This window comes from Roseateles sp. P5_D6, from assembly GCF_054049415.1.
The window spans coordinates 1-55,052 of sequence record NZ_JBFUMK010000028.1 but is presented as its reverse complement, the minus strand read 5'-3'; the positions used below and the strand labels follow the sequence as shown (position 1 = coordinate 55,052).

At 64.2% G+C, this 55,052-nt stretch carries 56 protein-coding genes and 1 tRNA gene (1 of these 57 running past the window's edge); 33 read left to right on the top strand and 24 right to left on the bottom strand.

Annotated elements, in window-relative coordinates; translation table 11 throughout:
- Together ACXJKM_RS27165 and ACXJKM_RS27160 are read left to right on the top strand one after the other, a co-directional pair.
- Positions 1 to 297, top strand: partial view of a hypothetical protein gene (locus ACXJKM_RS27165; protein WP_457356250.1) — the 3' portion only. It extends 3 nt beyond the left edge of the window; only the last 297 of its 300 coding nucleotides appear in the window; its start codon lies beyond the left edge, outside the window; the stop codon is at positions 295 to 297.
- 406 nt (positions 298 to 703) lie between these two features.
- The gene (locus ACXJKM_RS27160) at positions 704 to 850 is read left to right on the top strand and encodes a hypothetical protein (protein ID WP_457356249.1); all 147 of its coding nucleotides are present in this window, start codon (positions 704 to 706) and stop codon (positions 848 to 850) included.
- Between the two features lie 29 nt (positions 851 to 879).
- On the opposite strand, the gene ACXJKM_RS27155 is transcribed toward ACXJKM_RS27160, so the two are convergent.
- The 6 genes from ACXJKM_RS27155 to ACXJKM_RS27130 form a co-directional block, all read right to left on the bottom strand.
- A complete protein-coding gene (locus tag ACXJKM_RS27155; protein ID WP_457356248.1) occupies positions 880 to 1,737 on the bottom strand; it encodes a S1/P1 nuclease in 858 nt (285 codons plus the stop codon).
- 305 nt (positions 1,738 to 2,042) lie between these two features.
- On the bottom strand, positions 2,043 to 2,567 hold the full coding sequence (locus ACXJKM_RS27150) for a hypothetical protein (RefSeq protein ID WP_457356247.1): 525 nt from the start codon (positions 2,565 to 2,567) through the stop codon (positions 2,043 to 2,045).
- 239 nt (positions 2,568 to 2,806) lie between these two features.
- Positions 2,807 to 3,115 carry a hypothetical protein gene (locus ACXJKM_RS27145; RefSeq protein ID WP_457356246.1) on the bottom strand — a complete coding sequence of 103 codons (309 nt, stop codon included), beginning with the start codon at positions 3,113 to 3,115 and terminating at the stop codon, positions 2,807 to 2,809.
- Between the two features lie 13 nt (positions 3,116 to 3,128).
- On the bottom strand, positions 3,129 to 3,953 hold the full coding sequence (locus tag ACXJKM_RS27140; RefSeq protein WP_457356268.1) for an SOS response-associated peptidase family protein: 825 nt from the start codon (positions 3,951 to 3,953) through the stop codon (positions 3,129 to 3,131).
- A gap of 58 nt (positions 3,954 to 4,011) precedes the next feature.
- Entirely contained in the window at positions 4,012 to 4,311 is a 300-nt protein-coding gene (locus tag ACXJKM_RS27135) for a hypothetical protein (RefSeq protein ID WP_457356245.1), read from the bottom strand.
- Between the two features lie 45 nt (positions 4,312 to 4,356).
- Positions 4,357 to 5,250 (bottom strand): hypothetical protein, encoded by an 894-nt coding sequence (locus ACXJKM_RS27130; RefSeq protein WP_457356244.1) that lies wholly within the window; start codon positions 5,248 to 5,250, stop codon positions 4,357 to 4,359.
- Between the two features lie 229 nt (positions 5,251 to 5,479).
- Between ACXJKM_RS27130 and ACXJKM_RS27125 the strand changes: the two genes are divergently transcribed.
- Together ACXJKM_RS27125 and ACXJKM_RS27120 are read left to right on the top strand one after the other, a co-directional pair.
- Positions 5,480 to 5,794, top strand: coding sequence for a hypothetical protein (locus tag ACXJKM_RS27125; RefSeq protein WP_457356243.1), 315 nt, complete (start codon positions 5,480 to 5,482; stop codon positions 5,792 to 5,794).
- The gene (locus ACXJKM_RS27120; protein WP_457356242.1) at positions 5,791 to 6,048 is read left to right on the top strand and encodes a hypothetical protein; all 258 of its coding nucleotides are present in this window, start codon (positions 5,791 to 5,793) and stop codon (positions 6,046 to 6,048) included. The genes ACXJKM_RS27125 and ACXJKM_RS27120 overlap by 4 nt, the downstream gene beginning before the upstream one ends.
- A gap of 327 nt (positions 6,049 to 6,375) precedes the next feature.
- Here ACXJKM_RS27120 and ACXJKM_RS27115 read toward each other — a convergent pair whose 3' ends face one another.
- A complete protein-coding gene (locus ACXJKM_RS27115) occupies positions 6,376 to 6,651 on the bottom strand; it encodes a hypothetical protein (protein WP_457356241.1) in 276 nt (91 codons plus the stop codon).
- 222 nt (positions 6,652 to 6,873) lie between these two features.
- On the opposite strand from ACXJKM_RS27115, the gene ACXJKM_RS27110 reads away from it, so the two are divergent.
- Positions 6,874 to 7,053: a hypothetical protein gene (locus ACXJKM_RS27110; protein ID WP_457356240.1), complete on the top strand. Its 180-nt coding sequence runs from the start codon at positions 6,874 to 6,876 to the stop codon at positions 7,051 to 7,053.
- Positions 7,054 to 7,223: 170 nt separating this feature from the next.
- Here ACXJKM_RS27110 and ACXJKM_RS27105 read toward each other — a convergent pair whose 3' ends face one another.
- Positions 7,224 to 8,972: a hypothetical protein gene (locus tag ACXJKM_RS27105; protein ID WP_457356239.1), complete on the bottom strand. Its 1,749-nt coding sequence runs from the start codon at positions 8,970 to 8,972 to the stop codon at positions 7,224 to 7,226.
- A 113-nt stretch (positions 8,973 to 9,085) separates the two neighbouring features.
- Here ACXJKM_RS27105 and ACXJKM_RS27100 point away from each other — a divergent pair, with 113 nt between their 5' ends.
- Both ACXJKM_RS27100 and ACXJKM_RS27095 read left to right on the top strand, forming a co-directional pair.
- Positions 9,086 to 9,307 carry a hypothetical protein gene (locus tag ACXJKM_RS27100; protein ID WP_457356238.1) on the top strand — a complete coding sequence of 74 codons (222 nt, stop codon included), beginning with the start codon at positions 9,086 to 9,088 and terminating at the stop codon, positions 9,305 to 9,307.
- 52 nt (positions 9,308 to 9,359) lie between these two features.
- Positions 9,360 to 11,780, top strand: coding sequence for an NACHT domain-containing protein (locus ACXJKM_RS27095; protein WP_457356237.1), 2,421 nt, complete (start codon positions 9,360 to 9,362; stop codon positions 11,778 to 11,780).
- An 8-nt stretch (positions 11,781 to 11,788) separates the two neighbouring features.
- Here the strand turns inward: ACXJKM_RS27095 and ACXJKM_RS27090 are convergent, their stop codons facing one another.
- The 3 genes from ACXJKM_RS27090 to ACXJKM_RS27080 form a co-directional block, all read right to left on the bottom strand.
- Positions 11,789 to 12,583 carry a hypothetical protein gene (locus ACXJKM_RS27090; protein ID WP_457356236.1) on the bottom strand — a complete coding sequence of 265 codons (795 nt, stop codon included), beginning with the start codon at positions 12,581 to 12,583 and terminating at the stop codon, positions 11,789 to 11,791.
- Positions 12,584 to 12,833: 250 nt separating this feature from the next.
- On the bottom strand, positions 12,834 to 15,956 hold the full coding sequence (locus ACXJKM_RS27085) for a hypothetical protein (RefSeq protein WP_457356235.1): 3,123 nt from the start codon (positions 15,954 to 15,956) through the stop codon (positions 12,834 to 12,836).
- Positions 15,957 to 15,958: 2 nt separating this feature from the next.
- A complete protein-coding gene (locus ACXJKM_RS27080; RefSeq protein WP_457356234.1) occupies positions 15,959 to 17,821 on the bottom strand; it encodes a hypothetical protein in 1,863 nt (620 codons plus the stop codon).
- A 463-nt stretch (positions 17,822 to 18,284) separates the two neighbouring features.
- Here ACXJKM_RS27080 and ACXJKM_RS27075 point away from each other — a divergent pair, with 463 nt between their 5' ends.
- Entirely contained in the window at positions 18,285 to 18,539 is a 255-nt protein-coding gene (locus ACXJKM_RS27075) for a helix-turn-helix domain-containing protein (protein WP_457356233.1), read from the top strand.
- 11 nt (positions 18,540 to 18,550) lie between these two features.
- Here ACXJKM_RS27075 and ACXJKM_RS27070 read toward each other — a convergent pair whose 3' ends face one another.
- Complete coding sequence (locus ACXJKM_RS27070) at positions 18,551 to 18,949, bottom strand: helix-turn-helix domain-containing protein (RefSeq protein ID WP_457356232.1); 399 nt, start codon at positions 18,947 to 18,949, stop codon at positions 18,551 to 18,553.
- A gap of 159 nt (positions 18,950 to 19,108) precedes the next feature.
- Between ACXJKM_RS27070 and ACXJKM_RS27065 the strand changes: the two genes are divergently transcribed.
- The gene (locus ACXJKM_RS27065) at positions 19,109 to 19,381 is read left to right on the top strand and encodes a hypothetical protein (RefSeq protein ID WP_457356231.1); all 273 of its coding nucleotides are present in this window, start codon (positions 19,109 to 19,111) and stop codon (positions 19,379 to 19,381) included.
- 274 nt (positions 19,382 to 19,655) lie between these two features.
- Here the strand turns inward: ACXJKM_RS27065 and radC are convergent, their stop codons facing one another.
- Complete coding sequence (gene radC, locus ACXJKM_RS27060; RefSeq protein WP_457356230.1) at positions 19,656 to 20,276, bottom strand: RadC family protein; 621 nt, start codon at positions 20,274 to 20,276, stop codon at positions 19,656 to 19,658.
- Between the two features lie 50 nt (positions 20,277 to 20,326).
- On the opposite strand from radC, the gene ACXJKM_RS27055 reads away from it, so the two are divergent.
- The 4 genes from ACXJKM_RS27055 to ACXJKM_RS27040 all read left to right on the top strand — a co-directional run bounded on the left by ACXJKM_RS27055 (position 20,327) and on the right by ACXJKM_RS27040 (position 23,251).
- A complete protein-coding gene (locus ACXJKM_RS27055; protein ID WP_056195383.1) occupies positions 20,327 to 20,770 on the top strand; it encodes an FKBP-type peptidyl-prolyl cis-trans isomerase in 444 nt (147 codons plus the stop codon).
- Positions 20,770 to 21,747: a 4-hydroxy-3-methylbut-2-enyl diphosphate reductase gene (gene ispH, locus ACXJKM_RS27050; protein ID WP_056195385.1), complete on the top strand. Its 978-nt coding sequence runs from the start codon at positions 20,770 to 20,772 to the stop codon at positions 21,745 to 21,747. The genes ACXJKM_RS27055 and ispH overlap by 1 nt, the downstream gene beginning before the upstream one ends.
- A 73-nt stretch (positions 21,748 to 21,820) precedes the next feature.
- On the top strand, positions 21,821 to 23,116 hold the full coding sequence (gene serS / locus ACXJKM_RS27045) for a serine--tRNA ligase (RefSeq protein ID WP_457356229.1): 1,296 nt from the start codon (positions 21,821 to 21,823) through the stop codon (positions 23,114 to 23,116).
- Between the two features lie 47 nt (positions 23,117 to 23,163).
- Positions 23,164 to 23,251, top strand: a tRNA-Ser gene (locus tag ACXJKM_RS27040).
- A gap of 52 nt (positions 23,252 to 23,303) precedes the next feature.
- Here the strand turns inward: ACXJKM_RS27040 and ACXJKM_RS27035 are convergent.
- The 6 genes from ACXJKM_RS27035 to ACXJKM_RS27010 all read right to left on the bottom strand — a co-directional run bounded on the left by ACXJKM_RS27035 (position 23,304) and on the right by ACXJKM_RS27010 (position 29,319).
- The gene (locus ACXJKM_RS27035) at positions 23,304 to 24,041 is read right to left on the bottom strand and encodes a helix-turn-helix domain-containing protein (RefSeq protein ID WP_457356228.1); all 738 of its coding nucleotides are present in this window, start codon (positions 24,039 to 24,041) and stop codon (positions 23,304 to 23,306) included.
- Positions 24,042 to 24,057: 16 nt separating this feature from the next.
- The gene (locus ACXJKM_RS27030) at positions 24,058 to 25,194 is read right to left on the bottom strand and encodes an epoxide hydrolase family protein (protein ID WP_457356227.1); all 1,137 of its coding nucleotides are present in this window, start codon (positions 25,192 to 25,194) and stop codon (positions 24,058 to 24,060) included.
- Positions 25,195 to 25,284: 90 nt separating this feature from the next.
- The gene (locus ACXJKM_RS27025) at positions 25,285 to 26,643 is read right to left on the bottom strand and encodes a multicopper oxidase family protein (protein ID WP_457356226.1); all 1,359 of its coding nucleotides are present in this window, start codon (positions 26,641 to 26,643) and stop codon (positions 25,285 to 25,287) included.
- A gap of 14 nt (positions 26,644 to 26,657) precedes the next feature.
- Positions 26,658 to 28,028 carry a TolC family protein gene (locus ACXJKM_RS27020; RefSeq protein WP_457356225.1) on the bottom strand — a complete coding sequence of 457 codons (1,371 nt, stop codon included), beginning with the start codon at positions 28,026 to 28,028 and terminating at the stop codon, positions 26,658 to 26,660.
- Between the two features lie 84 nt (positions 28,029 to 28,112).
- Positions 28,113 to 28,451, bottom strand: coding sequence for a hypothetical protein (locus tag ACXJKM_RS27015; protein ID WP_457323274.1), 339 nt, complete (start codon positions 28,449 to 28,451; stop codon positions 28,113 to 28,115).
- Between the two features lie 13 nt (positions 28,452 to 28,464).
- On the bottom strand, positions 28,465 to 29,319 hold the full coding sequence (locus ACXJKM_RS27010) for an AraC family transcriptional regulator (protein WP_457356224.1): 855 nt from the start codon (positions 29,317 to 29,319) through the stop codon (positions 28,465 to 28,467).
- A 99-nt stretch (positions 29,320 to 29,418) separates the two neighbouring features.
- Here ACXJKM_RS27010 and ACXJKM_RS27005 point away from each other — a divergent pair, with 99 nt between their 5' ends.
- Both ACXJKM_RS27005 and ACXJKM_RS27000 read left to right on the top strand, forming a co-directional pair.
- Positions 29,419 to 29,967 (top strand): carboxymuconolactone decarboxylase family protein, encoded by a 549-nt coding sequence (locus ACXJKM_RS27005; RefSeq protein WP_056195406.1) that lies wholly within the window; start codon positions 29,419 to 29,421, stop codon positions 29,965 to 29,967.
- 22 nt (positions 29,968 to 29,989) lie between these two features.
- Positions 29,990 to 30,688, top strand: a complete 699-nt coding sequence (locus tag ACXJKM_RS27000) for a glutamine amidotransferase (RefSeq protein WP_056197162.1) — start codon at positions 29,990 to 29,992, stop codon at positions 30,686 to 30,688.
- Here ACXJKM_RS27000 and ACXJKM_RS26995 read toward each other — a convergent pair.
- Both ACXJKM_RS26995 and ACXJKM_RS26990 read right to left on the bottom strand, forming a co-directional pair.
- Positions 30,668 to 31,411, bottom strand: coding sequence for a LuxR C-terminal-related transcriptional regulator (locus ACXJKM_RS26995; RefSeq protein ID WP_056195409.1), 744 nt, complete (start codon positions 31,409 to 31,411; stop codon positions 30,668 to 30,670). The genes ACXJKM_RS27000 and ACXJKM_RS26995 overlap by 21 nt on opposite strands.
- Before the next feature lie 104 nt (positions 31,412 to 31,515).
- Positions 31,516 to 32,493 (bottom strand): NADPH:quinone oxidoreductase family protein, encoded by a 978-nt coding sequence (locus ACXJKM_RS26990; RefSeq protein WP_457356223.1) that lies wholly within the window; start codon positions 32,491 to 32,493, stop codon positions 31,516 to 31,518.
- A gap of 91 nt (positions 32,494 to 32,584) precedes the next feature.
- Between ACXJKM_RS26990 and surE the strand changes: the two genes are divergently transcribed.
- The 6 genes from surE (at position 32,585) to ACXJKM_RS26960 (ending at position 39,354) form a co-directional block, all read left to right on the top strand.
- Positions 32,585 to 33,328, top strand: a complete 744-nt coding sequence (gene surE / locus ACXJKM_RS26985) for a 5'/3'-nucleotidase SurE (RefSeq protein ID WP_056195417.1) — start codon at positions 32,585 to 32,587, stop codon at positions 33,326 to 33,328.
- Positions 33,329 to 34,132: a protein-L-isoaspartate(D-aspartate) O-methyltransferase gene (locus tag ACXJKM_RS26980; RefSeq protein ID WP_056195420.1), complete on the top strand. Its 804-nt coding sequence runs from the start codon at positions 33,329 to 33,331 to the stop codon at positions 34,130 to 34,132.
- Positions 34,133 to 34,195: 63 nt separating this feature from the next.
- Entirely contained in the window at positions 34,196 to 35,068 is an 873-nt protein-coding gene (locus ACXJKM_RS26975) for a peptidoglycan DD-metalloendopeptidase family protein (RefSeq protein WP_457356222.1), read from the top strand.
- A gap of 45 nt (positions 35,069 to 35,113) precedes the next feature.
- Positions 35,114 to 36,124, top strand: coding sequence for an RNA polymerase sigma factor RpoS (gene rpoS, locus ACXJKM_RS26970; RefSeq protein WP_082532550.1), 1,011 nt, complete (start codon positions 35,114 to 35,116; stop codon positions 36,122 to 36,124).
- A 30-nt stretch (positions 36,125 to 36,154) separates the two neighbouring features.
- Entirely contained in the window at positions 36,155 to 37,519 is a 1,365-nt protein-coding gene (gene rlmD / locus ACXJKM_RS26965; protein ID WP_457356221.1) for a 23S rRNA (uracil(1939)-C(5))-methyltransferase RlmD, read from the top strand.
- Between the two features lie 317 nt (positions 37,520 to 37,836).
- Positions 37,837 to 39,354: a glycoside hydrolase family 5 protein gene (locus tag ACXJKM_RS26960; protein WP_457356220.1), complete on the top strand. Its 1,518-nt coding sequence runs from the start codon at positions 37,837 to 37,839 to the stop codon at positions 39,352 to 39,354.
- Positions 39,355 to 39,541: 187 nt separating this feature from the next.
- Here ACXJKM_RS26960 and ACXJKM_RS26955 read toward each other — a convergent pair whose 3' ends face one another.
- Positions 39,542 to 40,234: a Bax inhibitor-1/YccA family protein gene (locus ACXJKM_RS26955; protein WP_457356219.1), complete on the bottom strand. Its 693-nt coding sequence runs from the start codon at positions 40,232 to 40,234 to the stop codon at positions 39,542 to 39,544.
- Between the two features lie 88 nt (positions 40,235 to 40,322).
- Here ACXJKM_RS26955 and ACXJKM_RS26950 point away from each other — a divergent pair, with 88 nt between their 5' ends.
- The 6 genes from ACXJKM_RS26950 to ACXJKM_RS26925 all read left to right on the top strand — a co-directional run bounded on the left by ACXJKM_RS26950 (position 40,323) and on the right by ACXJKM_RS26925 (position 47,020).
- Positions 40,323 to 40,724 (top strand): GlcG/HbpS family heme-binding protein, encoded by a 402-nt coding sequence (locus ACXJKM_RS26950; protein WP_056195433.1) that lies wholly within the window; start codon positions 40,323 to 40,325, stop codon positions 40,722 to 40,724.
- A gap of 191 nt (positions 40,725 to 40,915) precedes the next feature.
- Positions 40,916 to 42,076, top strand: a complete 1,161-nt coding sequence (gene carA / locus ACXJKM_RS26945; RefSeq protein WP_457356218.1) for a glutamine-hydrolyzing carbamoyl-phosphate synthase small subunit — start codon at positions 40,916 to 40,918, stop codon at positions 42,074 to 42,076.
- Between the two features lie 14 nt (positions 42,077 to 42,090).
- Complete coding sequence (leuE, locus tag ACXJKM_RS26940) at positions 42,091 to 42,732, top strand: leucine efflux protein LeuE (RefSeq protein ID WP_457356217.1); 642 nt, start codon at positions 42,091 to 42,093, stop codon at positions 42,730 to 42,732.
- 10 nt (positions 42,733 to 42,742) lie between these two features.
- Complete coding sequence (gene carB / locus ACXJKM_RS26935) at positions 42,743 to 46,021, top strand: carbamoyl-phosphate synthase large subunit (protein WP_457356216.1); 3,279 nt, start codon at positions 42,743 to 42,745, stop codon at positions 46,019 to 46,021.
- A 79-nt stretch (positions 46,022 to 46,100) separates the two neighbouring features.
- Entirely contained in the window at positions 46,101 to 46,577 is a 477-nt protein-coding gene (gene greA / locus ACXJKM_RS26930; RefSeq protein WP_056195443.1) for a transcription elongation factor GreA, read from the top strand.
- Positions 46,577 to 47,020 (top strand): DUF4149 domain-containing protein, encoded by a 444-nt coding sequence (locus ACXJKM_RS26925; protein WP_457356215.1) that lies wholly within the window; start codon positions 46,577 to 46,579, stop codon positions 47,018 to 47,020. Before greA ends, ACXJKM_RS26925 begins: the two co-directional genes overlap by 1 nt.
- On the opposite strand, the gene ACXJKM_RS26920 is transcribed toward ACXJKM_RS26925, so the two are convergent.
- Positions 46,998 to 47,471 (bottom strand): YhbY family RNA-binding protein, encoded by a 474-nt coding sequence (locus ACXJKM_RS26920; protein ID WP_056195448.1) that lies wholly within the window; start codon positions 47,469 to 47,471, stop codon positions 46,998 to 47,000. The genes ACXJKM_RS26925 and ACXJKM_RS26920 overlap by 23 nt on opposite strands.
- Before the next feature lie 20 nt (positions 47,472 to 47,491).
- Here ACXJKM_RS26920 and ACXJKM_RS26915 point away from each other — a divergent pair, with 20 nt between their 5' ends.
- From ACXJKM_RS26915 to glmM, 4 genes are all read left to right on the top strand, one after another.
- Complete coding sequence (locus ACXJKM_RS26915; protein ID WP_056195451.1) at positions 47,492 to 48,166, top strand: RlmE family RNA methyltransferase; 675 nt, start codon at positions 47,492 to 47,494, stop codon at positions 48,164 to 48,166.
- An 85-nt stretch (positions 48,167 to 48,251) separates the two neighbouring features.
- Entirely contained in the window at positions 48,252 to 50,150 is a 1,899-nt protein-coding gene (gene ftsH / locus ACXJKM_RS26910) for an ATP-dependent zinc metalloprotease FtsH (RefSeq protein WP_457356214.1), read from the top strand.
- A gap of 59 nt (positions 50,151 to 50,209) precedes the next feature.
- Positions 50,210 to 51,052 carry a dihydropteroate synthase gene (gene folP, locus ACXJKM_RS26905; protein ID WP_457356213.1) on the top strand — a complete coding sequence of 281 codons (843 nt, stop codon included), beginning with the start codon at positions 50,210 to 50,212 and terminating at the stop codon, positions 51,050 to 51,052.
- A 14-nt stretch (positions 51,053 to 51,066) separates the two neighbouring features.
- Positions 51,067 to 52,398 carry a phosphoglucosamine mutase gene (gene glmM / locus ACXJKM_RS26900; RefSeq protein ID WP_457356212.1) on the top strand — a complete coding sequence of 444 codons (1,332 nt, stop codon included), beginning with the start codon at positions 51,067 to 51,069 and terminating at the stop codon, positions 52,396 to 52,398.
- A gap of 55 nt (positions 52,399 to 52,453) precedes the next feature.
- On the opposite strand, the gene ACXJKM_RS26895 is transcribed toward glmM, so the two are convergent.
- Positions 52,454 to 52,933 (bottom strand): fasciclin domain-containing protein, encoded by a 480-nt coding sequence (locus ACXJKM_RS26895; RefSeq protein WP_457356211.1) that lies wholly within the window; start codon positions 52,931 to 52,933, stop codon positions 52,454 to 52,456.
- Between the two features lie 229 nt (positions 52,934 to 53,162).
- Between ACXJKM_RS26895 and pstS the strand changes: the two genes are divergently transcribed.
- Positions 53,163 to 54,200: a phosphate ABC transporter substrate-binding protein PstS gene (pstS, locus tag ACXJKM_RS26890; protein WP_056197163.1), complete on the top strand. Its 1,038-nt coding sequence runs from the start codon at positions 53,163 to 53,165 to the stop codon at positions 54,198 to 54,200.
- A 151-nt stretch (positions 54,201 to 54,351) separates the two neighbouring features.
- Positions 54,352 to 55,052: phosphate ABC transporter permease subunit PstC (gene pstC, locus ACXJKM_RS26885; protein ID WP_457356210.1), on the top strand; the 701-nt coding region annotated here is incomplete at its 3' end.

Here is a 55,052-nt window from a genome sequence, read left to right as displayed (position 1 = left end):
CAGCGCTTCAACACCAAACGCGTTCTGGAAGCAGACCTCGCAAGCGTGGACTACACGGCGTTTCATGAGATCGTTCTGGTTCGCCCAAACGAAGATAGCGGCCCCGCTATTTTTTCGAGCTTGCTGGTGCAAGACACGCCGCGAGGCGAGGCGCCGCGAGGTTTGCACCCCAACCCTCATGAGCAGTTGGCCATAGAGGTCAGCGGAGACCCGGATTCCCGGGATGTCGCCGTTGCCGTGAAGAAGGCACTCGGCCTTGATGGCCCGGTAGGCGTCCCGTTCGGCTGGCACGTCTGAGCAGCTGGCCTCCATCCGGCACCGCCTTCCTTAATGTTGTCGGCGAGCAGCTCCCACCACCGGCGCAAAATAAGTTGCCGCAAAACAGGGAGCCGAAAAATGACCGACTCGCTGCACAGGGCACTCGACGCTTGGGCCTCTGGAAGCTTCAGCAGCGGGTTCTCATAGCCCATCAGCGCGCCTCCCGGCTAGAGAAGAGAATGGGGCGCTCTTTCAACGGAGTCTCCTGATGGGCAGACTGGGTCATGCGGTTTGGGCAGCGTCGCGACACTTGTGGCCGGACGGTGCCGAGGTTGAGCAGCAGGTCGAGCCGGACGTGACGCGTCTGGTTGTCAGGCCGTCGCGGCCGGGGGCGGGGTACACGCGCCCCATCGCCGTGTGTTTCTGAAAGCGCACTGTGGCTGCCATGCGTGAGGCCGACGACGGAGCCCTGGCCAGGATGGCGGAGAGCGTGGCGGCGTCGATGCAAGGACGTCTCGCGGCGTATGACCCAGACGGCAAGCAGGGGGCGGCCTTCATCGTCGACATCGACGAGGCCGAAATCGGCCTGTGAGCCTTCACAGGTGACCTGGCACTTTGCCGTCAGCGCGTTTGGATCATCGCTTCGTTTAGCGTCCCAGCGAGGCGGCGGCCGGCCAGCGCGAATTGCACGACCAGAGAGTCGTCCCAGCGCACCTGGTAGGCCATGCCGATCGAGCGGTCCTCCGGGTAGAAGCTCGCAGTGCGGCTGAGCCGGCATGATTCGGCGGCCCAGCGCGCGGGTTCCGCTGGGCTCGATGCTGTGCGCTGCTCAAGGGCGTTGACGTCTCTCAGCAGCTGACTCAGTCCGCCGGCGCGGTGCCTGATGAGATCGCCGTCCCAGACAGCGTGGAGGTTGGTGCCGCGGCCGAAGGCGCGGACCTGGAACAGGTTGCCGCCCTTGTCACGGGGCAGCCCGACATGCAGTGGCTGGTGGATGTCGCCGACTAGGTGGACGACGTACTTCAGTGCCACCAGGCGCTCCGCGTCCGGAGCGTTTGACTTCAGGATGGCTACCTTCGCCGTGATTGCCTCGACGACGCATCGGCCGTCTGGGCAGTCGCGCTGCCTGCTGTAGTTGCAATCGCCCTCAGGCGGGTTGACGTAGTGCAGCGGAGCAGTTGCGCCCGAGCGCGTCTCGTCGGCCCAGGTGGATACGGACACGAGCGTGGCGCCTGGCTCCAGGCTCAGCAGGCGGTCGATCTCAGCCCTGGCTACCGGCGTCAGCTGTGCCGCGGCCAGCTCGGCGATGAGGCGATGGCCGTCAGCGCCCCAGGCGTGTGCGTTGGTAGGGCCGAGGGCGCACAGGGTGGACAGGATCGTCCCAGCGATGCGCAACAACGTGGCGACCGTCTCTTGACCTGCCTCGATTGTTTGGCTGCAGAGCGGACACCTTGTCTTGCCGAGAATCAGGAGGGCCATCGGTCGGGGAGCAATGTGGCGGTGGCGCATTGTCGCCAGCCAGTGCCGGTCAAACCCGATACGGCAGGTCCCGAGACATGAGCGATGGCTGCATTGCTGGCTTCCGTTGCAACCAATGAAACAAACGCTCTTCGCCTTTTCGCGTTGGTGGACCATACATTGGCAACCCCTGCTTTTCCTCCCTAAGCAGGCGCTTGGCGCGAAAGCGAAGGCGTTCAGCCCCGGTCTAGTGCCGGGGCATCTTTTTGCCGAAGCTTGTGGTCATTGCCAGAGGGACCGCAAAAGGCTGCAAGCCGACGTTGACGTCATTTGCCAGGCCGAGAGATATTGGGGCAAAGGCCTTCTCGACCGCAATTGCGGAAGCTCTCCAGCTGGGTCATGAGGAGCGCTTCAAGGTAGATCTTGGTGCTTCGCAGCGTCGCGCTAGCGTAGTCCTTGCAGAACTGCTGAGCAGGAATGCTGTCCTCGCCACCCAGCGTGGTGAAGGCATTGGCCACCTGCTCTGAAATAACTTTGGCCGTTTGCTGGTCGTAGAGCCTCGCTGGTAGCTGCGCTGCCTTGTGATCTCGATCGACATATGCCCGCCATTGAGCCTCAACCTCGGCAAGAGCTTCCGAATTTCGCTCTCTCCATCGCTGCAGGCCATGGCTGATCGTGTCTGCATATTCCGGGAACAACTCCATGCAGCGTCTACCCGTCGCTACTGGAATCAGCGTTCGGCCGTACGCGTAGCCCACCGATTCGTCGTACTGATCTTGACGCGTCAGCTCTCCAGCCACCAAAGGGCTCGCCGCGAACATGAGAAGAAGGGTTAGAAGGGCGTGGCGCATGCCGCCAGTCTCCCATGGCAACTAAGGGGCCGCTTCCGCTGCAGAGCCGACGTACCGCTCCGTTGCTGATCGCGGCTGCGCGACTCGATCGGGTGGCCTGGCTATGCAGCGTGTCGCTGCACCGCTGCCGCAGCCGAGGGAACTGGACGACAGTGGCAGACATGGCGAGCAAGGAGATTGCCTTCAACATCTCGGGGTCGCCGGGCGCATCTTCCGGAACGGTTCCCTATTCTGTTCCCCTAACCCGTCGTCCCCGTTGTGTTCATCACGCCGATGTTCTCGCCGACCGACTGCAACGTGGTCCCCGGTGTCCAGCGCTTGGCCGACTCGGACAGTGCGGCCAACTGGGCGGAGAAGCGGTCCAGGTCGGCGACCGGAATGAAGACCCACTGCGTGTGACTCGGCGTGCGGCCGGGCTCAGCAATGATCGTGGTGTTGATTCGGAACTTGAGATACCGGACCGGCGTGAAGCCCATCTCGAGGTCTCCGATGAAGGCCTCGGCGCCGCCGAAGTGGTGGAACTCTTCATCCGGGTTGATGAAGTCCATAGCGTCCCCTGGGTCAGTCAAAAAGGTTACCCGTCGTGGGCGGCGTTGGGCCCGGGTCAGCGGCGGGCTTGGCTTTAGGGCGTGACTTGCGAGCCTTCAGCTGGCGCGCCATGGGATCGGCTGCAGCCTCGCGCCACTCGTCGGCGAACATGTCGGGCTCCGACTCCCAATCGGCCGGCTCAGGCAGCGGCTTCCACGGCGCTGGCGCCGGCTCGGCCTGAAGCAGCTCTGCGGGGAATTGCCTGATGAAGTCGCCTGCCTTGTCGATGGAGCAATTGAGCCAAGCGTCCTGATCCTCCAGGCGTAGAAACACCGGCATCCGCTTTTCATCGCCGGACGGGTTGAAGCGGCTGAAGATCGGATGGCCGTCTGCGTTGACGGTCAGCATGGTGAAGGAGAGGATCTCTTCACCATGCGGGCCAATCCAGACGCCCCACAGGCCGGCCGCGCACAGCGGATCACCGTTGTTGCGCTTGACGGCCCATCGCACGGGATCGCCGGTCTCGTAGCACCATTCGAAGCCCCTTTCGATCGGGATCAAGCAGCGGTTGCCAGCAAACCAAGCGGCCTTGAAGGCGCGCTTCTCGCGCATCGTCTCGGACTTGCAGTTGTACGTTTTGCGGCCGAAGGCCAGGTCCGGCGCGAACTCAGGCAGGTAGCCGAAGAAACCCAGTTGGGCTTGGGCGACGACAAGCTCCGCTTTGTCCTCGGCGCGGATGAAGAAGGCCTTCAGCCCAGGGAACGCTGACTCGGGCGGCTCAACGTCTGACGGCCTGGACACACCGAAGTGCGCCATCAGGCGGTCGTCCATGGTGACGGGCTCGTAGTTGGAGCACATGGTTGTCCGGATGGGCTGGGTCAACGCGGCCGAGCCTACATCCAAGTACGGGGAACCCTCAGTTTTCCTCGGCCGCGCCATTGGCGTCGGGTTCGACCGGCTCCGCATGGCGGCAACTCCAGGCCACAGCCGAAAACTTGCCCTTGGGGCGGGTGTACCGGTACTTCCTGAAGGTCAGCCGCACTCGGCCGAGCCAGCCGGCGTCCACCTCAACGCGAATCTCATTCTCAGGAACCAAGGCCGCATCGGGCAGCGAACATTGAGCCTTTCCGACGTGCTCACTAGGCACGCGGCCTAGGATGCCGTTATCGACGTGAGTGGACGGGAGCGGGGTGATGTGTTCAGAGGCTTCAGTCATGGCGCAATGTTGGCCAGACGGCAGCTCACAGGATGAGCCTGTGACCTAGAGCTTGACCGGTGAGTTATCGCGGTAGCCCAGCTCAGCCCAGAGCTGGCGAGCTTCCTTGTAGAGCCGGTTTACTCCACTGTCACCGAGCACCGCGCGCAGCTCTGCTTCACTAGCCGCGAACGGCTTGGGCGTCGTGGCGACCCAGCCCATTTGATCCTCATCGACATCGGTGTAGACGTAGCTGATTGCGAGCCCGCTGGCGTGCAACGCATCCGGGAGCCCGAGGCCTTCGTCCTCACCCACCTTCCACTGCGAGCGCCAAGACACGACCTTGCACGGCAGCGGGCCATACAGCTGCCCTTCTTGAAAGGGGCCATCATCCTCGTGGCCACACTCGCGCCAAAGCAGCAAGGCCTCCTTGCAGAGCCGAGCTTCCAGCACAGCCATGGCTTCGGGGCCAAGCTCAAACATTAGCCGTTGACGCTCGTCTTCATAGTCACCCGAAACCGTCGAACGCCAGATATGTCGATCCTCTGCTTCCTTCGCCGGAAAGATCGTGATGCCTAGGCCGGAGGAGTGCACCGCCTGAGCTAGCGCACCTTCTTCAACATCGAGAACCCACAGCCGTCGCCAGTCGTCGGCGCTCAGGGTGGGGCTACGCCGCGAGGATTCATTGGTGTAGCCGAGTTCGGCCCAAAGTACCTTGGCCTGCCGATGCAGTTCGCCCCCAAACGCGCGGAATGCCTCCTCGCCCATCTCCTCGGACAACTCAAGGACGCGGCTCTCTGAGATCTCCGCGTCGCCGAGCACCCATCCCGGCGTGCCTTCGTTATCGATGGCGTCGTACTCGAACTGAATGCACCAGCCGCAACGGTGCCACGCCGTCGGAAGCGGTTTGCTGTGCTCCATGATTTCCCACAGCGTGCGCCAGGATGTATCGGTTGCCATGAGCGGCTCCAAGAGCGGTTGCGAGGCGTCAGAATACTGTACATGTATACAGTCTTCAACCGCCACGAACCGAAGGAGGGCAACAAGCATCATGTGGGTGGACGCAATTCAGACGAGGCAGCACGGGCGCAAGCTGCCACAGCAACACCTTGAATCACTCGAACCTGTGCGCGGACGCCTGTGGGTGACGGTGATGCGCGGGTGGGCGGAGGACGGCGAGCGCCGACCCATGACAGCCTCCCTGCTCGGCATCCGCGGCGGCCCTGAGCTGCGTTGGCGCCAGCTCGACCGGGCGCGGGTCAAGATCCGTGACGGCCAAATCATGGTGTTGGGCTACGAGGACCACGGCTTCTGCGCTAAGAGTCCCAAGCCTGTTCCTCAGGTGTGGTGGTGCGACCCCGTTCGGGATCCTGTCGATGAACAGGAGGCCCGAGCCAAGGCCCGGTTTCCACCGTCGATAGACAAGATCAGGCGGGCATCGCAGCAGCAATCAAACGTCGAGCCTGCTTGGGTCAGCCAGGGCGCACCAGAGGAGTTCAGATGAAGTACGACGACACGCACGTTAACGAAGCCGCGCTCAGCGTGGTCCGTGGGACCGACTTCGACATGGCGGTGATGGTCGATGAGTCGGGCAAGCCGATGCGCTACCTGTACAGCAGTCCACCATTGGGCGTGCCCTACAGGCCTCGCGAGGTGTGGCGTCGGCTTGTCGTGCACGTCTGCGACTGCGACGCGCCAGGCCTTTCACAGCGGATGCTTGACGCCTTGGGTGTGGATCTGATGGACGTGCCCTTCTAGGGCAGCCTGTCCAGCTGGCTGCGTGCGCTACGCCGATTGCCGAATGTGCATTCCACTTGCTTTTAGGAGGCCGCATGGCAAATGAGCCGATTCAACCTCTGCCTGGCAGACGCCCGGTCTATCCGGTGGACTCGAATGCCGCAGGCCAAAGCGACAACAAGCAAGCAGGCGCTTAACGGTCTGAAAAGAAACCGAAACTGCCTGCGCCTGGAGCCAAGGATGACCCTGCCTCAGACGAGAACACAGAGTCTGCGAACCACCCCAACGACGAGTGACTTCCGGCGACGGGGTGTAGCTGTTTCCTGTGCGTTCACGGACATTGAAGGTTCAGCCGAACCAGACGGGCTGGTACTCCTCGTTGGCCTTGACCCAGTCTGCCATGCTGATCTCGCGCACCTCGACGCCGGACAGGAATTTGACGCGCCGGTTGTGGGACTGGGTGCCGCTCATCTGGCGGGTGCAACGCATGATGCTGTCGCGGACCTGGTTGGCATAGGTCGGCTGCACTTTGCGCTGGATCGGCTGGATCTTGTCGGCCGGGCGGGTGAACAGGCCGGGGAACTGGATGGCGCGGTGGGCGGCAACGGTGGCGATGACTTGCATGGCGGGCTCCTGGGTGACTGCTTTCGATGACCATCAGTGTCTCGACCGCAAGGAGTACAGGCCATCGCCCTTAGTGGGGATTTTGCCGACGTGTCCCTCCTTTGGGGGTATGCCCCGTTGGCCTCCCTCTTCGGGGCGATATGCATTGAGCGCCGGCATTCAGACACTGGCGGCGCTATGAACAAGACGCCGCCAACCTCAGTAATCCAAAGAGAGAACGCCATGCATATTGCCGAGCGCCGCACCATCGACCGGACCAACAACGAACAGTGGCCTGAGGCCATGCGAGATGAGCTCAGGAAGGTTCAGTTTCTACACGCCGTCGAGGTCGACGAGGTTGACGGGGAGTCTTGGCGCGACATCTTCGAGAGCTTCGAGGGACGCCATATCCGTTTCATCTGACGACATCGTCGTAGGCTACCTTGCCGCGAGCAGCGCGGCCCTCTAGACAGTTGGATCCTCGTGCGTGCCGGCTTCCTGTTTGCCAGCCTCAAGCGATTCCTTCGGGGTCCGCGCTCCGCCTCATTTCGGCCTGCCCAACCTTGCTCCACGTCTCGTGATGCTGGAGCCGCTTAGTCGGTGACAACGCCACTGGGCCGAGGCTCTGCCGAGAGTTGCAGGTAGGTGACCCGTGGCTTTGGCCTGAGGAACGCCGGGTGAGTCCGCATAAGCCTATTCAGTTTCGCGTCGTAGGCGATTCCTTCTACCAAGCAGGCTTGAGCGATGCTCGGATTGAGGTCATGCAGCCACTTGTAGTTCCGCTTGACCCACGCGACCACGACCGCACGCAACGCGCGACTTTCCTTGTCGATGCTGCCGGCACCTCGGCGCCAGCCCATGACGTTGAGGCAGAAGCCGAGGATTCGTGCGCCCTTGTAGTTGGGGAATTTGCTCATCTCTGCGATGTCGGCGTAGATGAGTCTTCGTGCCTTGTGCTGCACTATGCGAGCGGCTGGGCCAGTCATCGTGAAGGAGAATAAGTCGCTCCAAACGCTGTTGTGCTGAACAGTCCAGCATGTCCATCTTGGCGACTTAACCGCCGACGCGGAGTAGACGATTTCCGCGACGGCGCGGGCGAGGCTGTCGAGCAAGGTGCCTCCAAATCGGTGGCGCTCATCGCGCTCACGCAACTTCACACGAGCAAGTGCCGGACTTTCGTTCAGACACTTCACGACCTCCTGAATGAAGTTCACCGCAACATCAAGCAATTCCACGGAGTCGTCGCTGGTATTTTCCGTGCCATCAATTTTGTAGATGCCTGATGCCAGTGATTGAATCGCATCAATCGCCCTGGCAAAGACAGGCTCATGCCTCACGTGCCCGTCGGCGATGAAGCTGCTCATGGTCATCAAGACGGCCCGGCTATATGCCTTCCACTGAGCAACGTCCCACGTCTGACTTATGGGGTAGTCAGGATCAAGCATGCTATTGATGGTGAGAACCATCTGATAGTTGGAGAACATCGCCTGACTGAGCGGTTTCTGATAACCCATCAGGCCCGTGTCATAGCCTTCGACCTCATGGAAGAGAAACGAATCCTTGTTCAAGATCGCCTCGGTCACGATGTTCGCCGCGAAGGGGCGGATGTTGACCACCGGCCTCTTTGCATCCCCTAGCTGCTGGAAGACTGCGAGTGCCGTCATCGGCGATGACGCGACGATGGCCCGACACAGCCGTCTGTCTGCGATCAATAGAACGAGCTGGTTTGCGTAGCCTTCAACGTCCGGTAAGGGGCGCGTAGTCTGGCCGTCTTGTTCGACGTCCCTCATGCGTTCTGTCGCAGCCGGATCGCTGGCGTGACGCATAACGGACTGGATTGAGTATGACAACTCGTCAGCGATGATGGCGAGGTCCGCAGATGAGCCTTGAATGACGATCCGATACAGAGCGCGTGCGTAGCGCTTTGCGTTGAGCTTCCCGTACGTTGGTGGTCTGATGAAGGCAAACCAAGCCCATAGTAGGAAGGTAAACAGAAATGTGAGGCCTAGCAGGGCCTGCCACGCTCCTGGGGACAGCAGGTTGCCTCGCGGGACCAACCATTGCTCGGCTCGCCATAGGTCCGTCATGAGCGTTAGGAATCCGACGGCAGCGACCACGGAGAAAGTGATTGTTTGTAGCGGAAGAGGGGCGGTCCGAACGCGAAACTTGTATCGGATGTCAGCCGTGGTCCAAGCCAGGACCATGAGAGCTAGGCCAGCCAGAAACTCGGAGAAGCCGAAGAATTTCTGCCCGCTTGAATCAAGCGGGTAAAAGCACACGAACCCGTAGCACTGCTCCACTGCCATCGCTCCTCCCAAAGCGGCATCCCTGTCGATCATCATCGCAGGGAGGTGCGCAGGGAGACTTGTGCTCGCGGCCTCAGTGCGTGGCCGCGCTCAAGTCCTTGAACCCCGTCCAGCTTGGCGCCGAGTTCGAGGGCCGAGATGCTGGTGTCATGCCCACCACGCTGGCCCAATCCCAGCATGCCTCAATGCTGCGCGAGGCCGCTAGACGCAACGGCCTCCATGCCTTGTTGGAATCGACGGAGGTCAATGAAGCTGCGGCGATCTGGGTCGTGCTCAGTCTACTTGTCCTCGGCCTGTGGCAAAAGCGTGCCGCCCTAGACGCTTCAGATATGGTGGTCTCCAAAAGAGATTGGAGCGGCCATGCCCATTGACTGCAGGTCCTTGGTGCTGCCAGCTAGTTTTTCTGAGCGCTACATTGCCGAGATGACCCGTGCCAACACACCTTCCAGCACCGAGATCGGCGACTCCTTTCGCGACCTCGTTTGCGAGTTGCTACGAACGCGCTTCTTTGATGCGAAGCCGGAGCAATTCATAGGCGGCACCAAGGTCGACATCGCCTTCCTCCAGCCCAATTGGGGGCGACACCAGCGCGTGGCGGTCGAATGCAAGAACTACGACAGGCCACTGACCAAGGCCGACTTCGAGGGCATCTATGCCAAGTATCAGCCGATGCTTGATTCGCGGTCGGTGGATCAAGTCTTGATTGTTAGCAACAAGCCTATCGGCGCGGCGGCCTTGGCCTACGTGAACAACTGGCGCGGCGCTAGCCACCAAACCTTCCGCGAGCTTGAGGAGTCCCTTCTAGGCCTTCGCCCCTACATCGAGGGCCTTGCAAAGCTGGTGCCCACCGCCGACGCCAAGTACGTCGAGGCGCGCTTCGAGGATCCCCGCTCAGCGGGGGAGTCCGCCCTGGACGAGATTCAAGCCTGGGCGCTAGACCCGGTGGGAAACAGCTTGGCCATCCTTGGAAGCTACGGTCAAGGTAAGACCAGCCTGGCGCGCCGAATCGCAGCCTACTTCGCGTCGTCCTACCTCGCCAACCCGACGAAGCGCATTCCGATCCTTAAGAGCCTGGGCGACGTCGTTCACGAGACACGCCTGGAAGGCCTGTTTGGTGCGCAGTTCACAGCGGATAGTCCAGCCCCAGGCTTTCAGTTCAAGACCTTCGAACACTTGAACCGATCGGGCAGGCTGCTTGTGATCCTCGACGGCTTTGACGAGATGAAGCACGCCATGACTGCTTCGGATTTTCTTTCCAACTTCCGCGAGTTCAATCGCCTGCTTGTGGGCCACAGCAAGGTCATCTTGCTCGGGCGCCCCAACGCGTTGCCGACCGACACCCAGCACCTGGTCTTTCGCGGCCTGAAGAATGTTGCAGGGCAGTCGGTGGCCAGCACCGAGTTTGCGCAGTGGAAAGAGCGCACACTGTCATTCTTCAGTGAGAAGGAGAGCCGCCAGCTTCTCCAGAGCTCCCTGGAATCGTCCGCCAATCGCTACGAAGTGGCGAAGCGTTTCACCTATCCCCACTCTTTTGTGGGCGGCCGCACTGCCGAAGTTCTTGATCGCGTGCCAAGGGACCTGCTCGCCCGCCCTGTGCACGTGCAGCTGATCGCCGAGCTTGCCGCTGATCCCGGATTCGACTTTGAAGGCTTTAATCGCTACAGCCTATATGACCATTTCATCCGGTCGATGGTGGAGCGCGACACGACCCAGAAGCCGGCACGCAAAGCCGTCGCATTGAACGACCGTCTGCAGTTCCAGCGCGATCTGGCTTGGTGGGCGTGGCGTCGTCCCGGCAAGTCGCAGGGCAGCTTCCTTCGGGACGAGATCCCTGAGTCGCTCCTAGCTCAACTGCCAGACGGCAATTCGGCCGACTTTGAGGGGAAGCGCAACGAGTACATCGTCTCGACGCTGACCGAAGAAAAGGAAGCCGGCGCACTGTTTTTCGCTCACAGGTCCTTTCAAGAATTCCTTGTCGCCGAGCGGCTGCGGTTGGCCAAGCCCGATCCGAATGCACACATCGACTACTCCGCGCACCTCACGCTCGACATCATCGCGTTCTTGACGCAGGCACCCGACGTGCACTACATCGCCGCGTGGTACGACACATTGCGCGTGTGTCCAGGGCCTCTCAACGGCGCATACCTGCGCTTCTTTGCGTCATTTACGAGCGTGGCCGAAGCAATGGCCGGCAGCGCCAGGTCCAACGTGGCCAGCATCGATCTGTGGACGACAGCCATCGTCACCCTTGCAAGCCGCGCCAAGACCCTTGGGGCACTTGAAGCAGCTGAGTTGGACAGCTTCCTGCTTCAGGCCGTTCGCGGCGGCAAAGATGACACGGCCGCCGTCGCTGCGCTGGCACTGTGGCAGTCGCATTCACGCACGCAGCCGCAACTGACCGCGTTGGCGGCTGCGTTGCTTGAGCGCGTCCTGCGCAAGTCGCGCGAGGAATCTGATTCTTCCGCTCTATCTATCGAGGCGAAGCACTTCGACTTCTCAGCAAACTGGGTCGGCAAGGGAATTCAGAAAATCTTCGCCCAGCCCGGTAAGACCGACGGCGTTCGCCTTAACCTCGATGGCGGCATGCTGATCGCGATGGCCATGGGTGAGATAAACGCGAAGCTTCCTGAGGGGCTAATGGTCTTCAGCGATGGGATAGAGACTACGAAGTTCGTAGAGGTTGAAGCGGAGCGGGTGTTTGCCCTCGTCGACAAAGATCTGCGCAAGACCCATGACGGGTTTCTTCGCGGTCGGAGGCTCAACTACAACGTCGTCTCGTTCGAGCGAAGTCGCACCTCGACTGGGACCTTTGGCCGCAGTTCGAACGGCCAGTCTGTCCGCTAGCGAGGCAGTCAGCGCCAGCCGGCAGCAGCTACAGCTTCCGTTGCCGCGTTCAGCACGGCGACCACGGCCCGGTAGTAGAGCTTGAGCCGTTCCTCCGAAAGCTGAATCGCCCCATTGGCGTGGGTGGCCAAATGCGGCGCGCGCTGGATGTCTCGGCCGCTGAGGCGGCCATACCGGTGCAAGAGGACGTTGCGCACCATGCTGGCCTCATTGAATGTCTCCGCAGCGTCCGGCGGAACTCTCAAAATGCATCCCAGCCAACCGTAGGCAGTCGCCAGTCGTCCTGCGGCGTCCCATCCTCCGTCCGGGATAACCTCCTTTGCCTTCTGGTCCAACCGCTGCGCCAAATCCAGGCACCTGTCTTCAGACCACGGCCAGTCATCGACATCGAAGCGGCCTCGCTTGAACTTGGCTGAAGCCGCTAGCGCAGAACTTCGGACTGTTTCGAGTATGGCCGCCATCACGTTCTCGTGCCCAGCTTCATGGGCCGCCCACAAGCTGAGGAAAGCCAGCACATTCGTTCGGTGGTAACCCTCCGCCTTTGCGTCCGCCACCCATCTCATGGTGTCGTCTTGCTGAGCAAGGATCCGATCCAGCAGTTCTGGAGCCAGTCCCTGCTTTTCACCACCAGAGAATGTCGCAGCCCTGTGAAGAGGACCAAGTGTGTTGACGAGGTTTAGGCTCGATGAAAGATAGCTCGCCAGAAACAGGTCACCAACCAGGCGGGAGCCAATTCTGTGAAGGGCGTAGAACACCTTGTTCTCAGGCGGCGTCGCAAGCGGTGAATCGCGGAGTTCAGTCATCTTGATGATCCCGTCGGCCGGCGCAATCGGTTTTCGGTGACGGCGTACAGGCTTCTTGCCACATCAGTCGAAGTTCGAATCGATCTTCAGCCGGCAGCTCGAGCAGCGAATGAACGGGTCGGCGGGCAGGGGCAGCATGCCACGCAGAAAGTCCCCGTGAAAAGACCGTTGGCCAAGGCGCCCGTAGCCTTCGCGCTAACGAGCACATGCACATGCACTTGCACTAGCTCGGGCGGCGAAGTTTCGGGTTTCAAACATCTCGGGTAAGTTCAACGACCTTAAAGTCCTCTTTTAGGAAGGCGAACTTGTGCGCGAATAGGCCGGCTATTTTTTCGTCGGCAGTTGCGAAAAATATCTGTTGATCCGATTTCAGGACAAGATTTCGAAGGTAGTCAAGGAACGATAACGCGTTGAGATCATCGATATGTGATATTGGATCATCCAGCAGCAGCACCTTGGGGCCCGCGCGAACCTGGGCGTTCATTGCCAAGAACATCGACAACGCATAGGCTGCTCGCTGCCCTGTGCTGACTTGTCCAAGTTGGACGGCGCCGCCGCTTTCCCTGCGCTTCAACGGCGCATTTAGATCATCAGTGATGCAATATTCTGACGGAGCATGTATGCGGCTAAAGATTCGATCCGCAACTTGGAATGTGGCTGCTACGACAGCGGAATTCGCAGCGTCCAGGGAATCATTTTCAATAATGTCGTCAAGAACGGCTTGGGCCGCGCCCAAACGGGCAAGGGATTCTTTGTAGTTGTTGAGCCGCGAAAGTAGCCTATCGCGAAGTTCTCGAGCTTTGGCAAGTTGACTCTTGGAGTTCGTATCGGCTTGAATCGCGGCTAGAGCCCTCTGGGCATGGAGAACGGTTGCTTCCAGGAGCGTCCTGACAGCGTCCAGATCAGACGCGGTGGGAAGATTTGTCGCCTGGCTCAAGCCTTCAAAAGCACCCACCGCCAAGGCAGCCTGCTGCATCCGGCGATGAAGTTCGTCGAGGACCTGCTGTGGGGGCTGGCCGGCTTGCCCGAATGCAGACTCACACAAGCGCTGCAATTGTTCGACCCCAGCTTCATGCGCTTCTTCGGCCTTCGCCGCGGCCGTCGTCATCTCAGGCAAGCGGGCATCAAGGCGTGCAATGGCCTCACCAACGTTCAATGGGGTGGCGAGAATCTCGCTGCCATCATCTTCAAGCGGTGCGCACATCGATGCCACGGATTCGACGGTGAGCCCCACCGTGGCCAGCCTCCTTAGGCCATCGCTAGCCGCTTGCTTAGCATCGCGCAGAGACTGCTGCCGATTCGAGAGCGCTTTGGCTGCTGCAACCGCTGCTTGAACTGTCGAGGCCGTTCCGTCAGGAAGGACCGACGAGAACCTGCCAAGTTCACCCAGCCAAGCGTGCGTGCGCGTCATGTCGGCTCGCCGCACTTCGTCGCCCTCGATTTGCCGCCTCAGGTCGGCGACCAGACTGTCGGCAGGAGTTGCCGCCAGAGCCTCGACCTTCTGGATGAGCTGACCGGCGGCGAATCGGTTGCCGCAAACTGGACAGTTGAGATCGTCGTGACGATGCTCGATGGCCTTCAGGGCCCAATGCCGGAGTTGCGTGATCGTGTTCTGCAACTGCGATCGCGCTTGACTCGCCTCTTCAATCCGACGATTCGCTGCCCCAATTGCTTCGACGACAGCTGTGAGCGCCACATCGTTGGCCTGCATCGCGCCCTTGACCGGCATGTGACCCCACGCCTCGGCCCACCCGTCTGGCTCCGGCTGCGTCGGGATACGCGCGAAGTCACGGGATTGCCGGCGCTGTTCTGCCTCAGAGTCCGCCTTGTCCTTCGTCAGCTTGACAAGTTCTGACACCGCGGCTTGGTCAAGCTGGGTCAGGCTAAGACGCCGCGTTTGAGCAGCGGCCAATTGCGACTGCCGCTGTTGGCGCACCCCGCCGCGTGCGCTCGAGTGCTGCACTGCCTCTTGGATACGGCGCGCCAGCGAGGTCATTTCTGCCGTCCGCTCTCGAAGGGTTTGTAAAGTTATCGGAACGTCTAACCAGCGCAATTGCTGCAACGATCCCAAGCGGGACGTCAGCTCCGAAAGCCGCTCTACCAAGTGCGTTGAGAGGGCCTCCTTATTGGCCGGGAGGTCTCGCCACTGCAACCTTTGCAGATCCTGCAAAAGCACGGCAAATATGGCATCGGATTCTTGGGGCGCCGCCTCGAGTAGACTGATTTCGCGGCTGGCGGCCTTTTCATCGCGCTCGGCAACTACCCGTTCGGAGCGGACATCAGAAACCTTTTTGGCRATGTCTTTGCGCAAATCCTGCATGCGCTGCCACGCTTGAGAAGCCTCAAAGCCGCTGAGCAATTCAGTGAGTATCTTGGTGTTGTTTGGGCCTGCCTTCGGGTCCGGCTTCAATAAGGATAGTTCGGCTGCCGCATCCGTATTCAGAAAGTTGAAGCGGGCGAATTGATTCGGCAGCCTATTCGTGCGACTGTTGTCCTCGCCACCGGTCCCATACCACTGCCTGAGTCGGGTCCGGAAGTCCGAAAGCGGTTGAGCGCCAGTCGTTCTAATGTCACCTCCCGTAGTCAACCTAGCGGCCACCGCTGTGGAATAGGTAGCAGCGCAACGACGGTTTGCTCCACAAAAGAGGAACTCGATTCCCTCAAGAACCGACGTTTTTCCGACGCCGTTGGTCCCGAAAAGTAGATTTGCCTTGCCAAGAGCCTCGATTTCCTTGCGCATTGGAAATGTTCGGAACGCTTTCAGGTCGAGGCTTGCCAGATGGGACGATGCGAGTTGCCGGCTTTCGTTCGCTCCCGTCGTCCTTTTTGTGCGCACGGCCTGCCGTGACGTACCGGACGCCACATTTCCGACGATTGTCGCGATGGGCCTGTCTTTGTCTAAAACGTCATCCAGCCCCGCGGGCGTTAATTTCAAAGCCCACTTCTCGACGGTGTCGCTGGGCTGAATTGCCCCATCGGCCAGCGCGACCGAATCGAGTTCGGCCAAGACGCGATCGACTTCATCCTCTGCAACAACGAACTTTCGAGCGTAGCTCCTGTCAGCCTCTACGTTGTGCTTAAGTTGCTTGAACTCATCATTGCCAGTGGAATCCTTCGGAACGACGAAATAGAGATAATTGTTCCAGCGCAGATCGGGCGATGAGGTAGTGTCAAAATAGGAATTTCCAAGAACGTCGTCAAGATAATCGTTCAGTGTGCCAGCTGTTTGTGGGAGTTGATTATTGACGTCAAAGAAGTATGCTGAAACGTCAGAGTCGCCATGGCGCCGAACTCCACGCAGAACGCCCGTGGAAAGCTCGGAAAGATTCGAGAGTTTTGCACCCAACTTTTCTCTGATTGCCTGCACGTTCATGTCTAGGCGCCTTTCTGCTTCCGCTCAAGGAAGGCGGCCAGCGATGGAACTGCAATATGCACGGGAGTTTGGCCACCTGGCGAAGCAATGGACTTCTCATTGGCGCTGACAAAATACTTTGTGCCCCCCGCCGTCGAATACAGGATGCAGTACTGTTTTGCAGTGGCGACGTGGCGCTTCTCGAACTCTTTTTCCTGCTCACGGGTCAGGACTCGGTCAGGATCTGGCGGCGGCCCAGCTATCGTCTTTCGGACCTGGGCCTCAAGGGCTTCCAACTGAGACAGGTCTGCGGCCATGCCTGCGTGAACGATCGTGGCGAGCGTGCCATCGTCGGCAACAACATTGCGGTTTGGGTATCTTCGATCCCAAGTAAACCGGAAGCCGCTGCGTAAAGCTTCGACCGGAGTCGGCCACGCGTAGGCCGACAGGCGGAGTTCGGCGATGTGTCTCACGTTGGCGAACCGACCATTCCTGAATGCATCCGCTTCCGGGGCCGTGTCGAGCATCACTGTCACGCGCCGCACGATCTCTGCCTCGCACAACTGCATGGAGTCGATGCGCGGTGGCTCATGCCAATTCGCCTTCGGACCAAATCGACCAGCGGCGATGGCAGCCACGCGTTCAACCAGCACAGGTCCAGACTCGTAGAGCGTCCGCATGTCCGCCAAGTTGGCGGCCCCGCCAAGGGCCACGGCATTCAACTTCAGTTCGAAGCCGTCGTCGGGGCGTTCCTGGGGCGTGCGGGGCGCGCGCCAGACGCAGTCCTGTGTCGACCAGAAGAAGTTGTTGATTGCCCTCGGCCCTGTCCTCGTCGACCTTGGTTTGGCGACTGCGTGGTGGAAAACCTTGGTAGCCTCGAGCAAAAAGGCGCGAGGCCTGTAGTGGAATTGCAGTGCGTGGACCCGAATGGGCTCATGCCTAGTGTAATAAACGCCATGTTGATGATTTTCGTGAATCCGCGCGTCACTAAAATCAAACTCTTGGGGAAGGAGATACCAAGCCGATCCTGATATATTTTTCCAATCTTTGTCGTTCTGGCCTTTGTCGTCGACCGAATGAACATGGTCGGCCCAATTAAGGCAGATAACCTCGGTTTTTCCCGCGGCTTCAAAAAGTTCTGACCGATATCGCTTGTAAAGTAAGTGCCTCGGCCCATTGTTTAGTTGCACATGCAGAAGTAGAAGCCCATCGTAATATTGATTGATAATTGCTTTGTCGAACCTGAAGACGTCTGAACAAATCAGTGTCATCAGGCGTACCTCGTGGGGCTGGCGTCCGAACAGGTATACAAATTTCCCTGGAAGCATTCCGCGCGCCTCCGTATTGTCTGGGTCGCCAGAAATGTCCGTTTTGTATTGAACCAACACAACGAGGCTCTCGGCGGCGCCGTTCAATGCTGGCGCCCGAAATACATAGGCCAATGGGTTTCTGTATTGCTGGGTACTGCGTTCCACCGTTGAAACATCATCATCCAGGACCATCGCCACATCGCCGAGGCGCTCCCTTACGTCTGCCAGCCCGCCGATAGGAAGGCTTTCGCAGCCCAACACCCACAGTTTCCCCACCGCAGGCGCGACTCCGGCCTTCAATGCCGTAAGCAAAACATCCCAAGGAACGCTGTACTCGGGGCAGACGACGAGATCCGGCTGGACACCGAGGCCATTCACCAGTTCAAAGAAGCGACTGAACTTTCGGGTCGCATCTCCTCGGTCCGCATGGCCGATCGCATCATTTGCCACCCGGACGAGGCCCTCGGGCTGGAGCAGCAGCACCGTGTACTGTGTGTCGTCAGCTTTGAGGGCATTCAGGCTGGGGTGCGATAGACCGGCGCCCCGCAGCTTTTCTTCGACTGCAATGACTTCCAACGGTGCTCCTCCCTGGAGACGCTGAACCGCATCCTGAACAGTCCATTGCTCCCTGCAATTGGGACCTCAGGCGGGCAGGTTTGTTACAGCAAGTCTCTACAGTTATGCGAGTTACCGCAACGGGGTGATGCCCGGCCGCGACCCCTCAGCGGCCTGAAGCCCCCGTTACCCACCCGATCCCGATGTGTGCACGATCTGGCCAGCGAATGCTGCGGCCGCATGTCGTAGAGCTGCGGCAGCCGCGGCGGGCAGTCGCGCCGACGCACCATCGAAGCCCGGTTGCGCTTGGTTGCCAACCTTGGCAAGTAGATCCCGTTCTCAGTAGCCGCACTGTTGAGTAGATGGCTTGGTGCCAAATTATGGCGTTTTCCCATAATTGGGCGTCCCTCTGATCCTGTTCTGTTGCAAATGCGACCGACGCAGGATGAGAAGTTCGATACATACCGAGAAGTACGCGCATTTTTTGGAAGAGCTGAACGCCCTCAGAGCACGTGCCGGCCTGAGTCAGATGCAGTTGGCTGAAAAGCTTGCGGTCGGGCAGGATCTGATCAGCCGCGGCGAGGCGGGCAGGCGCCGGGTTGATGTCTTCGAGCTCGCCCTTTGGACGCACGCCTGCGGATCCACCTTGGAGGAATTCGTGAAGCGCCTAGATGAGCGCATCCGCAGCAACCAGCTGCCGGGGTTGCTGGGCGGGGATGGGCATACCGATCAGCCTTAGTTTTCCAGTCGTTAAGCTTCGACAGGCTCCGCCTTCTGTCTCGCCTGCTCTACCAACTGGCTCATCGCGCGAATCGTCTGCAGCACGTCATGCCGTTTGGACAGATGCTTGCGTCGTTTTAGGCTTGGTCCGATCGATGTCGGCTTTTCTGGGGTGACCGGCTTCCTGAGTTCGTCGTCGATCTGGCGTACGAAATCCATGAACTCTTCGCCCAGCGCCGTCAGCCACTGATGCAGTTCGATGACGTCCAACTGGCGCTCGCCGCGCTCAACATTGCTGACATAGGCTTGGCTGCGTCCCAACCGGTCGGACAGCTCACGCTGCAGAAGGCCACGCGCCTCGCGCAGTAGGCGCAGGCGCTTGTGCAGAGGAGCAGCGATCGGGCGGAGTGTTGGTCTGAGCATGGGCATCTTTCGCGTCGCACCGTACCCCACCCCAATCGATATTCAAAAACTGAATCCGGCTCCCCCGCAAGTGGCGCAGTCGATGAAGTTGCTGCTGACGCTCGGTCGCTGTCTCAGCCCAAACTCCAATTTTGAATATGGACTATGCGGCGCTAAGGTAGGCGCATGAAGCGTGTTCGAGTCGCTCCCGGTAGGTTCGTCAACATCTCCGCCGAACTGGCGGAGAAAGCGGCAAGCGTGTTCGGGTCTGGCTTGACGCGCATCCAGATTCGCGACTTTGAGGCGCTGGAGCGAGACCATTTCGCTGCCCTGATGGCGGGCTCACCCAAGCCGCTTGCCATCGTAAGAACGAGGCCAAGTTCTTCGCAAAAAATCAACGACAAACCGCCGACACCGAGTACCACTGTCGCCAACATCCCTCGAAGCAAGGCAGGCTGACGGGATGACAAGTTCTCAGGTCATCTATTCAGTGCCTTGGTTGTCGGCCTTGGGCTCATGGCTGCTGGTCGGCTCGTTGTATTCGGTGGGTACGCTCTCGGATCTGCTTGGCGTACTGGCGCTCGCTGCGTTGGCTGGTTCACTTGGTGCGCTGCTAACGCACTACCCGCGGTAGTCCGAAAACAAGAGAACAGAGTCACTCGAGATCAGAAGCATCCACGAATGTTTCACCTAGCGTATTTGGTAGATCGTCAACCGGTGTGTGGCCGCAGATTCAAGGGGATGCCACGGCGGCCATCCGCCGCCTCTCACACGCCAACTTCACACCCGGCTTTCCTGCAGTTGTTGACAAACGTCTTCCACCTAAGGGGTGGTTGTGGGCGAGGATGGCAGCGCCGGCGCCCAGGGCGAGAGCACGTTTGACGACCTCGCGCGGATGCACTGTCGTGTGGGTCAGCGAGCCCTGGAACAGCGTCTCCATTGCGATCAGGCGCAACTGCGCGTCGAGGAACAGCACTGCGAAGACTTCGTGGCCCAGCGCGCCCAGATGCAGGCGCAGATAAGTCTTGACCGTGTCCACGTCGTTCAGCGCTGGCTTCTCGGTCAGTTGCTGGCTCAGCGAGCGCCGTGCAATCTCCAGCACGGCGGCGATCTCGGCACGCTTTGCGGGGCCCAGGCCCTTGATCTTGCCGAGGTCCTGCACGCTGGCCGCCAGCAGCCCCGCCCAGCCGCCAAATCGATCCAGCAGGCTCTGTGCCAGTTGCAGCACGGGCAGGCCCTGGATGCCGGTGCGCAGCAGCAGGGCGAGCAGTTCGGCATCCGCCAACGCCTGCGGGCCGCGGGCAAGCAATTTCTCGCGCGGGCGGGCTTCAGGGGGCAGATGGGTCAACGACATAAAATCGGCCGCAGTCTAGCCAAGCGTTCCCTTTTCTTTTCCCTTCTCGCATGAACCCCATCCAGGCCGGGTCCTTCCTGACCTTGCATTACCGGCTCTCGGGCCCGGACGGCGCCGACATCGTCAACACCTTTGACGACAAGCCCGCCACGCTGTCGCTCGGTGCCGGCCAGCTGTCGCCCGCCATCGAGGCGCGCCTCATCGGCCTGCCCGAGGGCGCGCATGAGCGCTTCGAGCTGAAGCCCGGCGAAGCCTTCGGCGAGCGCAACCCCGAGCTGTTGCAGCGCGTGAAGCTGTCACTGCTGCGGCAGCTGGGCGACCCGGACGAGGTCTACAACGTCGGTGACGTCGTGCAATTCCCCGGCCCGGACGGGCAGGGCGGCTATGCCGGCGTCGTTCGCGAACTTGGCGACGAAGCCCTGCTGTTCGACTTCAACCACCCGCTTGCTGGCCAGCCGGTCAGCTTTGAAGTCCAAGTGATCGGGGTGCTTTGATGAACGCTGTTTTGCATCCCCAGGAAGTGGTGCTGGCCGAACCGCGCGGCTTTTGCGCCGGCGTGGACCGCGCCATCGAGATCGTCGAGCGCGCGCTGTTGAAGTTCGGCTCGCCGATCTACGTGCGCCACGAGATCGTCCACAACACCTACGTCGTCAACGACCTGAAGTCGCGCGGCGCCATCTTCATCGAGGACCTGGCCGAGGTGCCGCCCGGCGCGACGCTGGTGTTCAGCGCCCATGGCGTCAGCCAGGAGGTGCGCCGCGAGGCCGCCGCACGGGGCTTCCAGGTGTTCGACGCGACCTGCCCGCTGGTGACCAAGGTCCACGTCGAGGTGGCCAAGCTGCACCGCGAAGGCTATGAATTCATCATGATCGGCCACAAGGGTCATCCCGAGGTCGAGGGCACGATGGGCCAGCTGTCCGAAGGCATCTTCCTTGTCGAAGAGGTCGAGGATGTGGCCAAGGTGCAGGTGCGTGATCAGGGCAAGCTCGCCGTCGTCACGCAGACCACGTTGAGCGTGGACGATGCGGCCGAGATCCTGGCCGAGGTGAAGCGCGTCTTTCCCCAGGTGCGCGAACCCAAGCAGCAGGACATCTGCTATGCCACGCAGAACCGCCAGGACGCCGTCAAGGTGCTGGCGCCCCAGGTGGACGTCGTCATCGTTGTTGGCAGCCCCACCAGTTCCAACAGCAACCGTCTGCGCGAACTGGCCGAACGCCTGGGCACGCCGGGCTATATGGTCGACTCCGCCGAAGACCTGAAGGCCGAGTGGCTGGAGGGCCGGGCCCGTGTGGGTCTGACGGCCGGCGCCTCGGCGCCCGATGTGCTGGTGCAGGCCGTCATCGACCGCCTGCGCGCGCTGGGCGCCACCACGGTGCGTAGCCTGCCGGGCGTGGAGGAGCATGTTCGCTTCCCGTTGCCGATGGGGCTGGGCGACAAGTCCATGGCCGAGGTCAGTTCCTCGCGATCTTGACGCCGGTGCTTCCAGCTTCCGGCGGCGCCTCACATTGGCGCCGCTTGTCTATTCGAATCCTGAAGGTATTCCCATGCTCGACATCACCCAGCTGCGCAAGGACCTCGATGCTGTCATCGAGCGCCTGAACGCGCGCAAGACCCCCCAGACCTTCCTCGACGTGGAGCGCTTCAAGTCGCTCGAAGGCGAGCGCCGCTCGGTGCAGGTGCGCACCGAGGAACTGCAGGCCCGCCGCAATGCGCTGTCCAAGCAGATCGGCATGGCCAAGGGCAAGGGCGAAGATGCATCTGCGCTGATGGCAGAAGTCGGCAGCATTGCCGACGAGCTGAAAGCCGGCGCCGAACGCCTGGACGCCATCCAGGTCGAGCTGAACCAGATGCTGATGGGCGTGCCCAATCTGCCCGACGCCAGCGTACCTGCGGGCGTGGACGAAGCCGGCAATGTCGAAGTGCGCCGCTGGGGTACGCCCCGCACATTCGACTTCGAGGTCAAGGACCACGTCGACCTGGGCGCGCCGCTGGGCCTGGATTTCGAGATGGGCGCCAAGCTCTCCGGATCGCGCTTCGCCTTCCTGAAGGGCCCGGCCGCTCGCCTGCAYCGCGCGCTTGCSCAGTTCATGCTCGACGTGCARACSRCCGAGCAYGGYTACACCGAGTGCTACACGCCYTACATCGTCAACCGCGAGATCCTGGAGGGCACGGGCCAGTTGCCCAAGTTCAAGGAAGACATGTTCTGGGTGCTGCGTGGCGGCGATGAGGAACAGGTCGAGCAGTACCTGATCTCGACCTCGGAGATCTCACTGACCAACACCGTTCGCGAGAGCGTGCTCAAGCCTGAAGACCTGCCCGTCAAGCTGACGGCCCACAGCCCCTGCTTCCGCTCGGAAGCAGGCTCCGCCGGCCGCGACACSCGYGGCMTGATCCGCCARCACCAGTTCGACAAGGTCGARATGGTGCGCATCGAGCTGCCCGAGAACAGCATGGCCGCGCTGGAAGAGATGACGGGCCACGCCGAAGCTGTGCTGCAAAAGCTCGGTCTGCCCTACCGCACGGTGCTGCTGTGCAGCGGCGACATGGGCTTTGGCTCGACCAAGACCTATGACCTCGAGGTCTGGCTGCCGGCGCAGAACACCTTCCGCGAGATCAGCTCCTGCTCGAACATGGGCGCCTTCCAGGCCCGCCGCATGCAGGCGCGCTTCAAGAACGCGCAGGGCAAGAACGAGTTCGTACACACGTTGAATGGCTCTGGTCTCGCCGTGGGTCGCACCCTCGTTGCAGTTCTCGAAAATTATCAGAACGCCGACGGCAGCATCACGGTGCCTGAGGCGCTGCGGCCCTATCTGGGCGGCGCTGACACGTTGCGAGGTTGAGCTCAAAAAGCCTGGCTATAATGCTGGGCTCAGCTCGCACCAGATTCGGAGAGGTGGCAGAGTGGYYGAATGTACCTGACTCGAAATCAGGCGGACGGTAACGTCTCGGGGGTTCGAATCCCCCCCTCTCCTCCAGCACAAGGCCAGTCCACCAGGACTGGCCTTTTTGCTTTGTGCGGGGCGTCAATCAGGGCAGGTTGGGTGCGCGTGGCTGCAACTGCCCCGGTGTGAGCCCCAGAATCCTGCGCAGCGAATGCGTGAGATGGGCCTGGTCGGTGTAGCCCAGTTCGGCCGCCACATCGGCGGGGCGCTGACCTTGTTGCAGCAGGCCTGCGGCGGCGTCGGCGCGCAGGATCTGCTGCAGCTTCTTCGGGCTCATGCCGGTCACATGGCTGCTGTGGCGCTGCAGGCTGCGGTCGTCCACGCGCTCCCAGCCGCCGGCAGCAGCGCGCTGCACCAGCAGGTCCACCTCAATGAGGCCGCGCCGCGCAAGTTGCATGACGAGCTGCTCGGCGTTCTCGAAGCTGGGCAGTTCCAGGCGCTCGTCGCCGATCAGGAAGTCACGCCGCCCCGCGAACCCATGCACATGGCCCTGGTTCATCATGCGCTGGCCTGGTCGGGCGGGCATGTAGATCTCGGGTCGGAAAGCGATGCTGAGATAGCTGTCGCCGGCCTCGCTGCCCAGTTTCACGACGCGGTCGGTCTGGCCGGTCTGCAGCACCATCAGGCCGCTCCGGGTCTGCCGGAAGACGAGGTCCCAGCTGCCATCCGGCCGTACCAGATCCTGCGTCGCTGCCGTGTAGCTCACCCGGTCGATGTGCGTGATGAAACGCGCGGCCGATGGCGAATCGGCCGCGCGCGTTTCACGCTGGATGCCTGGGTTGTGGCCCGTCACGCCACGTGCATGCGAGGAGAGGGCATGCACGCATGGTAGCGACGACTTACTGCAACTGGGCGAAGAAGCGGCGCATGTCCCGCACCAGCAGCTCGGGCGCGTCCGTCGCCGCGAAATGCCCGCCATGCGGCATTTCGGTCCACTGCACGATGTTGCTGTGCGAGCGCTCGGCAAAGGCACGCACCGAGCGGAAGTCGTTCGGGAAGGAGGCCACGGCCGTGGGCACCGGATTGGGCAGTTCACGGTAGCCGGCGCCGGTCTGGGCGTTCTCGAAATAGAACTCCGCCGCCTGACCGCTGGTGGCGGTGAACCAGTACAGCGAGACATGGGTCAGGAAGCGCTCGCGGTCCATGGTCTGGGCGGCCTCGCCCTCGAAGCCGAAGAAGAGTTCGGCATTCCAGGCCAGCTGCGCCACCGGCGAATCCACCAGGCCGAAGCCCAGCGTGGCCGGCCGCTTGGACTGGATCTCGGCATAGCCGTTGTACTTCTGGAAGCGCTCGAGGTTGGCGAACCCGGCCCTCTCGAACGGGGACAGCTTCTCCATCTCGCCCGGCGCGCCGCTCGGGAAGGCGAAGATCTGCTGCAGGTGCACGCCCACCAAGCCCCGCGGATTCAGGATGCCCAGCTCGCGGCCGACGAGCGCGCCGCCGTCGCCCCCCTGGGCGCCATAGCGCTCGTAGCCCAGGCGCTTCATCAGCGTGTCCCAGGCGGCGGCAGTGTGCGCGGCCTCCCAGCCTGGGCCGGCCAGCGGCGACGAGAAGGCAAAGCCGGGCAGAGACGGGATGACGAGGTGAAAGGCCATCGCCGGGTCCAGCCCATGGGCGCGCGGGTTGCTCAAGGGGCCGATCACATCGAGGAACTCGGCCACCGTGCTGGGCCAGCCGTGCGTGAGGATCAGTGGCAGCGCATGCGGCTCGGGCGAGCGCACGTGCAGGAAGTGGATGGTCTGGCCGTCGATCTCGGTCAGGAACTGCGGATGGCGGTTCAGCTCGGCTTCGTGCGGGCGCCAGTCGTAGCCATCCACCCATTGCTCCGCCAGTTCGCGAATGAAACCGGTGGCCTGGCCGCGGCTCCAATCCTGCACGGTGGTCTGGGGCCAGCGGGTCTGGCGCAGGCGCTGCTTCAGGTCGTCGATCTGGGCTTGCGGGATGTCGATGCGGAAGGGGCGGATGGTGGTGCTCATGACAGGCTCCTGGGTGGGGTGGATCGATGGAGTCAGTGTCTCGATCTGCCCCGCCGAGAGCTTGTAAAAACCCGCCAATGCGGCCCGCCGTCAATGTTGGTGGTGCCCTCCGGGCTTGCGCACCTGCACCTGGGCATCCTGGGGAGCCGCGCCGGGCGCCGTGGCCGCTGGCGGCGCGTCACCCACTTCGCGCGCCAGCGTGCCGGCGGGGTGCGGGAACCAGCCCGGGTCGCTGTAGTCGCCCCGCTTCAGTCCGCGCCTGACCTTGAGCACGCTGAACATCCCACCCATCGCGATCGATCCGAAAGGCCCGTCCCCGGCCATCATGGGCGCGGTGTTCTCCGGCCCCGGCATGCTCATCTCCGTCATCTCGTGCATGCCGCTGTGGCCCATGGCCATATAGCCCGGCACCAGCTTGCGGATCTTGGCCTCCAGGTCGCTCGCATCCACACCCAGCATGGTTGGCACGTCATGTCCCATCGCGTTCATCGTGTGGTGAGCCTTGTGGCAGTGGAAGGCCCAGTCGCCTTCCTCGTCGGCGATGAACTCGATCTGGCGCATCTGGCCGACCGCGATGTCGGTTGTCACTTCGGGCCAGCGCGCCGTGCGTGGCACCGGGCCGCCGTCGGTGCCGGTGACCTCGAACTCATGACCATGGATGTGCATGGGATGGTTGGTCATCGTCAGGTTGCCGATGCGGATGCGCACGCGGTCGCCCTGGCGCGCGACGAGCGGCGCGATACCCGGGAAGATGCGGCTGTTCCAGCTCCACAGGTTGAAGTCCAGCATGGTCATGACCTTCGGTGTCGCACTGCCGGGCTCGATGTCATAGGCATTGAGCAGGAAGGCGTAGTCGCGGTCCACGTCGGCGATCTGCGGGTGCTTCGCCTTGGGATGCGTGATCCACAGGCCCATCATGCCCATGGCCATCTGCACCATCTCGTCGGCATGCGGGTGGTACATGAAGGTGCCGGGGCGGCGGGCGATGAACTCGTAGACCCAGGTCTTGCCGGGTGGGATGGGAGGCTGCGTGAGGCCCGTGACACCGTCCATGCCGTTGGGCAGGCGCTGGCCGTGCCAGTGCATGCTGGTGGCCTCGGGCAGGCGGTTGGTCACGTAGATGCGCACGCGGTCGCCCTCGACGACCTCGATGGTCGGCCCGGGGCTCTGGCCGTTGTAGCCCCACAGGCGTGCGGTGAAGCCCGGCGCCATCTCGCGCACGACGGGTTCGGCGACGAGATGGAATTCCTTGACGCCGGCGTTCATGCGCCATGGCGCCGTCCAGCCGTTCAGCGTGACGACGGGGTTGTAGGGGCGGCCATTGCGTGGAACCAGCGGCGCTTGCGTGTCGGGCGAGGTCTGGATGACGGGTTCTGGCAGGGCCGCGAGCGCCGCGGTGGACACCGCGGCCAGCGAGGTGCCAGCGAGCAGGGAGCGTCGATTGAGCATGGGATCCTCGGGATTCAGTGGGTTGCCGCGGCGGGGGCGGCGGCAGCGGCCTGGGGCAGGGCTGGCGCGACACGACCGACAAGGGCCTGGTCGAGGTCGGCCTGGGCGACCCAGAAATCGCGCAGCGCCTCCCGCGTGGCGCTGACGGCGGCGACCTGGGCGCGGGCATCGGCCAGCAGCTCGAAGACGCCGATCAGCATGGCGTTGTAGCGCAGCAGCTGTTCGCTGGAGACGCGCTGGGCCAGCGGCAGCAGTTCGTCCCGGTGCTGGCGGGCGACATCGAAAGCGCTGCGGTAGAGGCCGTACGCCTCGCGGGCTTCGGAGCGGGCCTGGATGGCTGTATCCGCGGCCACATGTGCGGCTTCGCGGGCCAGCGCCTCAGCCTTCGGTTGGGGGCCGGGGCCGAAGAGCGGCAGCTCCAGCGCCACCTCCCAGCCGCGCTGGGTAGGCTGTTCGTTGGACGAGTTGCGTACCGTGCCCAGCTCCAGCATCGACACCCAGCGCGTCATTCGAGCAAGGTCAAGCTGGCGCGCGGATTGCTCCAGAGTCAGCCGCGCCGCCTGCACGTCCAGGCGCTGGGCCAGGGCTTGCGCTTCGATGCCGGCTTGCTCTCGCGGCGTGGTTGGTAGGTCGGGCAGGCGCTCCGGCAGGCGCAGTGCGCTGCCGTCCTCCAGGCTCAGCAGGCGCACGAGGCGTTCGCGTGCGGCGAGCCGCTGGGCCTCGGTGCGTGCCAAGGCGAGTCGGGCGTCGGCCTCGAAGCCTTGTTCGCGGGCCCGCGCCAAAGCATTGAAGTTGCCGGCGACCTGCATGCGGCGTGCGAGTTCCGCGCCGGCCTCGGCGGCTTCCCGCACCTGGCGGCGGTAGGCCAGGGCCTCCTCGGCCGCGACGGCGCGTACCCAGGCGCGGCGCGTGTCGGCGGCCAGGGCCAGCGTGTCGGCGGCGGCCTGCTGCTGCTCAGCCTGCAGGCGGCGCTGCTCGGCGGCGCGCACCAGCGGCAGGGTCAGCAGGCGCGCAAGGTCGATATGCCAGCCGCGCTCCAGTTCCACCTCGCTGCCACGCGTCAGGCGGCTGAAGCGAAAGCCTGGGTTGGGCAGGCGGCCGGCCGCATCGACGTCGGCAGCGGTGACACCAAGGCGTGCCAGCCGGGCCTGCAACCCGCGATTGTTCTGCAGCGCGAGCTGCACGGCGGCATCCGCCGTCAGTGGTTCTCGCAGTCGCTCGTCAATCTGGTCAGCAGAGGGCAGGGTGGCCGACAGTGGCTGGGCGGTGTGTGGCTCGGTCAGCCTGGAGACGGGGGCGATGCTGTCGGGGGGCGCGGTGGCGCAGCCAGTCAGCGCGGTCAGCAGCGCGAGCCCGCAGGTGCGGGCGAAGGGAAGGGGATGCATGCAGGGCCTCTCGGGGCGGTGCGAAGACGCCCGCCGCGCTTGGCAGCGGCGGGAACAGCGGCAGTAACAGCGGAGAAGAGAAGCTCAGCCCCTGGGAGGCGGGTCGGGCAGTGGCGGCACGACGCCAGCCCAACGCTCGGCCGGCGCCTGGGCGACGCGCAGGGCCGGTGCGGCAGGCGGCGTGTCCAGCGTCAGCACGGGCGGCGGCGCGGCCGCCAGGCAACAGGGCGCGCAGAGCTTGCAGGGCTTGGCCGCGTGGTTGTGGGCATCGCCATGCATGCTCTGGTGGTCATGGCCGGCGTGTTGCTCTTGCATGGGCACCGGTGCCGGCTCACAGCCCAGTTGGCCGGCCGCGAGCAGGCTGCGCAGGGGCAGCAGCACGAGCAGCAGGCAGAGCAGGACGAAGCGACCGACGCGATGCATCTGCGGCACTTTACTACCCGTGCTGCTGAAGCCAGGCCCGCGGCGACGTGCCCGCATGCCGCTGCGCGAACAGCCGGCTCAGGGCCGAGGCATTCGCATAGCCCAGCTCGGCCGCCAGCGTCTTCAAGGACTTGCCGGCGCGCAGTTCGGCGCGGACGATGGCCAGGCGCCAGTCGGCGAGATAGCCGGCGGGCGTCTGGCCCAGGGCGTCGCGAAACGCCTCGGCAAAGCGGCTGCGCGACATGCCAGCCTCGGCCGCCATGGCTGCCAGGCTCCAGGCCTCGCCCGGCCGGGCATGCAGGGCCGTTAGCGCCCGGGCCAGGCGCGCGTCCGCCAGGCCGCGCATCAGGCCCAAGGGCAGGGCCGCGTCGCGCTGGTCCAGCATCCAGCGCAGCAGTTGCAGCAGCAGCACCTCGAACAACCGGTCTGCCAGCAGGCGTTGACCACAGCGCACGTGCTCCGATTCGCCGAACAGCAGCTTCAGCGTCGCGTCAATGCCCTCCACCTGCGCCAGCGGGAGCACGACCAGCGGCGGCAGCGCCTGCACGAGTGGGTGGCCGGCCTCGAAGTCCAGGGTTGCGCAGACGAAGTCCGAGCCCTCGGTCGGCGCGTTGTGGAAGTCGTGCGCTAGCGGGCGCGGGTAGAAGACCAGGCTGGGTTCGCGCACCCACAGGCGTTCGACGAGGCCGGTCGCACGGGCATGCCTCACCTCCATCGCGCCATTGCGCATCACATGCAGGAAACCGCGGCCGGGCCGGGCATCGAAGTGGGTCACGCCGCACAGCGGCCCGGCGTGGAAAAGGCTGGCGCGCACGCGAAAGCGCTCGAACAGTGGGCTCAGGCGGTCCAGTGGCGGGCTGTCAGTCACGGTACGAATGGGTTAAATTGTTGGATGAAATGATACCTATCGTTCTTGCCTGGCAACGACAGTGGAGACCTTCATCCACTGCCCTCGAAAGGCAACACCATGACCTCCCGCGTTCCCCTTGTCTCTGCCACCGACACCCCCGCCGCGGCCCGCGCGACGCTGGACGCGATCCACGGCGCCTTTGGCGCGACGCCGAACATGTTCCGCGCGGCGGCGAATTCGCCTGCGGCGCTGCAGGCCATGTGGTCCTTCTTTGGCGCTCTTGGCGGTGGGGCCATCCCGGCCAAACTGGGTGAGCAGATCGCTGTCGCCGTGGCCGACCGCAATGCCTGCGAATACTGCCTGGCCGCGCATACCGCCCTGGGCCGCAAGGCCGGCGCGACGCCTGCCGAGATGAACGCGGCCCAGGCTGGTGAGTCGGCCGACCCGGCGACGGCGGTGGCGCTGCGCTTCGCGCTCCAACTCGTCGAGCAGCGCGGCCAGGTGGGTGATGCCGATGTGGCAGCCGTGCGCGCGGCGGGGTTTGGCGACGGCCAGATCGTCGAGATCCTGGCTCACGTGGCGCTGAATCTGTTCACCAACTACGTGAACGTCGCGTTTGCGGTGCCGGTGGATTTCCCGAGCGTGAAGCTGCGCTCGGCTGTCTGATCGAGAGGCGATGATGGCGCAGATGAAAACCGCCCTGGCCCTGCGCCATCTCGCCTTCGAGGACCTCGGTCTCATCGAGCCCGTGCTGCTTTCACGCGGTTTCGATGTCCGCTATCACGAGGCCGGCGTCGACGACTTCGCTGCCGTTGATCTTGATGCAATCGATCTGCTCGTCGTGCTTGGCGGGCCGATCAGCGTGGAAGACGAGGAACGTTTCCCCTGGCTGGTCGACGAGGTCGGGCTGATCCGCCAACGACTGGACTCACGCCTGCCGCTGCTCGGCATCTGCCTGGGCGCGCAGCTGATGGCCCGAGCCCTGGGCGCGCGCGTGAAGCCCATGGGCGTCAAGGAGATCGGCTTTGCGCCGCTGACCATGACGGCGGCGGGGCAGGGCACGGCGTTGGTCGAGCTGGGCGATCAACCCATGTTGCACTGGCACGGCGATCAGTTCGAGTTGCCGGCCGGGATGGTGTCACTGGCGGCGACGACCGTCTGCCCTCACCAGGCGTTCGCGCCGCACAACCGGGCCCTGGGCCTGCAGTTCCACCCCGAGGTCGCGCCCGAGCGCTTCGAGCAATGGCTGATCGGCCATATCGACGAACTGGCGCAGGCCGGCATCACGCCGAATGAACTTCGCGCCGCGATGTCGCGCGAATCTGAAGGATTGCGAGCCGCCCTGAAGCGGCTGATGGACCGCTGGTTAGACCAGGCCCTGCTTTGACGCCAGCACCGCCGCTTCCGCACGGCTGGACACGTTGAGCTTCTTGTAGATGCTCTTGATGTGGTCGTTGACGGTGAACCACTTGATGCCCATCAGGTTCGCGATCTCCTTGATCGTGAAGCCCTTGCTCAGATAGGTCAGCACTTCGCTCTCGCGCGGCGTCAGGCGTTCCCATTCGGGCGGCGGGTCCAGGGCGACGCTGCGGCTGTTGGAAAAGCCCGCGTGCGAGGACGACAGTGAGCCGAAGCCCGAGTTCAGCGGCATGGTGCCGCTGTCACTGGAGCCGGGGCGGAAGTGAGACAGCAGGCGGCGCGCGATGGCGGGTGACAGCGGCGGCTGGCCGCGCACGATGCGCTGCAGCTCCTCCACCAGCACCTCGAAGCGGTCTTCCTTCAGCAGATAGCCGTCGGCACCGCACTGCAAGGCCGGAAAGAGGTGGTCGTCGTCCGAATACAGCGTCGTGACGATCTTGATAGCCGGAGATCCCGCCAACTCGGTCAGGAACTCCATGCCGTTGCCGTCGGGCAGTTCCAGGTCGACGAGGATGAGCTTGAAGCTGATCTCCGGGTTGCCACCTGAAAGCTTGGCCACCTGGCGGCGGGCGTTCTCAAGGTCACCGACTTCAGTGAGCTCCATCGCGTCGCTGAAGCTCTCTCGCACCACGCGGCACAGGAAACTGCGGGCAACGGGGTTGTCTTCGATGATGAGAACTTTGACGGTCATGGCGCGTGGCGGGCAGCGGCTGTCGATTCGACCGTCGAGAATGTAGCGCACCGCCCCCTAGAAGCTCCGGTGGATCGCCCTAGTCCAAGCCCCCGGTTCAGGCTTCACGAATTGGTAAGAACTAACTTGCCGACCACCTCGCGGGCCGCCATGCGCGCGAAGGCGGCAGGCAACTCCTCCATCGGCAGCACCCGGTCCAGCACCGGCTTGATCTTGCCCGCGGCATACCAGGCCGCCAACTCTCCCAGCATCGTGGCGTTATGCCCGGGCTCGCGTTTGGCGAATTCGCCCCAGAACACGCCGACCAGGGACGCGCCCTTGAGCAGCGCCAGGTTCAGCGGCAGCGCCGGAATCTGGCCCTGCGCAAAACCGATGACGAGGTAGCGGCCGCGCCAGGCGATGGAGCGGAAGGCCGCTTCGGCCAGGTCGCCGCCAACGGGGTCGTAGATGACGTCGGGCCCCTTGCCTTCGGTCAGGGCCTTCAATTCATCACGCAGGTTCTGCGTCGCGTAGTTGATGGTCGCGTCGGCGCCAAGGGCCTTGCAGGCCAGGCATTTGGCATCGCTGCCCGCCGCGGCGATGACCCGCGCCCCGGCGGCCTTGGCGATCTGGATGGCGGCCGTGCCGACGCCACCCGCCGCGCCCAGGATGAGCACGGTCTCGCCGGGCTTCAGAGCTGCGCGGTCCACCAGCGCGTGGTGGCTCGTGGCATAGGTACAGATGAAGGCCGCGGCGTCCTCGAAACTGAAAGCTTCGGGCAGCGGCATGGCCAGCACGGCCGGGATGCAGACCTCGGTGGCAAAGCCACCCAGGCCGCCAAAGGCCGCGACGCGCTGGCCCACGGCAAAGCCCTTGACGCCTTCGCCCACCTCGGTGACCACGCCCGAGAACTCCGTGCCTGGCACAAAGGGCAGGGGCGGYTTCATCTGGTACTTGTTCTGCACGATSAGCAGGTCRGGAAAGTTCAGGCTGGCGGCGCGGATAGCCACGCGGATCTGGCCCGCTGGCAGAGCGGGAGCGGGCAGTTCACGCCATTGCAGCGCCTCGACGCCCACCGGGTTCTCGCAGAGCCATGCCTTCATCGTCGTCTCCAGATTTCGTGAATTGGCGATGATAGGAATCAAGGTGGTTACACCCGGTCTCGCAGGTGACGCTCTCCCTACAATTGGCCCCATGCGCATCCTGATTTCCAACGACGACGGTTACCTCGCACCGGGCCTCGCGGCCCTGGTAAAAGCCTGCGAAGGCCTGGGCGAGATCGAAGTCATCGCCCCCGAGCAGAACGCCAGCGGCACGTCCAACTCGCTGACGCTGAACCGGCCGCTGAATGTCCACCGCGCCGCCAACGGGTTCCGCTATGTCAGCGGCACGCCATCCGACGGTGTCCATCTCGCCCTGACCGGTCTGCTCGGCTACCGGCCCGACCTGGTGCTCTCGGGCATCAACAACGGCGCCAACATGGGCGACGACACGCTGTATTCCGGCACCGTCGCCGCCGCCACCGAGGGCTATCTGTTCGGCATCCCGTCCATCGCCTTCTCGCAGGCCGAGAAGGGCTGGGTTGAACTGGAGGCCGCGGCCCGCGTGGCGCGCAGCGTCGTCGAGCAGGTCATTGCCGGGGGCTTAAGCCAGGGCTTCCTGCTCAACGTCAACATCCCCAACCGGGCCGATGCCGACACCCTGCCGCGCAAGATCACGCGCCTGGGCCGGCGCCATGCCAGCGAAGGCATCATCGAGCAGATCAACCCCCGCGGCGAGACCATCTACTGGATCGGCCCGGCCGGGGACGCCCGGGACGCCGGCGAGGGCACGGACTTCCACGCCACCGCCAACGGCCAGGTGTCGATCACGCCGCTGCAGGTGGACCTGACCGAACATTCGTCTCTCGGTGCCTGGGCGCAGCGCCTCGGTCTCTGAATGTCTACACCCAAGCGCTTCCCGGCCAGCCTGAAGTCGGCCACGTCACCGCAGCGTGAACTGCTGATGCCGCAGCGCCATCTGCATCAGGCCACGCGGGACGCGGCCCGGCTGGCGCGCCCCAGCGGCACCGGGCTGGACAGCGGCGCCGTGCGCCAGCGCATGGTCGACCGGCTGCGCGCCGAGGGGAAGTTCGACGAGCATGTGCTCGCCGCGATGGCCACCGTGCCGCGCCACGAGTTCGTCGACAGCGCGCTGGCCGCCCAGGCCTATGAGGACACGGCCCTGCCCATCGGCCATGGCCAGACCATTTCCAAGCCCTCGGTGGTCGCCCACATGCTGGGCCTGCTGATGGCCGGCGCTGGTGCGCGCCAGCGCGGGTCGCTGGGCCGTGTGCTGGAAATCGGCACGGGTTGCGGCTACCAAGCAGCCGTCATCGCGCTGCTGGCGCGACAGCTCACCTCCATCGAGCGCCTGCAGGGTCTGCACGACAAGGCCAAGCTCAATCTGCAGCGCGTGGGGCTGCCGCGCGTGCCGCGCCTCATCTGGGGCGATGGCCGCCTGGGCCACGCAGCCAGCGGGCCTTTCGACTGCATCATCGCTGCGGCGGGCGGCGAGGACATTCCCGCCGCCTGGACCGAGCAACTCGCCCCTGGCGGGCGTCTCATCGCCCCGACGGCGGCCGGCGGCCGCGGCCAGGTGCTGGTGGTGCTCGACCATGTCGTCGAGGCGGGCGTCAGCCGCTGGGTGCGCAACGAGCATGAAGCCGTGCTGTTCGTCCCATTAAAATCCGGCGTCCTCTGACGGGGCCGTCGGCGCACCGCGCCACACAATCGGGTCGGCCTTCCAACGTGCTCTAGCCACACGATGCCCTCAAGCCTGCGCCTTTTATTCACTGCCATCACCACCTCGCTGCTGCTCAGCGCCTGCGGCACGTCGTTGCATCGTGCCGCACCGGTCGAGGACCGCAACCCGCAGCCCGCCACGGCCGCGGTGGTGCCGGCGCCCGCCGCGTCGGCGGCTTCCGCGCCCGATGCCAAGCCGCCGCTGCCGGGTGCTGAGAACGCCGGCAAAGCCGGTTACTACACCGTCAAGCCGGGTGACGCGCTGATCCGCATCGCGCTGGACAATGGCCAGAGCTGGCGTGACGTGGCCAAATGGAACAGCCTGGAGAACCCCAACCGTATCGAGGTGGGGCAGGTGCTGCGCGTCGTGCCCCCAGGTGTCGACCCCAGCGCCGTGACGGCCAAGCCCATCGCCAGCACGGCCAAGGTCGAGTCGCGGCCGCTGGACGCCAAGCCGCCGGTCGCTGCCGCGAGTGCGCCGACGGCTTCGTCCACCAGTACGTCCACACCGGCCGCATCGGAAGACGACAGCATGGCCTGGGGTTGGCCGGTCGCCCAATCCATCAGCGCCGGCTTCGACGAGCAGCGCAACAAGGGTCTGGACTTTGCAGGCAAGCCGGGTGACCCGGTGCTGGCTGTCGCCGATGGACGCGTTGTTTACGCTGGTTCGGGGTTGCGCGGCTACGGCAACTTGGTCATCATCAAGCACAACAGCACCTACCTGACAGCGTATGCCCACAACCGGGCCATGCTGGTCGAGCAGGACCAAACCGTACGCAAGGGTCAGAGGATTGCCGAGATGGGTTCCACCGAGAGCGATACCGTCAAGTTGCACTTTGAAGTGCGCAAGCTCGGCAAGCCTGTCGATCCGGCCAAGCTGCTGCCGCCGCGCTGAGAAGCCGGCCAGCCAACAGTCATGCATCGGGCCAGCGATCACGTCATGAAACGCGCTGCGCCCAAGCTCAACGGACATGGTGGCAATGGCAGCGAGCCGGCTGTCATCTTGTCGGCGCTGAACGGGGGCAGCGGTGATGCCGAGCCGGTTTCAGACGTCAGCGAAGAAGACGGCCGGGCACTGCGCAATGGCGGCGACGAGGTCGAGCTCGGCAACGCGCTGCAGGCCTATCTGCGCGACATCCGCCGCACGCCGCTGCTGACGCCTCAGCAGGAATTCGACACGGCCGTTGCGGCGCGCGCGGGTGATTTCGATGCGCGCCAGGCCATGATCGAGCACAACCTGCGCCTGGTCGTCAGCATCGCCAAGAACTACCTGGGCCGTGGCCTGCCGATGAGCGATCTCATCGAGGAAGGCAATCTCGGCTTGATGCACGCCATCGGCAAGTTCGAGCCCGAGCGCGGGTTCCGTTTCTCCACCTACTCGAGCTGGTGGATACGCCAGAGCATCGAGCGCGCGCTGATGCACCAGGCCCGCTTGGTGCGGCTGCCGGTGCACATCGTGCGCGAGCTCAACCAGGTGCTGAAGGCGCGCCGCGCGCTGGAGGCCCTGCAGAGCGCCAATGGCTCCGAAGGCCGCGTGCGCGCCGAGGACGTGGCCCAAGCGCTGGGCCGGCCGGTCGACGAGGTGGCCGAGCTGTTGGCCTATGCCGAGCTGCCGAGTTCGCTGGATTCGCCGGTGGACCGCAACGGCGAGGGCGGCGAGTCCATGCTGGATCTGGTGGCCGACGACCAGGCTATCGACCCGATGGGCCTGCGCCTGTCGCACGAGGTCGAGGAGTTGCTGCAGCACGGGCTGGCCAGCCTCAACGACCGTGAGCGCGAGGTGCTGTCGGGCCGCTACGGCCTGTCGGACCGCGAACCGGAGACGCTGGACGTGCTGGCCATCCGCCTCAAGCTGACGCGCGAGCGCATCCGCCAGATCCAGATCGAGGCGCTGGCCAAGCTCAAGCGCAACATGATGCGCCACGGCGTGGATCGGGACTCGATCTTCTGACGGGTTGCGCGAGCCTCAGATAATCTGGGGATGACTCAGACAACGGAATGGCTCAAGGTCGAAAGTATCGAACTTGAGGCGCAGGGCGTGGCGCACAACGCCGAGGGCAAGGTGGTCTTCATCGACGGTGCCTTGCCGGGTGAGATCGTGAAGGCGCAGATCTCGCGCCGCAAGAACAACTGGGAGCAAGGCCAGCTCACCGAAATCAAGAAGGAAAGCTCGCTGCGCGTGACGCCGGGTTGCCCTCATTTCGGCCTGCACGCCGGCGCCTGCGGCGGCTGCAAGATGCAGCATCTGCAGGCCGGCGCCCAGGTGGCGGTGAAACAGCGCGTGGTGGAGGACCAGCTCTGGCATCTCGGCAAGGTCAAGGCCGAGGTGCTGCTGCGGCCCATCGAGGGCCCGACCTGGGGCTATCGCTACCGCGCGCGATTCTCGGTGCGCTATGTGCAGAAGAAGGGCGTCGTGCTGATCGGCTTTCACGAGCGCAAGAGCCGCTATGTGGCCGACATGCAGGTCTGCAAGGTCGTGCCCAAGGTCGTCAGCGACCTGCTGATGCCGATGCGCGAGCTGATCATGGCGATGGCCGAGCGCGACCGCCTACCCCAGATCGAACTGGCCATGGGCGACGAGGTCATTGCGCTGGTGCTGCGCCACCTGAACCCGCTGCCGGACGGCGACATCGCGCTGCTGCGCGAGTTCGCCGCCAAACACGGCGTGCAGTGGTGGCTGCAGCCCAAAGGGCCGGACACGGTCAAGTTGCTCGACGAAGGCGGGCCGCAACTGGCCTACCGCCTGCCCGAGTTCGGCGTGACCATGCCGTTCAAGCCGACCGACTTCACGCAAGTCAACCCGCACATCAACGCCACCCTGGTCGGCCGTGCGCTGCGCCTGCTGGCTGTCGAGCCGGATGACCGGGTCATCGACTGGTTCTGCGGCCTGGGCAATTTCACGCTGCCGCTGGCCACCAAGGCGCGCGAGGTGCTGGGCATCGAGGGCAGCGAGACCCTGGTGCAGCGCTCGCGCGAGAACGCGGCGCTGAACGGCCTGGCGCACAAGGCGAGCTTCGTTGCGCGCAACCTGTTCGAGATGACGCCTGAACTGCTGGCATTGGATGGTGCAGCGGACCGCTGGCTCATCGACCCGCCGCGCGAAGGCGCCTTTGCGCTGGCCAAGGCGGTGGCGGACATCGCCCAGGACCCGTCGCTGGCGCCGGGCTGGATGGCACCGAAGCGCATCGTCTACGTCAGCTGCAACCCGGCAACGCTGGCGCGCGATGCCGGCTTGCTCGTCAATGTGGCGGGCTATCGCTGCACGGCGGCCAGCGCGGTCAACATGTTCCCGCACACGGCGCACGTCGAAAGTCTGGCGGTCTTTGACCGACAGACTTCGGCGTAGGCTCATGTCGCCTGCAACGTGAGCCGCAGCCAAAGCATTGCGGTCTTCGACCGCGGTGCTTCAGAGTAGGCTCATATCGCTTCAGCGACGTGATGCCGGAACTAAAGCATTGCGGTCTTCGACCGCTGAGGTGAATCCTCTTTCAACAAATCCCGGTCGGCCCGTTGCGGCGACCGGGATTTTTGCTTTCGAGCCTACGTGTTAGTCCGGAGCCGGGGCCGGTGTGAAGTAGACAAAATGAATAAACAACATTGTTTAGTTGTTTGCTGAGCCTGGGACCACCCGGCCAGCACCATGACCACAGGAGACAAGTCGGCATGCCCATTCGAAATCTGTTGCCCCGAGTCCTGGGCACTGCCTGCCTGGCCCTCGGGCTCGCGTCGGCCGCGCTTGCGCAAACCACCCTGGCCCTGCCGCAACCGGCCCTCAAACGCGGCGTGAACGCGCTGGGCTATGACCCGCTCTGGAGCGAGCCGGCCAAGGCGCGCTTCCAGCTGCGCCATATGCAGGCCATCCGCGACGGTGGCTTCGACCATGTGCGCCTGAACTTGCATGCCTTCGAGCACATGGACGCCGAAGGCCGCTTGTCGACGGCTTGGCTGAAGACGCTGGACGAGATGACAGCCGCGGCGCTGAGCGCGGGCCTGCAGGTCATCCTGGACCAGCACAACTTCAACGACTGCGCCAAGGAGATCGACAAGTGCCGGACGCGACTCAAGGCCTTCTGGCGCCAAATCGCCCCGCGCTACAAGGACGCGCCCGACGCGGTGCTGTTCGAGATCCTGAACGAGCCCAACGGCGCGGCCGACGCGGTATGGAACGACATGCTGGCCGAGAACCTGGCCATCATCCGCGAGACCAACCCGAAGCGCCGCGTCGTCGTCGGGCCGAAGTTCTGGAACTCGCTGGATCAGCTCGACACCCTGAAGCTGCCCGAGTCCGACCGCAACCTGGTCGTGACCTTCCATTACTACACGCCCATGGAGTTCACCCACCAGGGCGCGTCATGGACGCCGCAGTTCCAGAAGCTGTCCGGCGTGACCTGGGGCACGGCCGCCGAGCTGGACAAGCTCAAGCAGGACTTTGACCGCGTCAAGGCCTGGAGCCAGCGCACCGGCCGGCCGATTCTGCTGGGCGAGTTCGGTGCCCTGGAGACGGCGGGCATGGCGCAGCGCGTGGCCTGGACTGCGGCGGTCGCCCGAGCTGCCGAGGCGCGCAGCTTCGGTTGGAGTTATTGGCAGTTCGACTCAGACTTCGTCGTCTGGGACATGCAGGCAGACGGCTGGGTCCGACCCATTCTGGGTGCCCTCGTGCCGGCACCCGGCGCGTCGACACCCCAGGTGGCGCGCGGCGGTGACCCCGCGTTGGATCACCTGATCAATTCAGCCAAGGTCAGTGCCTGGTCGGTCTATGGCGAGGGCCAATCCACACAGCAGGTGGCTTGCGAGGCCTCGGGCAAGACCTGCCTGCGCGTCGACCTGCAGGGCAAGCGCGCCAACGTCTGGGACAACGGCGTGATCACGCCCATCACCGGCGAGATCCGCAAGGGCGACAAGCTGCAGGTGCTCATGTGGATGCGGCTGGATACGGACGACGCCAAGGCCAAGGTCAGCGTGCCCATCTCGCTGCAACTGAATGCAGCGCCCTACACGGCCCTGCTGTCCAGTGTGGCCACGCTGACCAACAAGCTGGAGCCCGTGGTGCTGAACGGCACAGTCCAAGAAAACCAAGCTGCAGGCACGGTGATGCTGTCGGCGCACGTCGGGCAGGTGGGCCAGCCGATCATTGTGAGCGCACCCTTTGTGTTGAAGAACTTCAAGCCGGGCGCCCAATAAAAAAGGAGCCGCGTCAGCAGGCTCCTTCATCAGGCGGCCGCCGTGGAACCGGCTTTGCCGGGCCACTGGCGGCTGCCAAGGCCTGAGGCCTTGTCCTTCGCCAGGCACAAACAGTCCTCAGGACTGTTTCTGTCCGGGCTCAGCCCCCTTGAGGGGGAGGCGCAAAGCGCCTCCGGGGGTGAGTCAATCAGTCGCGCTCGCCGCCGAAGATGCCGAGCAGCGACAGCAGGCTCTGGAACACGTTGTAGAGGTCCAGGTAGATGGCCAGCGTGGCGGAGATGTAGTTGGTCTCGCCGCCGTCAATGACGCGCTTGATGTCATACAGCAGGAAGGCCGAGAACACGCCCAGCATCAGCACCAGGATGGTCAGCATCAGCGCTGACGACTGCAGGAAGATGTTGGCGATGCCGGCGACCATCAGCACGATCGCGCCAACGACCAGGAATTTGCCCATGGACGACAGGTCGCGCTTGATGATGGTGGACAGGCTGGCCATCGCGAAGAAGATCGCTGCCGTGCCGCCGAAGGCCGTCATGATCAAGCTGGAACCGTTGCGGTAGCCCAGCACCTGTGCAATCAGCCGCGACAGCATCAGGCCCATGAAGAAGGTGAAGCCCAGCAGGGCTGCGACGCCCATGCTGCTGTTCTTGGTCTTTTCGACGACGAACATCAGGCCGAAGGCGCCGATGAAGAAGACCAGCGTGCTGATGCCGAAGCCCATCTTGGCCATGAAGCCGGTGGATACGCCGATCCAGGCACCCAGCACCGTAGGCACCAGCGACAGGGCGAGCAGCCAATAGGTGTTGCGCAGTACGCGCTGCCGGTCAACAGCCAGGCCGTTGCCGGCATAGCCGTAAGAGGTTTGCAGACTGTCGTTCATGACGATGCTCCGGAGGCAAAAGGACCGAGGGAATTCTAGGCTCCCGCTGGGCCGCTACATTGGGGTCTATCCCCCGGAAAGCAAGACCATGAAACAGCAATCTCAACTCGAACTCGCAGACGTCAAGCGCATCGCCGCCGCAGCGGAGGCCCATGCAGTCAGCAAGGGCTGGGCGGTGTCCATCGCCATCGTCGACGCCGGCGGCCACCTGCTGTGGCTGCAGCGCCTGGATGGCGCCGCGCCCAGCTCGGCGATGTTTGCGCCGGCCAAGGCGCACACGTCGGCCTTGGGCCGGCGCGAATCCAAGATTTACGAGGACATGATCAACGGCGGGCGGCAGTCCTTCCTCAGCGTGCCCGGCATGCACGGCCTGCTGGAGGGCGGCGTGCCCATCCTCGTTGACGGGCAGTGCGTGGGCGCCGTCGGCGTCAGCGGTGTGAAGTCCAGCGAGGATGCCGAGATCGCCAAGGCTGGTATTTCGGCACTCTGAAGCGGCACTTCGAGGCGCCACGAAGCCGTCGCAAGGCGGTCGCGAAGCCTCCGTACTAACCCCAGTCGGCTATACTCGATGGGTTTACCTGAACCCACTTGCTGCCCGGCGAAAACCTTGTTGGTTTCCTCAAATTGACCCGTCTTCGGCCGGGTTGATGCTGGGCACGCGCCCCATTTGCGGAGACCCTTGTGCTGACCGACCTGCTTCATCCCCCTCAAGCAATTCTGGCTCTGGCGGATGGGACGGTGTTCCGAGGCCAATCCATCGGCGCAACGGGCCAGACGGTCGGCGAAGTGGTGTTCAACACCGCGCTGTCCGGCTACCAGGAAATCCTCACCGACCCGAGCTACTGCAAGCAGATCGTCACGCTGACGTATCCGCACATCGGCAGCTACGGCGTCAGCGATGAAGACGTCGAGGCCGCCAAGGTGCATGCCGCCGGCCTCGTCATCAAGGACCTGCCGCTGCGCGCCTCCAACTTCCGCTCGGGCCGCACGCTTGACCAGTACCTGCGCGACGAAGGTACCGTGGCCATTGCCGGCCTTGACACCCGCCGCCTGACCCGCGTGCTGCGCACCAACGGCGCACAGAACGGCTGCATCCTGGCGTTGGCTGCCGGCGAAGCGCTGACGCAAGCGCATATCGACTCCGCGGTGGCCGCCGCCAAGGCCGCACCGTCGATGTCCGGCCTGGACCTGGCCAAGGTCGTCAGCCGCACCGAGAACGAAACCTGGACGCAGACCGAGTGGAAGCTCGGCAGCGGCTACGGCACGCAGACCGCACCGAAGTTTCACGTCGTCGCCTACGACTTCGGCGTCAAGCTCAACATCCTGCGCATGCTGGCCGAGCGCGGCTGCAAGGTCACCGTCGTGCCGGCTCAGACGCCCGCCAGCGCCGTATTCGACCTGGAGCCGGACGGCGTCTTCCTGTCCAACGGCCCTGGCGACCCGGAGCCTTGCGACTACGCGATCAAGGCCACGGCGCAGCTGATCGAATCCGGCATCCCCGTCTTCGGCATCTGCCTGGGCCACCAGATCCTGGCGCTGGCCAGCGGTGCCAAGACCTTCAAGATGAAGTTCGGCCACCACGGCGCCAACCACCCGGTCAAGGACCTGGACAGCGGCCGCGTCGGCATCACCAGCCAGAACCACGGTTTCGCGGTCGACCCCGACACGCTGCCGGCCAATCTGCGCGCCACGCACGTGAGCCTGTTCGATGGCACGCTGCAGGGCATTGCCCGCACCGACAAGCCGGCTTTCAGCTTCCAGGGCCACCCGGAAGCCAGCCCCGGCCCGCACGATATTGCCTACCTGTTCGACCGGTTCCTGTCCCTGATGAACAAGTCCTGAAGGAGGGCCTGCAAATGTTCGGCATCACCGATCTCGGCACCTTCCTCGCGGCGGCGATCTTCATCATCCTGCTGCCCGGGCCCAATTCGATCTATGTGCTGTCCGTTGCGGCGCAGCGCGGCGTTCGCACCGGCTACGGCGCGGCCTGTGGCGTGTTCGTCGGCGACACGCTGCTGATGACGGCGGCTGCTGCCGGTGGCGCGTCGCTGTTGATGGCCAGCCCGCAGATCTTCTTCGTCGTGAAGATGGTCGGCGCGGTCTACCTGGGCTGGATCGGCATCCAGTTGCTGCGCGGTGCGCTGAGTACCTGGCGCGGTGAGGCCAAGGCCGCCGAGGCACCGCGCCTCGTCGACGCGAGCCAGCCGTTCAAGAAGGCCCTGGTCGTCAGCCTGCTGAACCCCAAGGCCATCGCCTTCCTGCTGTCCTTCTTCATCCAGTTCGTCGACCCGGCCTATCCGCATCCGGCGCTGACCTTCCTGATCCTGGGTTCCATCATCCAGGTGCTGAGTTTCATCTATCTCTCGACGCTGATCTTTGCCGGCGCCCGCCTGGCCGCCGCCTTCCGCGCGCGCCGCCGGCTGTCCAGCACTGCCAACGCCAGCGTCGGCGCACTTTTCGTTGGGTTCGGGGCCAAGCTGGCCACGGCCACTCTCTAAGCAGACCGCCATGCCGAAACGTACAGACCTAAAAACCATCCTCATCATCGGCGCSGGTCCSATCATCATYGGCCAGGCYTGCGAGTTCGACTACTCCGGCGCCCAGGCCTGCAAGGCGCTGCGCGAGGAGGGCTACAAGGTCGTCCTGGTGAACAGCAACCCGGCCACGATCATGACGGACCCGGACACGGCGGACGTCACCTACATCGAGCCCATCACCTGGCAGGTGGTCGAGAAGATCATCGCCAAGGAGCGGCCGGATGCCGTGCTGCCGACGATGGGCGGCCAGACCGCGCTGAACTGCGCGCTGGACCTGCACAAGCACGGCGTGCTGGCCAAGTACAACGTCGAGATGATCGGCGCCAACGAGCATGCCATCGAGAAGGCCGAGGACCGCCTCAAGTTCAAGGACGCGATGACCAAGATCGGCCTGGGCTCGGCCCGGTCCGGCATCGCGCACTCGCTGGAAGAAGCCTGGGCCGTGCAGAAGCGCATCCACGCCGAGATCGGTGGCGCGGGTTTCCCGATGGTCATCCGCCCCAGCTTCACGCTCGGCGGCTCGGGCGGCGGCATCGCCTACAACCCGGAAGAGTTCGAGACCATCTGCAAGCGTGGCCTGGACCTCTCGCCGACCAACGAACTGCTCATCGAAGAGAGCCTGATCGGCTGGAAGGAGTACGAGATGGAGGTCGTCCGCGACAAGGCGGACAACTGCATCATCGTCTGCTCCATCGAGAACCTCGACCCGATGGGCATCCACACCGGCGACTCCATCACCGTGGCGCCGAGCCAGACGCTGTCGGACAAGGAATACCAGCTGCTGCGCAACGCCAGCATCGCCATCCTGCGCGAGATTGGCGTGGACACCGGCGGCTCCAACGTGCAGTTCTCCATCAACCCGAAGGACGGCCGCATGGTCGTCATCGAGATGAACCCGCGCGTGTCGCGCTCCTCGGCGCTGGCCTCCAAGGCAACGGGTTTCCCCATCGCCAAGATCGCCGCCAAGCTGGCAGTCGGCTACACGCTGGACGAGCTGAAAAACGACATCACCGGCGGCATCACGCCGGCGTCGTTCGAGCCCAGCATCGATTACGTCGTCACCAAGATCCCGCGCTTCGCCTTCGAAAAGTTCCCGATGGCCGACTCGCGGCTGACGACGCAGATGAAGTCCGTCGGCGAAGTGATGGCCATGGGCCGAACCTTCCAGGAATCCTTCCAGAAGGCGCTGCGCGGCCTGGAGACCGGCATCGACGGCCTGACCGAGCGCTCGGCCGATCGTGAAGAGATCGTGCAGGAGATCGGCGAAGCCGGCCCCGAGCGCATCCTGTTCTTGGCCGACGCCTTCCGCATCGGCATGACGCTGGACGAGATCTATGAAGAGACTGCGGTGGACCCGTGGTTCCTCGCGCAGATCGAGCAACTCGTGCAGATCGAAGGCGAGCTGAAGGGCCGGGCGATCGAGTCCATCACAGAGGCAGAGCTGCGCCTGCTCAAGAGCAAGGGCTTCTCGGACAAGCGCCTGGCCAAACTGCTGGGCACGCACCAGCACGCCGTGCGCGAGCGCCGCCATGCGCTGAACGTGCGCCCCGTCTACAAGCGCGTGGACACCTGCGCGGCCGAGTTCGCGACGCAGACGGCGTACATGTACTCGACCTACGAGGGCGCGGATGCCGAGTGCGAAGCCAACCCGACGGACAAGAAGAAGATCATGGTGCTGGGCGGTGGCCCGAACCGCATCGGCCAGGGCATCGAGTTCGACTACTGCTGCGTGCATGCCGCGCTCGCGATGCGCGAGGACGGCTACGAGACCATCATGGTCAACTGCAATCCCGAGACCGTCTCGACCGACTACGACACGTCGGATCGCCTCTATTTCGAGTCGGTCACGCTGGAAGACGTGCTGGAGATCGTCGACAAGGAAAAGCCGGTCGGCGTCATCGTGCAGTACGGCGGCCAGACGCCGCTGAAGCTCGCACTTGATCTGGAGCGTGCCGGCGTGCCCATCATTGGCACGACGCCCGATTCCATCGACATCGCCGAGGATCGCGAGCGCTTCCAGAAGCTGCTGCACGAGCTGGGCCTGCGCCAGCCACCCAACCGCACTGCACGCAATGAAGATCAGGCCGTGGCGCTGGCCAACGAGATCGGCTACCCGCTGGTCGTGCGCCCGAGCTATGTGCTGGGCGGCCGTGCGATGGAGATCGTGCACGGCGACAAGGACCTGGAGCGCTATATGCGCGAAGCCGTGCGCGTGTCCGAGAAGTCGCCCGTGCTGCTGGACCGCTTCCTGGAAGACGCCGTCGAGGTCGACGTCGATTGCATCGCCGACGCTGCGGGCGACGTGATGATCGGCGGCATCATGGAGCACATCGAGGCGGCCGGCATCCACAGCGGCGACTCGGCCTGCTCGTTGCCGCCCTACACACTGGCGGCCGACCTGCAGGACGAGCTGCGCCGCCAGACGGCCGCGATGGCCAAGGCGCTCAAGGTCATCGGCCTGATGAATGTGCAGTTCGCCATTCAGGGCGACGTGACTGCCGGTCTCGCGGCCTGCACGGTCTACGTGCTGGAAGTGAATCCGCGTGCCTCGCGTACCGTGCCCTATGTGTCCAAGGCCACCGGTCAGCAGCTCGCCAAGATCGCCGCGCGCTGCATGGCGGGCCAGAAGCTGGTCGACCAGCGCGACCGCAAGGGCCGCGTGCCGGCCGAAGTGATCCCGCCTTACTTCAGCGTCAAGGAAGCCGTCTTCCCGTTCAACAAGTTCCCGGGTGTGGACCCCATCCTCAGCCCCGAGATGCGTTCGACCGGCGAAGTGATGGGCGCAGCCAGGACTTTCGGCGAGGCGATGCTGAAGAGCCAGATCGGCGCCGGCTCGCGCCTGCCGCGCCAGGGCAATGTGCTGATCACGGTCAAGAACAGCGACAAGGCCCGCGCCATCGCCATCGCCAAGGATTTGCATGCGCTGGGCTTCGGCATCGTCGCGACGCGCGGCACGGCGGCTGCGATCACCGAGGCCGGCGTGCCGGTCAAGCTGATCAACAAGATCAAGGACGGCCGCCCTCACATCGTCGACGCGCTCAAGGGCGGCGACATCCAGCTCGTCTTCACGACGGTGGACGAGACCCGCACGGCGATCGCTGACAGCCGCTACATCCGCCAGGCAGCTCTGGCCAACCGCGTGACCTATTACACGACCATGGCCGGTTGTGAAGCCGCGGTCGAAGGCATGAAACACCGTGATGGTCTGACCGTGCAATCCCTGCAGGAACTGCACGCCGAGCTGGCTTAAACTACAGCCCATCGATTCCGCCGCAGCAGCCCGACCGGGCCGCAGCGGCGGAACTCTTTTTGCCCATTGAGTTTTTGCCATGACGACCATTCCCCTGACCAAGCGCGGCGCCGAGTCGCTCAAAGCCGAGCTGCACCGACTCAAGACCGTCGAACGTCATGCCGTCGTCCAGGCAATTGCCGAAGCGCGCGCCCAGGGTGACCTGAGCGAGAACGCCGAGTACGACGCAGCCAAGGACAAGCAGGGCTTCATCGAAGGCCGCATCCTCGAGATCGAAGGCAAACTCGCGGCGGCGCAGATCATCGATCCCTCGACGCTGGACGCTGGCGGTCGCGTGGTGTTCGGCGCAACGGTGGACCTGGAAGAAGAAGCCAGCGGCACCGAAGTGACCTACCAGATCACGGGTGACGACGAGGCCGACATCAAGCATGGCCGCATCTCGGTCGGCTCGCCGATCGCCCGCGCCCTGATCGGCAAGGAGGCCGGTGACGTCGCCGAAGTGCAGGCCCCCGGCGGCATCAAGCGCTACGAAATCGTCGAAGTGCGCTACGAGTGATGTTCGCTCGGCTCCAAGCCCTGCTGGCCGCCCTCTGGGGCGGCTTTTTGCTGTGTGTGGCCTTCGCGGCGACGCCCAGTGCCTTCGCGGTGTTGGAGCGCGCCCAGGCCGGTGCTTTCGTCGCACGCGTGTTTGCGATCGAGGCGCAGGTCAGCCTGGCGTTGGGGCTGGTGCTGATGATGATCGAGCGACGCATCGCCCGTGACACCTTGGAGGGCGGGGGCGTCAGCCAACAGTTTTCAGCCCGGCTCTTGCTGCCGGTCGTGGCCCTGTTCTGCACGATTGCCGGCTACTACGGCCTGCAACCGCTGATGGCAGACGCGAAGGCCGGCGCCGGGGTCGCATCCTTCGCGGCGCTGCATGGTGCTTCGCTCGCGTTCTTCGGCGTGAAGGGCCTGGCGGTGCTGGCCCTGGCGTGGATCAGTCCGCGACGTTCTTCTTGACGCTGGTCATGCGGCGCTTGGCGCGCTTGAGTTCGCCACCCTGGGCGACGCGCTGGTTGCCCAACACCTTGAGTTTGGTGACCTGGGGCCGACCATTGCCGCTCTTGGAGAATTTGACGATCTTGACCACGCGCGGGCCGGGTCGGGCGTCGGTGCGCTCGGCGGCTGCCTTCTCCGGAATCGGCCGCCACAGCACCAGCAGCTTGCCGATGTGCTGGATGGGCGCGGCGTTCAGCTCGTCGCAGAGCTGGGCGAACATGGCTTCGCGCGCAGCGCGGTCGTCGCCCAGCACCCGCACCTTGATCAGGCCATGAGCCTTCAGCGCCAGGTCCACTTCCTTCACGACGGCGGGGGTCAGGCCATCGCCGCCGATCATCACGACCGGGTCGAGATGGTGGGCGTCGGAGCGTTTGTCCTTGCGCTGGGCAGGGGTCAGGATGATTTGAGGCATCCCCGTATTATCCCGTAGGCATGAAAACTCAAACCAAAAGCAAGAAGCTCAACAAGGCGTGGTTGAACAACCATGTCTCGGATCCCTATGTGCAGCAGGCGCAGAAGGACGGCTACCGCTCGCGCGCGGCCTACAAGCTCAAGGAAATCGACGAGGAACTGAAGCTGATCCGCCCGGGCCAGATCGTCGTCGACCTGGGCGCCACGCCCGGTGCCTGGAGCCAATATCTGCGCCGCCGGTTCGCGCCCACGGAGGCGGGGCGGGGCGGGGCGGCGGTGGGGCAGCTCAACGGCAGCATCATTGCGCTGGACGTGCTGGAGTTCGAACCCATCGAGGGCGTGCAGTTCATTCAGGGCGATTTTCAGGAGGACGCGGTGCTGGCAGAGCTGGAGGCGGCTCTGGCCGGCCGGCCGGTGGACGTCGTCGTGTCGGACATGGCGCCCAATATGTCGGGTATTGCGTCCACCGATGCCGCCCGCATCTCCGGCCTGGTCGAGCTGGCCGTCGATTTCGCCAGCAGCCACCTCAAGCCCGAGGGCGCGCTGGTGGCCAAGGTCTTCCATGGCAGCGGCTACGACGAGCTCGTGAACCTCTTCAAAACACATTTCAAAGTCTTCAAGGTCGTGAAGCCCAAAGCCTCCCGCATCCGCTCTTCCGAGACATTCTTGGTGGGCATGGGACTGAAAAACCGCTGATTACAGGGGTAGGCCCCTTGCCGCCCCTAAAATCGCCCCCACTGTCCTGAAACCCGCGCTGGGCCATCAGGGCCAAGGAGTCGCAGTGAACAATCAATGGTTTTCGAAGTTCGCCGTCTGGATCGTGATCGCGCTGGTGCTGTTCACGGTCGTCAAGCAGTTCGGCGGCACCACGGCACCCGGTAAGCAGGTGACCTATTCCGAGTTCCTGGATCTCGTCCAGGCGCGCCGGATCAAATCCGCGACGCTGCCCGACGGCATCACCGGTGACATCTACGCCGAAGACACCGAAGGCAACAAGCTGCGCACGCTGGCCACCTACCAGGATCGCGGCCTGGTCGGCGACCTGCGCAGCAACGGCGTCAAGTTCGACATCAAGCCGCGTGAAGAGCAGAGCTTCCTGGTCAGCATGCTGATCAACTGGACGCCGATGCTGCTGCTGATCGGTGTCTGGGTCTACTTCATGCGCCAGATGCAGGGTGGCGGCAAGGGCGGGGCATTCAGCTTCGGCAAATCCAAGGCCCGCATGCTGGACGAGGCCAACAACACCGTCACCTTCGCCGACGTCGCTGGTTGCGATGAAGCCAAGGAAGAGGTCAAGGARCTGGTCGACTTCCTGAAGGAYCCGCAGAARTTCCAGAAGCTCGGCGGSCGTATYCCGCGYGGTGTGTTGCTTGTCGGCCCTCCGGGTACCGGCAAGACGCTGCTSGCCAAGKCSATCGCCGGTGAAGCCAAAGTGCCCTTCTTCACGATCTCGGGCTCCGACTTCGTCGAGATGTTCGTCGGCGTTGGCGCGGCCCGCGTGCGAGACATGTTCGAGCAGGCCAAGAAGAGCGCGCCCTGCATCATCTTYATCGAYGAAATCGACGCCGTCGGCCGCCAKCGCGGCGCGGGCCTGGGCGGYGGCAATGAYGARCGCGAGCAGACSCTGAACCAGATGCTGGTCGAGATGGATGGCTTTGARACCAATCTCGGCGTSATCGTSATSGCCGCCACCAACCGACCCGACATCCTCGACCCCGCGCTGCTGCGCCCCGGCCGCTTCGACCGCCAGGTCTATGTSACGCTGCCGGAYATCCGCGGCCGCGAGCAGATCCTGAACGTGCACATGCGCAAGGTGCCTATCGGCCAGGACGTCAACGCGTCCATCCTCGCCCGCGGCACGCCTGGCATGAGCGGTGCCGACCTGGCCAACCTCGTCAACGAGGCTGCCCTGTTCGCCGCGCGCCGCAATGGTCGCCTGGTGGAAATGATCGACTTCGAGCGCGCCAAGGACAAGCTCTACATGGGCCCCGAGCGCAAGAGCATGGTCATGACCGAGGACGAGAAGCGCGCCACGGCGTACCACGAGTCTGGTCATGCCGTCGTCGCCGAGCTGCTGCCCGGCACAGACCCTGTTCACAAGGTCACCATCATGCCGCGCGGGCGCGCCCTGGGCGTGACCTGGCAGCTGCCTGAGCGTGACCAGCACAGCCTGTACTTCAAGCAGATGCTCAACAGCATCAGCATCATGTTCGGCGGCCGCATTGCCGAGGACCTGTTCGTCCACGACATCTCGACCGGTGCATCCAACGACTACGAACGCGCCACCCGCATGGCCCGCGACATGGTGACGCGCTATGGCATGAGCGAGGTGCTCGGCCCGATGGTCTATGCCGAGAACGAGGGCGAAGTCTTCCTCGGCCGCAGCATGACCAAGACGGCCAACATCAGCGAGAGCACGCAGCAGAAGGTCGACGGCGAGATCCGCCGCATCCTCGACCAGCAGTACGCCGTCGCGCAGAAGATCCTCGAGGACAACCGCGACAAGGTCGAGACCATGACCGAGGCGCTGATGAAGTGGGAAACCATCGACCGCGACCAGATCCTGGACATCATGGCCGGCCGCCCCCCACGCGCGCCTGACGACAAGCCGACCCCGAGCGGCCCGACCGGTGGTGGCACGCCGCCGGTCAGCACCGACGGCGCCCCCGCCGCGGCCTGATCCCCACCCCAACGACGGGCCCGGCTTCCACCGGGCCCGTTTTCCATTCCGAGCCGCCCATGCATTGGCAGACCCGCCGCTTCCGCCTTGATTTGAGCCATCCGCGCGTGATGGGCATCGTCAACGTGACGCCGGATTCCTTTTCCGACGGTGGCCGGCATGACGACACCCGGACCGCCATCGCGCACTGCGAGCGCCTGGTGGCAGAGGGCGCCGACATCCTGGACATCGGTGGCGAGTCCACCCGCCCCGGCGCGCCGCGCGTCGATGCCGGCAGCGAATGGGCGCGTATCGACAAGGTGCTGGCCGCGGCGGTCACGCTGGGCGTTCCCGTTTCGGTCGACACCTACAAGCCAGACGTGATGCGCCGCGCGCTGGATGCCGGTGCGGACATCATCAACGACGTGCAGGCGCTGCAACTGCCCGGCGCGCTGGCGGCTGTGGCCGGCAGCGGTGCGGGTGTCTGCCTGATGCACATGCGCGGCGAGCCGGCGTCGATGATGGAGCTGGCGGTCTACGGCGATGTGGTGGCCGAGGTCGGCGCCTTTCTCGCCCAACGCGCGCAAGCTGCGCGAGAGTCGGGCATCCCGGCTGATGCCGTCGCGCTGGATCCGGGCTACGGTTTTGCCAAGAGCGCCGAGCACAACCTCCAGCTGCTGGCCGGGCAGCAACGCCTGGCGGGGCTGGGCTATCCGCTGTTGGTGGGCTGGTCGCGCAAGCGCACTCTGGGCGACATCACCGGTCGGCCGGTGGACCAGCGCCTGCCGGCCAGCCTGGCCGCCGCGCTGCGGGCCGTCAGCGCAGGCGCGAACGTGATTCGTGTGCACGATGTCGCCGCCACCGTGGACGCGCTCAAGGTCTGGGCCGCGGTCGATGCGGCGACAATCCCTGCCACGAAATAAGAAGGAAGAGCTCGATGGCCCGCAAGTATTTTGGAACCGACGGCATTCGGGGCACGGTGGGCCAGGACCCGATCACGCCGGACTTCATGCTGCGCCTGGGCCATGCCGTCGGTCGCGTGCTGCGCAAGACGGACGAGCGGCCCACGGTGCTGATCGGCAAGGACACGCGCATCTCGGGCTACATGATCGAGTCCGCACTGGAGGCCGGCTTTGCCTCGGCCGGCGTGAATGTGCTGCTGACCGGCCCGCTGCCGACCCCGGGTGTGGCCTACCTGACGCGCGCACTGCGCCTGGATCTCGGCGTCGTCATCAGCGCCTCGCACAACCCGTTTGCCGACAACGGCATCAAGTTCTTCTCGGCCAAGGGCGAGAAGCTGCCCGATGCCTGGGAGCTGGCCGTCGAAGCCTCGCTGGAAGAGGCGCCGCAGTGGGTGGATTCGGCCAACCTCGGTCGTGCCAAGCGCCTGGAAGATGCGCGCGGCCGCTACATCGAGTTCTGCAAGAACAGTTTCGGCTCGGACCTGACGCTCAAGGGGCTGAAGATCGTCGTCGACGCGGCCCACGGCGCGGCCTATCACGTCGCGCCCGATGTCTTCCATGAGCTGGGCGCAGAGGTCATCTCGATCGGCTGCAAGCCCGACGGCTTCAACATCAATGCCGGCTTCGGCGCGACAGCGCCCGGGGCCCTTGTCGAGGCTGTCAAGGCCAACGGCGCCCATTACGGCGTGGCGCTGGACGGCGACGCCGACCGGCTGCAGMTSGTGGACGCCAACGGTCGCCTCTACAACGGTGACGAACTGCTCTACGTGATGGTGGCCGACCGCCTCGCCCAAGGGCTGCGCGTGCCGGGCGCCGTCGGTACGCTGATGACCAATATGGCCGTCGAGCTGGCGCTGCGTTCGCGCGACGTCGAGTTCGTGCGCGCCAAGGTCGGCGACCGCTATGTACTGGAAGAGTTGGCCGCGCGCGGCTGGCAGCTGGGCGGCGAGGGCTCTGGCCACCTGCTGGCGCTGGACAAGCACACCACGGGCGACGGCATCGTCAGCGCGCTGCTGGTGCTGCAGGCCGTCTGCCGCAGCGGACGCGGCCTGGCGGAGCAGTTGCAAGGCGTGGACCTGTTCCCGCAGACCTTGATCAACGTGCGCCTGGCTGCCGGCCAGGACTGGAAGAGCAGCACGCGCCTGGCCGAGGAGCAGGCGGCGGTGATGGCCGAGCTGGGCAACAAGGGTCGCATCCTGATCCGCGCCTCGGGCACCGAGCCTTTGCTGCGCGTCATGGTCGAGGCCTCGGATGCCACAGTGGCCCAGCGCTGTGCCCAGCGCCTTGTGGATGCTGTCTCGTCTTGAGTCGTCACGACTTGCAGCAGAAGAAGGGCCGCCCGAGGGCGGCCTTTGTTTTGGGTTACTTTTTCGGCGGCATCAGCACGCGGTCGACCACGTGGGCCACGCCATTGGTCGCGACGATGTCGGCCTGCTGCACGACGGCATCGTCCACCGTGACGAAGCTGCCAGCCTTGGCCAGGGCCAGCGTGGCGCCTTGGTGGGTCTTGGCGGTGCTCGGCTTCACATCGGCGGCCGCAACACGGCCATCGATGACGTGATAGCCCAGCACGGCCTTGAGCTGGGCCGGGTCAGCGGCCAGCGCTTCCATCGTCTTGGCCGGCACGGCCTTGAAGGCGTCGTCGCTGGGCGCGAAGACGGTCAGCGGACCGGCGGCACGCAGTTCGTCGGCGAGGCCGGCTTGGGCTACCAGGCGGTTGAAGGTGCTGAGCTGCGGGTCGCGGGCCAGCGTCTCGGCCAGCGGCGCCGGCGCGGGGGTGGTAGCGCAGGCGACCAGCCATGCGCTGGCGGTCAACGCGATCAGGGATGTGCGACGGGTCATTTCGGAAGCTCCGGTGTGGTCGGGAAACGATAGGCCGGCACTCTAGAGGCGCCATATGACGCTCGCGTGAATCGAAAATGACAGTGTCACAAAGCGGTTCAGGCGGCTTCCCAGCCGCGCTTTGACGCGCTCCAATGGCCGGATCGATGACTGGGCAGTCACTCAATCGTCACATTCGATCCCTAGGATGCCGGTCATCGTCAAACCCGCCCTGCGGAAGGTGTCTCAGATGAAATTTGTCCAGGTCAGCAAGTCGCTCGCGATCGTCGTGAGTTTGTTCGGTGCCCAGGCGGCCCTTGCCCAGGACGTGACCGGCGCCGGCGCCACCTTTCCGGCGCCCATCTATGCCAAGTGGGCCGATGCCTACAACAAGGCCAGCGGCGCCCGCATCAACTACCAGTCGGTCGGCTCGGGTGCCGGCATCCGCCAGATCAAGGCCAAGACGGTCGACTTCGGCGCTTCCGACATGCCGCTGAAGGACGAGGAACTGGCCAAGGACGGCCTGCTGCAATTCCCCATGGTCATTGGTGGCGTCGTTCCCGTCGTCAACATCAAGGGCATCGCCCCGGGCCAGATCAAACTGACCGGCGCCGTGCTGGCTGACATCTACCTCGGCAAAATCACCAAGTGGAACGACGCGGCCCTGACCGCGCTGAACCCAGGTGTCGCCCTGCCGGACGCCACCATCGCCCCCGTGGCGCGCGCCGACGGTTCGGGCACGACCTTCATCTTCACCAACTACCTGTCCAAGGTCAGCGAGGACTGGAAGAGCAAGGTCGGCGAAGGCACGACGGTCAAGTGGCTGGCCGGTACGGCCGGCAAGGGCAACGAGGGCGTCGCCGCTTTCGTGCAGCGCCTGCCCAACTCCATCGGCTACGTCGAGTACGCCTATGTGAAGCAGAACAAGATGACCTACGTCCAGCTGAAGAACAAGGACGGCCAGTGGGTCAACCCGAGCGACGACGCCTTCAAGGCCGCCGCGGCCGGCGCCGACTGGAACAAGACCTTCTATCAGATCACGACCGACCAACCGGGCAAGACTGCCTGGCCGCTGACCAACCCGACCTACATCCTGATGTTCAAGTCGCAGGACAAGGCGGCGCAGGCCGGTGCCGCGCTGAAGTTCTTCGAATGGGCCTATGGCAACGGCGACAAGATGGCCGACGACCTCGACTACGTGCCGCTGCCTGCCGCCGTGAAGGATCTGGTGCGCAAGCAGTGGGGCGAGATCAAGGACACGTCCGGCAAGGCGGTGGCCTACAAGTGATGCCCAGGCGCTGAACCTGGCCCGGCCTCGCCGGGCTTCGTTACATCAGGCGCCTTTTCTCTCTCAGACCTCAGGAGGTTCCTTGGCAGCCATCCTTCCAGCCGGCAACGCAGGCGCTGATCGAAGCGAACGTCGCTCGCATACTTCACCGATGGAACCCAAACCCCAGCGCCGCCGCGTCGCCCCCTGGGCTGACGCGCTGTTCGCGGCCCTGTCGCAGGGTGCAGCGTGGCTGACGCTGCTGTTGATGGTCGGCATCATCGGCTCCCTCATCATTGGTGCCACGCCGGCGCTCAAGGCCTTCGGCCTCGGCTTCCTGACCAGCGCGGAATGGGACCCGGTGCAGGAGAAGTTCGGCGGCCTGGTGATGATCTACGGCACGCTGGCGAGCTCCTTCATCGCGTTGGTGATCGCSGTGCCGGTSAGCTTCGGCATCGCSMTCTTCCTGACCGAGCTGTCGCCCAGCTGGTTGAAGCGCCCGCTGGGCAYCGCCATCGAGCTGCTSGCYGCCGTGCCSTCCATCGTCTACGGCATGTGGGGCCTGCTGGTGTTCGGCCCCATCCTGGCCACCTTCGTGCAGGCGCCCTTGCAGGCGATGCTCAACGGCGTGCCCTTTCTGGGTTCGCTGGTGTCAGGCCCGCCGGTGGGCATCGGCATCCTGTCGGCCGGCATCATCCTGGCGATCATGATCATCCCCTTCATCGCCTCGGTGATGCGCGACGTCTTCGAGGTCACGCCGCCGATGCTGAAGGAGTCCGCCTATGGCCTGGGCGCGACGACCTGGGAGGTCGTCTCCCGCGTCGTGCTGCCGTACACCAAGACCGGGGTCGTCGGCGGCGTCATGCTGGGTCT

Coding starts and splice junctions, on each gene's coding strand:
- ACXJKM_RS27160 (WP_457356249.1), top strand. CDS start 704: ATGCGTGAGGCCGACGACGGAGCCCTGGCCAGGATGGCGGAGAGCGTG.
- ACXJKM_RS27155 (WP_457356248.1), bottom strand. CDS start 1,737: ATGGCCCTCCTGATTCTCGGCAAGACAAGGTGTCCGCTCTGCAGCCAA.
- ACXJKM_RS27150 (WP_457356247.1), bottom strand. CDS start 2,567: ATGCGCCACGCCCTTCTAACCCTTCTTCTCATGTTCGCGGCGAGCCCT.
- ACXJKM_RS27145 (WP_457356246.1), bottom strand. CDS start 3,115: ATGGACTTCATCAACCCGGATGAAGAGTTCCACCACTTCGGCGGCGCC.
- ACXJKM_RS27140 (WP_457356268.1), bottom strand. CDS start 3,953: ATGTGCTCCAACTACGAGCCCGTCACCATGGACGACCGCCTGATGGCG.
- ACXJKM_RS27135 (WP_457356245.1), bottom strand. CDS start 4,311: ATGACTGAAGCCTCTGAACACATCACCCCGCTCCCGTCCACTCACGTC.
- ACXJKM_RS27130 (WP_457356244.1), bottom strand. CDS start 5,250: ATGGCAACCGATACATCCTGGCGCACGCTGTGGGAAATCATGGAGCAC.
- ACXJKM_RS27125 (WP_457356243.1), top strand. CDS start 5,480: ATGACAGCCTCCCTGCTCGGCATCCGCGGCGGCCCTGAGCTGCGTTGG.
- ACXJKM_RS27120 (WP_457356242.1), top strand. CDS start 5,791: ATGAAGTACGACGACACGCACGTTAACGAAGCCGCGCTCAGCGTGGTC.
- ACXJKM_RS27115 (WP_457356241.1), bottom strand. CDS start 6,651: ATGCAAGTCATCGCCACCGTTGCCGCCCACCGCGCCATCCAGTTCCCC.
- ACXJKM_RS27110 (WP_457356240.1), top strand. CDS start 6,874: ATGCATATTGCCGAGCGCCGCACCATCGACCGGACCAACAACGAACAG.
- ACXJKM_RS27105 (WP_457356239.1), bottom strand. CDS start 8,972: ATGATGATCGACAGGGATGCCGCTTTGGGAGGAGCGATGGCAGTGGAG.
- ACXJKM_RS27100 (WP_457356238.1), top strand. CDS start 9,086: ATGCCCACCACGCTGGCCCAATCCCAGCATGCCTCAATGCTGCGCGAG.
- ACXJKM_RS27095 (WP_457356237.1), top strand. CDS start 9,360: ATGACCCGTGCCAACACACCTTCCAGCACCGAGATCGGCGACTCCTTT.
- ACXJKM_RS27090 (WP_457356236.1), bottom strand. CDS start 12,583: ATGACTGAACTCCGCGATTCACCGCTTGCGACGCCGCCTGAGAACAAG.
- ACXJKM_RS27070 (WP_457356232.1), bottom strand. CDS start 18,949: ATGCCCATGCTCAGACCAACACTCCGCCCGATCGCTGCTCCTCTGCAC.
- ACXJKM_RS27065 (WP_457356231.1), top strand. CDS start 19,109: ATGAAGCGTGTTCGAGTCGCTCCCGGTAGGTTCGTCAACATCTCCGCC.
- radC (WP_457356230.1), bottom strand. CDS start 20,276: ATGTCGTTGACCCATCTGCCCCCTGAAGCCCGCCCGCGCGAGAAATTG.
- ACXJKM_RS27055 (WP_056195383.1), top strand. CDS start 20,327: ATGAACCCCATCCAGGCCGGGTCCTTCCTGACCTTGCATTACCGGCTC.
- ispH (WP_056195385.1), top strand. CDS start 20,770: ATGAACGCTGTTTTGCATCCCCAGGAAGTGGTGCTGGCCGAACCGCGC.
- ACXJKM_RS27030 (WP_457356227.1), bottom strand. CDS start 25,194: ATGAGCACCACCATCCGCCCCTTCCGCATCGACATCCCGCAAGCCCAG.
- ACXJKM_RS27025 (WP_457356226.1), bottom strand. CDS start 26,643: ATGCTCAATCGACGCTCCCTGCTCGCTGGCACCTCGCTGGCCGCGGTG.
- ACXJKM_RS27020 (WP_457356225.1), bottom strand. CDS start 28,028: ATGCATCCCCTTCCCTTCGCCCGCACCTGCGGGCTCGCGCTGCTGACC.
- ACXJKM_RS27015 (WP_457323274.1), bottom strand. CDS start 28,451: ATGCATCGCGTCGGTCGCTTCGTCCTGCTCTGCCTGCTGCTCGTGCTG.
- ACXJKM_RS27005 (WP_056195406.1), top strand. CDS start 29,419: ATGACCTCCCGCGTTCCCCTTGTCTCTGCCACCGACACCCCCGCCGCG.
- ACXJKM_RS27000 (WP_056197162.1), top strand. CDS start 29,990: ATGAAAACCGCCCTGGCCCTGCGCCATCTCGCCTTCGAGGACCTCGGT.
- ACXJKM_RS26995 (WP_056195409.1), bottom strand. CDS start 31,411: ATGACCGTCAAAGTTCTCATCATCGAAGACAACCCCGTTGCCCGCAGT.
- surE (WP_056195417.1), top strand. CDS start 32,585: ATGCGCATCCTGATTTCCAACGACGACGGTTACCTCGCACCGGGCCTC.
- ACXJKM_RS26980 (WP_056195420.1), top strand. CDS start 33,329: ATGTCTACACCCAAGCGCTTCCCGGCCAGCCTGAAGTCGGCCACGTCA.
- ACXJKM_RS26975 (WP_457356222.1), top strand. CDS start 34,196: ATGCCCTCAAGCCTGCGCCTTTTATTCACTGCCATCACCACCTCGCTG.
- rpoS (WP_082532550.1), top strand. CDS start 35,114: ATGAAACGCGCTGCGCCCAAGCTCAACGGACATGGTGGCAATGGCAGC.
- rlmD (WP_457356221.1), top strand. CDS start 36,155: ATGACTCAGACAACGGAATGGCTCAAGGTCGAAAGTATCGAACTTGAG.
- ACXJKM_RS26960 (WP_457356220.1), top strand. CDS start 37,837: ATGCCCATTCGAAATCTGTTGCCCCGAGTCCTGGGCACTGCCTGCCTG.
- ACXJKM_RS26955 (WP_457356219.1), bottom strand. CDS start 40,234: ATGAACGACAGTCTGCAAACCTCTTACGGCTATGCCGGCAACGGCCTG.
- ACXJKM_RS26950 (WP_056195433.1), top strand. CDS start 40,323: ATGAAACAGCAATCTCAACTCGAACTCGCAGACGTCAAGCGCATCGCC.
- leuE (WP_457356217.1), top strand. CDS start 42,091: ATGTTCGGCATCACCGATCTCGGCACCTTCCTCGCGGCGGCGATCTTC.
- greA (WP_056195443.1), top strand. CDS start 46,101: ATGACGACCATTCCCCTGACCAAGCGCGGCGCCGAGTCGCTCAAAGCC.
- ACXJKM_RS26925 (WP_457356215.1), top strand. CDS start 46,577: ATGTTCGCTCGGCTCCAAGCCCTGCTGGCCGCCCTCTGGGGCGGCTTT.
- ACXJKM_RS26920 (WP_056195448.1), bottom strand. CDS start 47,471: ATGCCTCAAATCATCCTGACCCCTGCCCAGCGCAAGGACAAACGCTCC.
- ACXJKM_RS26915 (WP_056195451.1), top strand. CDS start 47,492: ATGAAAACTCAAACCAAAAGCAAGAAGCTCAACAAGGCGTGGTTGAAC.
- folP (WP_457356213.1), top strand. CDS start 50,210: ATGCATTGGCAGACCCGCCGCTTCCGCCTTGATTTGAGCCATCCGCGC.
- ACXJKM_RS26895 (WP_457356211.1), bottom strand. CDS start 52,933: ATGACCCGTCGCACATCCCTGATCGCGTTGACCGCCAGCGCATGGCTG.
- pstS (WP_056197163.1), top strand. CDS start 53,163: ATGAAATTTGTCCAGGTCAGCAAGTCGCTCGCGATCGTCGTGAGTTTG.